General features: G+C 74.6%; 48 protein-coding genes (2 of these 48 cut by a window edge). 20 read left to right on the top strand and 28 right to left on the bottom strand.

Annotation, left to right across the window (positions count from 1 at the left end; all coding sequences use genetic code 11):
- The 3 genes in view from ABD644_RS10925 to ABD644_RS10915 are tightly spaced (at most 50 nt apart) and all read left to right on the top strand, a layout consistent with a single transcriptional unit that may run on beyond the window.
- Nucleotides 1-163 carry the 3' portion of an NAD(P)-dependent alcohol dehydrogenase gene (locus tag ABD644_RS10925; protein WP_344688883.1) on the top strand. 857 nt of this gene lie to the left of the window's left edge, so only the last 163 of its 1,020 coding nucleotides appear in the window; the start codon falls outside the window, past its left edge; the stop codon is at nt 161-163.
- A gap of 50 nt (nt 164-213) precedes the next feature.
- Nucleotides 214-1,584, top strand: a complete 1,371-nt coding sequence (locus tag ABD644_RS10920; RefSeq protein ID WP_344688882.1) for an FAD-dependent oxidoreductase — start codon at nt 214-216, stop codon at nt 1,582-1,584.
- A gap of 37 nt (nt 1,585-1,621) precedes the next feature.
- A complete protein-coding gene (locus tag ABD644_RS10915; protein WP_344688881.1) occupies nt 1,622-2,302 on the top strand; it encodes a DNA alkylation repair protein in 681 nt (226 codons plus the stop codon).
- Between the two features lie 22 nt (nt 2,303-2,324).
- On the opposite strand, the gene ABD644_RS10910 is transcribed toward ABD644_RS10915, so the two are convergent.
- On the bottom strand, nt 2,325-4,250 hold the full coding sequence (locus ABD644_RS10910) for an FHA domain-containing protein (RefSeq protein WP_344688880.1): 1,926 nt from the start codon (nt 4,248-4,250) through the stop codon (nt 2,325-2,327).
- A gap of 188 nt (nt 4,251-4,438) precedes the next feature.
- On the opposite strand from ABD644_RS10910, the gene ABD644_RS10905 reads away from it, so the two are divergent.
- Entirely contained in the window at nt 4,439-5,806 is a 1,368-nt protein-coding gene (locus ABD644_RS10905) for an amidohydrolase family protein (RefSeq protein ID WP_344688879.1), read from the top strand.
- An 88-nt stretch (nt 5,807-5,894) separates the two neighbouring features.
- Nucleotides 5,895-7,043, top strand: coding sequence for an AI-2E family transporter (locus ABD644_RS10900; RefSeq protein ID WP_344688878.1), 1,149 nt, complete (start codon nt 5,895-5,897; stop codon nt 7,041-7,043).
- 9 nt (nt 7,044-7,052) lie between these two features.
- On the opposite strand, the gene ABD644_RS10895 is transcribed toward ABD644_RS10900, so the two are convergent.
- From ABD644_RS10895 to ABD644_RS10875, 5 genes are all read right to left on the bottom strand, one after another.
- Nucleotides 7,053-7,808 (bottom strand): succinate dehydrogenase/fumarate reductase iron-sulfur subunit, encoded by a 756-nt coding sequence (locus ABD644_RS10895; protein ID WP_344688877.1) that lies wholly within the window; start codon nt 7,806-7,808, stop codon nt 7,053-7,055.
- On the bottom strand, nt 7,805-9,622 hold the full coding sequence (locus ABD644_RS10890; protein WP_344688876.1) for a fumarate reductase/succinate dehydrogenase flavoprotein subunit: 1,818 nt from the start codon (nt 9,620-9,622) through the stop codon (nt 7,805-7,807). The genes ABD644_RS10895 and ABD644_RS10890 overlap by 4 nt, the downstream gene beginning before the upstream one ends.
- Nucleotides 9,623-9,638: 16 nt before the next feature.
- Nucleotides 9,639-10,469 carry a hypothetical protein gene (locus ABD644_RS10885; protein WP_344688875.1) on the bottom strand — a complete coding sequence of 277 codons (831 nt, stop codon included), beginning with the start codon at nt 10,467-10,469 and terminating at the stop codon, nt 9,639-9,641.
- Nucleotides 10,466-10,714: a hypothetical protein gene (locus tag ABD644_RS10880; protein WP_344688874.1), complete on the bottom strand. Its 249-nt coding sequence runs from the start codon at nt 10,712-10,714 to the stop codon at nt 10,466-10,468. The genes ABD644_RS10885 and ABD644_RS10880 overlap by 4 nt, the downstream gene beginning before the upstream one ends.
- A 191-nt stretch (nt 10,715-10,905) precedes the next feature.
- The gene (locus ABD644_RS10875) at nt 10,906-11,706 is read right to left on the bottom strand and encodes a methyltransferase domain-containing protein (RefSeq protein ID WP_344688873.1); all 801 of its coding nucleotides are present in this window, start codon (nt 11,704-11,706) and stop codon (nt 10,906-10,908) included.
- A gap of 123 nt (nt 11,707-11,829) precedes the next feature.
- Here ABD644_RS10875 and ABD644_RS10870 point away from each other — a divergent pair, with 123 nt between their 5' ends.
- Nucleotides 11,830-13,059 (top strand): saccharopine dehydrogenase family protein, encoded by a 1,230-nt coding sequence (locus ABD644_RS10870; protein ID WP_344688872.1) that lies wholly within the window; start codon nt 11,830-11,832, stop codon nt 13,057-13,059.
- Between the two features lie 16 nt (nt 13,060-13,075).
- Here the strand turns inward: ABD644_RS10870 and mqo are convergent, their stop codons facing one another.
- The 3 genes from mqo to ABD644_RS10855 form a co-directional block, all read right to left on the bottom strand.
- Nucleotides 13,076-14,572, bottom strand: coding sequence for a malate dehydrogenase (quinone) (mqo, locus tag ABD644_RS10865; RefSeq protein WP_344688871.1), 1,497 nt, complete (start codon nt 14,570-14,572; stop codon nt 13,076-13,078).
- Between the two features lie 155 nt (nt 14,573-14,727).
- Complete coding sequence (locus tag ABD644_RS10860; RefSeq protein ID WP_344688870.1) at nt 14,728-16,320, bottom strand: FAD-dependent monooxygenase; 1,593 nt, start codon at nt 16,318-16,320, stop codon at nt 14,728-14,730.
- A gap of 6 nt (nt 16,321-16,326) precedes the next feature.
- Nucleotides 16,327-17,289 (bottom strand): MBL fold metallo-hydrolase, encoded by a 963-nt coding sequence (locus tag ABD644_RS10855; RefSeq protein ID WP_344688869.1) that lies wholly within the window; start codon nt 17,287-17,289, stop codon nt 16,327-16,329.
- A 158-nt stretch (nt 17,290-17,447) separates the two neighbouring features.
- Here ABD644_RS10855 and ABD644_RS10850 point away from each other — a divergent pair, with 158 nt between their 5' ends.
- A complete protein-coding gene (locus tag ABD644_RS10850) occupies nt 17,448-18,131 on the top strand; it encodes an alpha/beta fold hydrolase (RefSeq protein ID WP_344688868.1) in 684 nt (227 codons plus the stop codon).
- 19 nt (nt 18,132-18,150) lie between these two features.
- Here ABD644_RS10850 and ABD644_RS10845 read toward each other — a convergent pair whose 3' ends face one another.
- From ABD644_RS10845 to ABD644_RS10830, 4 genes are all read right to left on the bottom strand, one after another.
- Nucleotides 18,151-19,650, bottom strand: coding sequence for a DUF2235 domain-containing protein (locus ABD644_RS10845; protein WP_344688867.1), 1,500 nt, complete (start codon nt 19,648-19,650; stop codon nt 18,151-18,153).
- 70 nt (nt 19,651-19,720) lie between these two features.
- Nucleotides 19,721-20,542: a DivIVA domain-containing protein gene (locus ABD644_RS10840; RefSeq protein WP_344688866.1), complete on the bottom strand. Its 822-nt coding sequence runs from the start codon at nt 20,540-20,542 to the stop codon at nt 19,721-19,723.
- Nucleotides 20,539-21,678: a globin domain-containing protein gene (locus ABD644_RS10835; RefSeq protein ID WP_344688865.1), complete on the bottom strand. Its 1,140-nt coding sequence runs from the start codon at nt 21,676-21,678 to the stop codon at nt 20,539-20,541. Before ABD644_RS10835 ends, ABD644_RS10840 begins: the two co-directional genes overlap by 4 nt.
- Before the next feature lie 75 nt (nt 21,679-21,753).
- Nucleotides 21,754-23,004: a globin domain-containing protein gene (locus ABD644_RS10830; RefSeq protein WP_344688864.1), complete on the bottom strand. Its 1,251-nt coding sequence runs from the start codon at nt 23,002-23,004 to the stop codon at nt 21,754-21,756.
- 248 nt (nt 23,005-23,252) lie between these two features.
- Between ABD644_RS10830 and ABD644_RS10825 the strand changes: the two genes are divergently transcribed.
- The 4 genes from ABD644_RS10825 (at nt 23,253) to ABD644_RS10810 (ending at nt 27,088) form a co-directional block, all read left to right on the top strand.
- Nucleotides 23,253-23,585 carry a putative quinol monooxygenase gene (locus tag ABD644_RS10825; protein ID WP_344688863.1) on the top strand — a complete coding sequence of 111 codons (333 nt, stop codon included), beginning with the start codon at nt 23,253-23,255 and terminating at the stop codon, nt 23,583-23,585.
- A 65-nt stretch (nt 23,586-23,650) separates the two neighbouring features.
- Nucleotides 23,651-24,043 carry a DUF6221 family protein gene (locus ABD644_RS10820; RefSeq protein ID WP_344688862.1) on the top strand — a complete coding sequence of 131 codons (393 nt, stop codon included), beginning with the start codon at nt 23,651-23,653 and terminating at the stop codon, nt 24,041-24,043.
- Nucleotides 24,044-24,116: 73 nt separating this feature from the next.
- Entirely contained in the window at nt 24,117-25,631 is a 1,515-nt protein-coding gene (locus tag ABD644_RS10815; RefSeq protein WP_344688861.1) for a serine hydrolase domain-containing protein, read from the top strand.
- Nucleotides 25,580-27,088, top strand: a complete 1,509-nt coding sequence (locus ABD644_RS10810; RefSeq protein WP_344688860.1) for a serine hydrolase domain-containing protein — start codon at nt 25,580-25,582, stop codon at nt 27,086-27,088. Before ABD644_RS10815 ends, ABD644_RS10810 begins: the two co-directional genes overlap by 52 nt.
- Here the strand turns inward: ABD644_RS10810 and ABD644_RS10805 are convergent.
- The 4 genes from ABD644_RS10805 to ABD644_RS10790 all read right to left on the bottom strand — a co-directional run bounded on the left by ABD644_RS10805 (nt 27,066) and on the right by ABD644_RS10790 (nt 31,809).
- Nucleotides 27,066-27,440: a VOC family protein gene (locus ABD644_RS10805; RefSeq protein ID WP_344688859.1), complete on the bottom strand. Its 375-nt coding sequence runs from the start codon at nt 27,438-27,440 to the stop codon at nt 27,066-27,068. The two genes, ABD644_RS10810 and ABD644_RS10805, sit on opposite strands and share 23 nt — an antisense overlap.
- 218 nt (nt 27,441-27,658) lie before the next feature.
- Nucleotides 27,659-28,873, bottom strand: coding sequence for an HNH endonuclease (locus ABD644_RS10800; RefSeq protein ID WP_344688858.1), 1,215 nt, complete (start codon nt 28,871-28,873; stop codon nt 27,659-27,661).
- Between the two features lie 137 nt (nt 28,874-29,010).
- Nucleotides 29,011-30,573 carry an ATP-dependent DNA ligase gene (locus ABD644_RS10795; RefSeq protein ID WP_344688857.1) on the bottom strand — a complete coding sequence of 521 codons (1,563 nt, stop codon included), beginning with the start codon at nt 30,571-30,573 and terminating at the stop codon, nt 29,011-29,013.
- Between the two features lie 3 nt (nt 30,574-30,576).
- Nucleotides 30,577-31,809, bottom strand: a complete 1,233-nt coding sequence (locus ABD644_RS10790; RefSeq protein WP_344688856.1) for an acyl-CoA dehydrogenase family protein — start codon at nt 31,807-31,809, stop codon at nt 30,577-30,579.
- Between the two features lie 128 nt (nt 31,810-31,937).
- Here ABD644_RS10790 and ABD644_RS10785 point away from each other — a divergent pair, with 128 nt between their 5' ends.
- Both ABD644_RS10785 and ABD644_RS10780 read left to right on the top strand, forming a co-directional pair.
- Nucleotides 31,938-33,278, top strand: a complete 1,341-nt coding sequence (locus ABD644_RS10785; protein ID WP_344688855.1) for a DUF2254 domain-containing protein — start codon at nt 31,938-31,940, stop codon at nt 33,276-33,278.
- A 66-nt stretch (nt 33,279-33,344) separates the two neighbouring features.
- A complete protein-coding gene (locus ABD644_RS10780; RefSeq protein WP_344688854.1) occupies nt 33,345-34,205 on the top strand; it encodes an SGNH/GDSL hydrolase family protein in 861 nt (286 codons plus the stop codon).
- A gap of 19 nt (nt 34,206-34,224) precedes the next feature.
- On the opposite strand, the gene ABD644_RS10775 is transcribed toward ABD644_RS10780, so the two are convergent.
- The gene (locus tag ABD644_RS10775) at nt 34,225-34,608 is read right to left on the bottom strand and encodes a YchJ family protein (RefSeq protein ID WP_344688853.1); all 384 of its coding nucleotides are present in this window, start codon (nt 34,606-34,608) and stop codon (nt 34,225-34,227) included.
- A 76-nt stretch (nt 34,609-34,684) separates the two neighbouring features.
- Between ABD644_RS10775 and ABD644_RS10770 the strand changes: the two genes are divergently transcribed.
- Nucleotides 34,685-35,596: a DMT family transporter gene (locus ABD644_RS10770; protein WP_344688852.1), complete on the top strand. Its 912-nt coding sequence runs from the start codon at nt 34,685-34,687 to the stop codon at nt 35,594-35,596.
- Between the two features lie 21 nt (nt 35,597-35,617).
- Here the strand turns inward: ABD644_RS10770 and ABD644_RS10765 are convergent, their stop codons facing one another.
- On the bottom strand, nt 35,618-37,252 hold the full coding sequence (locus ABD644_RS10765; RefSeq protein ID WP_344688851.1) for a GGDEF domain-containing protein: 1,635 nt from the start codon (nt 37,250-37,252) through the stop codon (nt 35,618-35,620).
- A gap of 148 nt (nt 37,253-37,400) precedes the next feature.
- Here ABD644_RS10765 and ABD644_RS10760 point away from each other — a divergent pair, with 148 nt between their 5' ends.
- On the top strand, nt 37,401-37,688 hold the full coding sequence (locus tag ABD644_RS10760) for a hypothetical protein (RefSeq protein WP_344688850.1): 288 nt from the start codon (nt 37,401-37,403) through the stop codon (nt 37,686-37,688).
- 34 nt (nt 37,689-37,722) lie between these two features.
- Complete coding sequence (locus ABD644_RS10755) at nt 37,723-39,381, top strand: bifunctional 3'-5' exonuclease/DNA polymerase (RefSeq protein ID WP_344688849.1); 1,659 nt, start codon at nt 37,723-37,725, stop codon at nt 39,379-39,381.
- Between the two features lie 31 nt (nt 39,382-39,412).
- Here the strand turns inward: ABD644_RS10755 and ABD644_RS10750 are convergent, their stop codons facing one another.
- Nucleotides 39,413-39,592, bottom strand: a complete 180-nt coding sequence (locus tag ABD644_RS10750; protein WP_344688848.1) for an SDR family oxidoreductase — start codon at nt 39,590-39,592, stop codon at nt 39,413-39,415.
- A gap of 57 nt (nt 39,593-39,649) precedes the next feature.
- Between ABD644_RS10750 and ABD644_RS10745 the strand changes: the two genes are divergently transcribed.
- Nucleotides 39,650-45,145: an ATP-binding protein gene (locus ABD644_RS10745; protein WP_344688847.1), complete on the top strand. Its 5,496-nt coding sequence runs from the start codon at nt 39,650-39,652 to the stop codon at nt 45,143-45,145.
- A 9-nt stretch (nt 45,146-45,154) separates the two neighbouring features.
- On the opposite strand, the gene ABD644_RS10740 is transcribed toward ABD644_RS10745, so the two are convergent.
- The 5 genes from ABD644_RS10740 to ABD644_RS10720 all read right to left on the bottom strand — a co-directional run bounded on the left by ABD644_RS10740 (nt 45,155) and on the right by ABD644_RS10720 (nt 50,100).
- On the bottom strand, nt 45,155-46,588 hold the full coding sequence (locus ABD644_RS10740; RefSeq protein ID WP_344688846.1) for a selenium-binding protein SBP56-related protein: 1,434 nt from the start codon (nt 46,586-46,588) through the stop codon (nt 45,155-45,157).
- Between the two features lie 151 nt (nt 46,589-46,739).
- The gene (locus ABD644_RS10735) at nt 46,740-47,792 is read right to left on the bottom strand and encodes a 5-methyltetrahydropteroyltriglutamate--homocysteine methyltransferase (protein ID WP_344688845.1); all 1,053 of its coding nucleotides are present in this window, start codon (nt 47,790-47,792) and stop codon (nt 46,740-46,742) included.
- 22 nt (nt 47,793-47,814) lie between these two features.
- Nucleotides 47,815-48,747, bottom strand: a complete 933-nt coding sequence (locus ABD644_RS10730) for an FkbM family methyltransferase (RefSeq protein ID WP_344688843.1) — start codon at nt 48,745-48,747, stop codon at nt 47,815-47,817.
- Complete coding sequence (locus tag ABD644_RS10725; protein WP_344688841.1) at nt 48,744-49,112, bottom strand: 6-pyruvoyl trahydropterin synthase family protein; 369 nt, start codon at nt 49,110-49,112, stop codon at nt 48,744-48,746. The genes ABD644_RS10730 and ABD644_RS10725 overlap by 4 nt, the downstream gene beginning before the upstream one ends.
- A 4-nt stretch (nt 49,113-49,116) precedes the next feature.
- Nucleotides 49,117-50,100 (bottom strand): zinc-binding dehydrogenase, encoded by a 984-nt coding sequence (locus ABD644_RS10720; protein ID WP_344688840.1) that lies wholly within the window; start codon nt 50,098-50,100, stop codon nt 49,117-49,119.
- A gap of 96 nt (nt 50,101-50,196) precedes the next feature.
- Between ABD644_RS10720 and ribA the strand changes: the two genes are divergently transcribed.
- Nucleotides 50,197-51,543 (top strand): GTP cyclohydrolase II, encoded by a 1,347-nt coding sequence (gene ribA, locus ABD644_RS10715; RefSeq protein WP_344688839.1) that lies wholly within the window; start codon nt 50,197-50,199, stop codon nt 51,541-51,543.
- Nucleotides 51,544-51,550: 7 nt separating this feature from the next.
- Here the strand turns inward: ribA and ABD644_RS10710 are convergent, their stop codons facing one another.
- Together ABD644_RS10710 and ABD644_RS10705 are read right to left on the bottom strand one after the other, a co-directional pair.
- Nucleotides 51,551-52,525: a lysylphosphatidylglycerol synthase transmembrane domain-containing protein gene (locus ABD644_RS10710; RefSeq protein WP_344688838.1), complete on the bottom strand. Its 975-nt coding sequence runs from the start codon at nt 52,523-52,525 to the stop codon at nt 51,551-51,553.
- Complete coding sequence (locus tag ABD644_RS10705; RefSeq protein ID WP_344688837.1) at nt 52,522-53,580, bottom strand: glycosyltransferase family 4 protein; 1,059 nt, start codon at nt 53,578-53,580, stop codon at nt 52,522-52,524. The genes ABD644_RS10710 and ABD644_RS10705 overlap by 4 nt, the downstream gene beginning before the upstream one ends.
- 81 nt (nt 53,581-53,661) lie before the next feature.
- Between ABD644_RS10705 and ABD644_RS10700 the strand changes: the two genes are divergently transcribed.
- Nucleotides 53,662-56,061, top strand: a complete 2,400-nt coding sequence (locus tag ABD644_RS10700) for a CDP-alcohol phosphatidyltransferase family protein (protein ID WP_344688836.1) — start codon at nt 53,662-53,664, stop codon at nt 56,059-56,061.
- 62 nt (nt 56,062-56,123) lie between these two features.
- Nucleotides 56,124-57,587 (top strand): protein adenylyltransferase SelO, encoded by a 1,464-nt coding sequence (locus ABD644_RS10695; protein WP_344688835.1) that lies wholly within the window; start codon nt 56,124-56,126, stop codon nt 57,585-57,587.
- Nucleotides 57,588-57,597: 10 nt separating this feature from the next.
- On the opposite strand, the gene ABD644_RS10690 is transcribed toward ABD644_RS10695, so the two are convergent.
- A protein-coding gene (locus ABD644_RS10690) for an NAD(P)H-dependent glycerol-3-phosphate dehydrogenase (protein WP_344688834.1) crosses the window boundary here: on the bottom strand, nt 57,598-57,671 show its 3' end. Its footprint extends 928 nt past the window's final position; the window shows 74 of its 1,002 coding nt (coding positions 929-1,002); its start codon lies beyond the right edge, outside the window; its stop codon occupies nt 57,598-57,600.

Genomic DNA, 57,671 nt, shown 5'->3' with positions numbered 1-57,671 from the left:
CGCGTCGGAGAATGCGGCCGACCTCGCCGAGCTCACCGACCTCATCACCGCCGGGACGGTGACCCCGGTGGTCGACCGCGCCTTCCCGCTCGCCGAGGCGGGCGCCGCGGTCCAGTACATGACCGACGGGCGGGCCCGCGGCAAGGTCGTCGTCACGGTGTGACCGCGCGTCCGGCCGTTTCCCTGGGTGGCGCGCTGCCCTAGCGTCGGAGGATGACCCAGCGCCTGGTGGTGATCGGAGGCGACGCCGCCGGGGGCAGCGCCGCCTCGCAGGCCAAGAAGCGGCGGAGCGACCTCGACGTCGTGATGTTCGAGCGGGGCCGCGCCACGTCCTACTCGGCGTGCGGCATCCCGTACTGGATCGGCGGCGCGGTCGCCAGCGAGCAGGCCCTCGTCGCCCGCACCCCCGACCAGCACCGGGCGGCCGGCATCGACGTCCGCATGCACACCGAGGTGGTGGGCATCGACCTGGACCGCCGCACGGTGCGGTGGCGGGAGCTCGACGGCGGTCGCGAGGGGGACGAGCCGTTCGACGACCTGGTCTACGCGACCGGCAGCGTGCCCATGCGCCCGCCGGTGCCGGGCATCGACGCCGCCGGTGTCTACGGCGTCCAGGTGCTCGACGACGGCGTGGCGCTGCGGGCCGAGCTCGACAGCGGGCGCGTCCAGCGGGTCGTCGTCGTCGGTGGGGGCTACATCGGTCTGGAGCTGGCGGAGGCGTGTCGCACCCGTGGCTTCGACGTGACGGTGGTCGACCTGTCCGCCACGCCGGTCGGCACGTTCGACCCCGACATCGGCGAGTTCATCGCCGACGCCGTGCGGGGGGAGGGGATCCACCTGGTGCTCTCCGACGGCGTCGCCGCCGTGGAGGTCGGCGCCGACGGCCGCGCCTGCGCCGTGGTCACCGCCTCCGGCCGGGAGCTGCCGGCCGACCTCGTCGTCCTCGGGCTCGGGGTCCGGCCGGACGTGCGCCTGGCGACGGAGGCCGGCATCCCGCTCGGCACGTCGGGGGGCGTCGCGGTCGACACGCGGCAGCGCACGCAGGTCGACGGTGTGTGGGCGGCCGGCGACTGCGTCGAGTCGCTGCACCGCCTGTCCGGGCAGCGCATGGTGGTCGCCCTCGGCACGCACGCGAACAAGCAGGGGCGCGTGGCGGGCATCAACATCGGCGGCGGGTACGCGACGTTCCCCGGGGTGATCGGCACGGCGATCACCAAGATCTGCGACACGGAGGCCGCGCGCACCGGGCTGTCCTCGCGCGAGGCCGAGCGGGCTGGCTACTCCTTCGTCACCGCCGTCGTCGACTCGACGACGCGGGCCGGCTACTTCCCGGGGTCCCGGCCGATCCGGGTCAAGATGATCGCCGAGCGGCGCAGCGGCCGGCTGCTGGGCGCCCAGATCGTGGGCAAGCAGGCCTCGGCGAAGCGGATCGACGCCCTGGCGATCTGCATCTGGAACGAGATGAGCGTCGACGAGATCCTCTCCCTCGACCTCTCCTACGCCCCGCCGTTCTCGCCGGTGTGGGACCCGGTGCTGATCGCGGCCCGCAAGGCGTTCGACGCCGTGGAGGCCGACGTCCGGTAGGACTGGGGGACCCGCAGCCGACCGACAGGAGACCGCGATGACCCGCACCGCAGCGGCCGAGGGCACGGTGGACGAGCTCATGGCGGAGCTGGCCGGGCTCGAGGACCCCCGCATCCGCGAGGTGAACGCCCGGCACGGCGACGACCACGGCGTGAACCTCGGCGCCCTCCGCGCGATCGGCAAGCGGCTGAAGATCCAGCAGGACCTCGCGCGCGAGCTGTGGGCGACCGGGGACTCCGCGGCGAGGCTGCTCGCGCTCCTGATCTGCCGCCCCACGGCGTTCGAGCGCGCGGAGCTCGACACCATGCTGCGCGAGGCGCGGACCCCCAAGGTCCAGGACTGGCTCGTGAACTACGTGGTCAAGAAGAGCCCGCACGCCGAGGAGCTGCGGCTCTCGTGGTCCGCCGACCCCGACCCAGCGGTGGCCGGCGCCGGCTGGGCGCTGACCAGCGAACGGGTGGTGAAGAAGCCCGAGGGCCTCGACCTCCCCGGACTGCTCGACGTCATCGAGGCCGAGATGAAGGACGCCCCGGACCGCCTGCAGTGGGCGATGAACACGTGCTTGGCCCAGATCGGGATCGAGCACGCCGAGCACCGGGCCCGGGCGATCGACATCGGCGAGCGCCTGCGCGTGCTCGAGGACTACCCGACGCCCCCGAACTGCACGTCGCCGTTCGCGCCCACCTGGATCACCGAGATGGTGCGCCGACGCGGCTAGCCGCCGCAGTCAGACGACGCAGTCAGACGACGGCCGGCTTCCACCCGCGCGGTCGGGCCACCTGCTCGCCCTCCCGCGGCGCCGGGACCACGGCCGCGTCCTGCTCGGGCAGCAGCCAGTCGACGTCGACCTCCTCGCCGCCGACGTTGCCGCTGTCCCAGGGCTCGCTGACCACCAGCGTGTGCAGCGTCGCCGGCGACAGCTGCGCGAGGTGGGCGCGCAGCGTGTCGTCGTCGGGCATGCCCGGCAGGCGCGGCTCGAGGCGGGTCCGGTTCTGCCGCATCCGCTGCATCAGCAGCTCGAGGTCCCGCTCGCCGTCCATGCCGCCGTCCATCCCGCCCTGCTCGCCCTCGGCGATGCCGCGGGCGACGAGGTCCTTGATCGCGACGGCGTGCCCGGCGTCGTCGGTGGTGACCATCTGCCGGAACGCCCGCGTCTTGTGCCGGTACTGCAGCATCGCCATCACGGCCTCGTGGCGGGTGAACGCCGAGTCGCGGAACGGGACGCCCCGCCAGTTCGCGGCCAGGCACCGGGCCAGCGAGACGGCCGAGGCGAGGCCGCTGTTGAGCCCGCGGCCGGGCCAGAAGTGGATCGCGTTGGCCGCGTCGCCCAGCAGGAAGCCGTACGTGCCGGGCGTCGTCGCCGTCCGGGGCAGCAGCTCGGCGGTGAACCGCGGGCGCTGCACCATGTCCAGCCGGAAACCGGTCACGGCCGAGAGGTCGGCCCCGGGGACGTCGAACATGCGCAGGCCCTCCTGCACGCGCTCCCACAGCGCCGAGCCCTTGAGGAGCGCGGGCAGGAAGAACGCGTTGTGCCCGGCGCAGTGGAACTCGCCCGACGGCCGGCGCTCGAGCAGGCATGGCGTGGACTGGATGCAGGGCGTGAACACCTGCCGCACCGGGTTGATCCCGACCGCCTCCACGGCTTCCTGGTCGGTCAGCCGCATGTTCAGGAAGCCCTCGCCGCGCAGCGAGTTGAGCAGGAAGCGGTTCTGGCTGACCGTCAGCAGGACCGACATGGGGTCGGGGAGCCGGGACTTCACCCGCAGGCCCAGCACCATGTCCTGCACCTGTCGGCCCTCGAGCCCGTAGAGGGTCATGTCGGCGGCGCCGAAGCGGTCGGCGAAGTGCTCGCGCGTGGTCGACCGGCCGCCCTCGCAGATGGCCAGCACGTGCGCGCCGGCGAGTTCCTCGTGGGCGGCGGTGGCGTCGAAGTTCTCGGGCACCAGCCGGATGTGGTCGGTCTTCTCGTCGAGGATCGCGAGCAGCTCGTCCTCGATGTAGGCGATCCGGATGTTGCGCGGCCCCTGGCCCTGGATGGAGTCGGGGCCGGCGGGCCACATCTCGGAGTAGGTGCCCGGCTGGAACAGGCGTGCCTGCACCTCGGGCGGCAGCTTGAGGAACTGCCGGCTCTGCACGGTGACGACCTGCTGGCGCCGGTTGTTGCCCATCTCGGGGTTCTGCCAGACGAACCGGCCGCCGTCCTCCGCCCACCGGCCGTCGTGGATGGTGATCGCCACGCGCGAACCGAGCAGGTGGTCGAGCAAGAGGGCGAAGCTCATGCCCACCGGGCCGCCGCCGGCGACCGTGACCCGGAGGACCGGTGGGGCGGCCGCGCCGTCGGCCTGCACCGGGGCCTGCACCAGGACGGTCGGGGAGTCCGACGTCTCGAACCGGAAGACCTCGTCGCCGATCGACACCTGGTCCCCGGGCCGGAGCGTCCGCTCGGTCACCCGCTCGCCGTTGACGTACGTGCCGTTGCCGCTGCCGAGGTCCTTCAGGACGCAGCCCTTCTTCCCCGGACGGAGCTCCGCGTGCATGCGCGACGCGGCCGGATCGGCGAGGACGATGTCGTTGCTGCTGCCACGGCCCAGGGTGAGCGGGCGGGCGGTGATCGGGAAGCTGCGGCCGGCCAGGTCACCCTGGACGCCGACGAGGCTGATGGTCATCGCTGGCTCCTCGAGCCGGGGTGGACCCGCGCTGCTGCCGGCGCTGCTGGCCGGCGTGGATCGACCAACGGTGGAGGGGGCGACGAACGGTGTCAACGGCCCCCGGCGCGAGCGCGCCGGCCGCCGCGACGGCCGGGCGCGGGGCAGGATGCTGACCTCGACGGATGCCGCGGGAGGTGGCCGAGCGCATGACGAACCGGACCCTGCTGCGCGGCGGGTGGGTGGTCACGATGGCCCCCGGGTCGGCGCCGTTCCGCGGTGACGTCCTGATCGAGGACGACGTCATCGCCGCGGTGGGAGTGCTCGGTGCGGTCGCGGACGCCGAGGTCGTCGACGCCCGGGACCGGATCGTGCTGCCCGGCCTGGTCGACACGCACCGGCACCTCTGGCAGAGCTCGCTCCGCGGCATCGCCGTCGACTGGACGCTGGGGCAGTACTTCGCCCGGATGCGGGGCCGGCTCGGGGGCCTGTTCGCGCCGGAGGACACCTACGCGGCCACGCTGCTCGGCGCCGTGGAGGCGCTGGACGCGGGCATCACGACCGTCGTCGACTGGTCGCACAACATCAACGGTCCCGAGCACGCCGACGCCGCCTGGCAGGCCCTGCTCGACGCCGGCGGCCGGGCGGTGTTCGCCTACGGCGCGAGCAACGCGCAGGCCCTCGGCGACCGCTCGCCCCACACCGGCGACGTCCGGCGGCTGCGGGAGGGCGTCGGCTCGGACGACACCGCACGGGTGACCCTCGGCATGGCCGTGCGCGGCCCGGAGTTCTCGACGCCCGAGCTCGCCGAGGCCGACTGGGGCCTGGCCCGCGCGCTCGGCCTCCCGGTGACCGTGCACGTCGGCGGCGGTCTGCGGGGCGCCGGACGGCACGTCGCCGACCTGGCGCGCCGGGGCCTGCTCGGGCCGGACACGACCTACGTCCACGCCACGATGCTGGCCGACGACGAACTGGACGCGATCGCCGCGGCCGGTGGTCGCGCGTCGGTCTCCCCGGAGGTCGAGGCCAACATGGGGCACGGGTACCCGGCCACGATGCGGCTCCGGGCGCGCGGGATCCCCACCGGGCTGTCCGCGGACGTGTGCACCTCCGTCGGCGGCGACCTGTTCGGTGGCATGCGGGTGGCGCTCGCGCTGGCTCGGGGTGCCGCCCACGCGTCGGCTCTGGCGGCGGGGGAGGCCCTCGCCGAGGTCCCGCTTCCCGCCGTCGACGTGCTGGCGATGGCCACGATCGAGAGCGCCCGCGCGATCGGCCTCGACGACCGGACCGGCAGCCTGGAGCCCGGCAAGCAGGCCGACGTCCTCCTGCTGCGCACCGACACCCCGAGCCTGGCGCCGGTCAGCGACCCGGTCGGCGCGGTCGTGCTGGCCTCCGGCGTCCGTGAGGTCGACGGCGTGCTGGTGGCCGGGCGGTGGGTCAAGCGCGAGGGACGGTTCGTCCACCGCGACCTGTCCGCGGTCCTGGACCGGGCCACCCGCTCGCGCGACCGCCTGCTCGATGCCGTGCGGGACGAGCCCTGGTGCCCACCTGCCGCCGTGTCATCGAGGGCCCGGTGACCGCAGGGCCCTGCGGGAGGCCCCGACCATCGCCTACCGTGCCGCCGACGAGAACGCGACGCACGACGTCGGATTGGGGAGGCGCGCCATGACGGAGGGCACGTCCGCGGCCGCACACCGGCCGCCCCCGTGGCTGCGCCGCGCTCTGCTCTACGTGCTCGCCGCGGTGGCCGCCTACCAGGCCGCGGTGTGGATGTTCCAGTCGCTGCGCGACTTCCTCGGGCTGCTGTTCCTGGCCTGGATCTTCGCGATCAGCGTGGAGCCGATCGTCCATCGCCTCGAGCGACGCGGCATGCGCCGAGGACTGGCGACCGGCCTGGTCATGTTCGGCCTGGTCGCGCTCCTGATCGCGTTCATCGGGGTCTTCGGGGCACTGCTGGTGGATCAGCTCGGGCAGCTGATCCGGTCGGCCCCCGACGTCGTGCGCAGCGTCGTGTCCTGGGCCAACGACACGTTCGACACGGACTTCCAGGCCGGCGACGTCGCCGACGCGCTCCAGCTGACGCCCGATCGGATCCAGAACCTGGCGCAGGACCTCACGCCCAACCTCGTCGGCTTCGTCACCGCCACCATCGGGGCGGTGTTCCAGGGCTTCACCCTGCTGCTGTTCGCCTATTACATGTCCGCCGAAGGGCCCAAGCTCCGGGACACGGTCTCCAGCCGGTTCCCGCCCCGGCAGCAACGGGTGATCTCGACGGTCTGGACCATCGCCATCGAGAAGACCGGCGGGTACGTCGTCTCGCGCCTGGTGCTGGCCGCGCTCAGCGCGGTCGTGACGGGGATCTTGCTGTCCGTGCTCGGCGTGCCCTACTGGCTGCCGTTGGCCATCTGGACCGGCTTCGTGTCGCAGTTCATCCCGACGATCGGCACCTATCTGGCCATCATCCTGCCGGCGCTGATCGCCCTCGCGGACCAGCCGAGCGACGCCGTCTGGGTGCTGGTTTTCGGCACGGTCTACCAGCAGATCGAGAACTACATCCTGGCGCCGCGCGTGACGGCGCGGACGGTGTTCATCCACCCCGCGGTCGCGTTCGGTGCGGTGATCGTGGGCGCATCCCTCTTCGGTCCGCTCGGCGGCCTGGTGTCGATCCCGGTGGTCGCCGCCATCGAGGCCGTCGTCCAGACCTACGGTCGCCGCTACGAGCTCGTGGGCGACGACGGTGGACGCGACGACGGGTCAGCCGCCGGTGCGGCAGGCTCCGGTCGAGCTCGACCGGAGTCCGTCCCCGGCGCCTGACCCGGCGGGTCAGTCCGCCTTCCGGCGGCCGATCTTCGAGCCCAGCCACGTGAGCGGGTCGTACCTGCGGTCCACCACGCGCTCCTTCAGCGGGATGATCCCGTTGTCGGTGAGGTGGATGCCCTCGGGGCACACCTCGCTGCAGCACTTGGTGATGTTGCAGTAGCCCAGGCCGAAGTCGTCCTGCGCGGCGTCGCGGCGGTCCTCGGTGTCGAGCGGGTGCATGTCGAGCTCGGCCAGCCGGATCATGAACCGCGGGCCGGAGAACGCCGCCTTGTTGCCCTCGTGGTCGCGGATGACGTGGCAGGTGTCCTGGCAGAGCCAGCACTCGATGCACTTGCGGAACTCCTGCGAGCGCTCGACGTCGACCTGCATCATCCGGTGGTTGCCGTCGGCGTCGCGCGGTTGCGGGGCGAAGGCGGGGATCCGCGCGGCCTGCTCGTAGTTGAACGAGACGTCGGTGACGAGGTCGCGGATGACCGGGAAGGTCCGCAGCGGGGTGACGGTGATGACCTCGGCCTCGGTGAACGTGCTCATCCGGGTCAGGCACATCAGCCGCGGGCGCCCGTTGATCTCGGCGCTGCACGAGCCGCACTTGCCGGCCTTGCAGTTCCACCGGACGGCGAGGTCCCCGGCCTGGGTGGCCTGCAGCCGGTGGATGATGTCGAGCACGACCTCGCCCTCGTTGACCTCGACGGTGAAGTCCTGCAGGTCGCCGCCGGACGCGTCCCCGCGCCACACGCGGAACCGGGCGTCGTAGCTCATGCCAGCTCCTCGAAGACCTCGGCCAGGTCGTGCGGCATCACGGGCAGCGGCTGTCTGCGGACGGTGACCGCACCGTCGGGGGACCGCTCGCAGATCAGGTTGATCTTCGCCCACTCCGCGTCGGCGGCCGGGAAGTCGTCGCGGGTGTGGCCGCCCCGGCTCTCCTCCCGTTCGAGCGCCGCCTTGGCCACGCACTCGCTCACCAGCAGCATGTGCGGCAGGTCCAGCGCCAGGTGCCAGCCCGGGTTGTACTGCCGGTGGCCCTCGACGGAGAGGTTCGCGACCCGCACCTTGAGCTGCTCGATCCGCTCCAGCGCCTGCTCGATCTCCGACCTCGTGCGGATGATCCCCACCAGGTCGTTCATCGTCTGCTGCAGGTCGTGCTGCACCGCGTACGGGTTCTCGCCGCCGTCCCGCTCGAACGGCGCGAGCGCGGCCCGACCCGCGTCCGCGAGGGCCTCCTCGGCGACCTCCACCCGGGCGCCGGACAGCTTCGACGCGTGTTCGGCGGCGGCCACCCCCGCCCGCCGCCCGAACACCAGCAGGTCCGACAGCGAGTTGCCGCCGAGCCGGTTGGACCCGTGCATGCCGCCGGCCACCTCGCCCGCGGCGAACAGGCCCGGGATGCGCGCCGCCTCGGTGTCGGGGTCGACCTCGACACCGCCCATCACGTAGTGGCAGGTGGGGCCGACCTCCATGGGCTCGGCGGTGATGTCGACGTCGGCCAGCTCCTTGAACTGGTGGTACATCGAGGGCAGCCGCTTGCGGATGTAGTCGGCGTCGCGGCGCGAGGCGATGTCGAGGAAGACGCCGCCGTGCGGGGAGCCGCGACCGGCCTTGACCTCGCTGTTGATGGCGCGGGCGACCTCGTCGCGGGGGAGGAGCTCCGGCGGGCGCCGGTTGTTCTTCTTGTCGGTGTACCAGCGGTCGGCCTCGTCCTCGGTCTCCGCGGTCTCCTTGCGGAAGAAGTCGGGGATGTAGTCGAACATGAACCGGTTGCCCGACGAGTTCTTCAGGATGCCGCCGTCACCGCGGACGCTCTCGGTGACGAGGATGCCCTTCACCGACGGCGGCCAGACCATCCCGGTGGGGTGGAACTGGACGAACTCCATGTTGACCAGGGAGGCGCCGGCCTGCAGCGCCAGCGAGTGGCCGTCGCCGGTGTACTCCCAGGAGTTCGACGTCACCTTCCACGCCTTGCCGATGCCCCCGGTGGCCAGCACCACCGACGGCGCCTGCCAGGCGACGAACCGGCCGGACTCGCGCCAGTAGCCGAACGCCCCGGTGATGCCTCCTTCCCGGCCCGCCCCACCACCCTCGGTCAACAGCCGGGTGACCGTGCACTCCATGTACACGTCGATGCCGAGCGCCACCGTGCGCTGCTGCAGGGTGCGGATCAGCTCGAGCCCGGTGCGGTCGCCGACGTGGGCGAGCCGGGCGTAGCGGTGACCGCCGAAGTCGCGCTGGCTGATCAGGCCCTCGGGGGTACGGTCGAACAGCGCACCCCAGTCCTCGAGCTCGCGGACCCGGTCGGGCGCCTCCTGCGCGTGCAGCTGGGCCATGCGCCAGTGGTTGAGCATCTTCCCGCCGCGCATGGTGTCGCGGAAGTGCACCCGCCAGTTGTCCTCGGGATAGAGGTTGGCCATGGCGGCGGCGATGCCGCCCTCGGCCATCACGGTGTGCGCCTTGCCGAGCAGGGACTTGCAGACGACGGCGGTGCGCGCGCCCGCCTCGTGGGCTGCGATCGCGGCCCGCAGGCCCGCACCCCCCGCCCCGACGACGACGACGTCGTAGTCGTGCCGCTCCAGATCCATCAGTGGAACCCCATGTTCAGAAGAAGCGGAGGTCGGAGATCGTGCCGGTGGCCAGCAGGAAGACGTAGAAGTCGGCGAACGCGACGCTGAACAGCGACGCCCAGGCGAACTGCATGTGCCGGCCGTTGAGCCGCGACACCAGCCCCCACGCCTTGTAGCGCAGCGGGTGCCGGGAGAAGTTGTTGATCCGGCCGCCGACGATGTGCCGGCACGAGTGGCACGACACCGAGTAGAGGAACAGCAGCACCGCGTTGGCCAGCAGGATCAGGGTGCCGAGCCCCATGTGGCCCCACGCGCCGGTCTCGTCCCGGAACGCCAGCACGGCGTCGTAGAAGAGGATGACGTTGATGACCAGGGCGGCGTAGAGCGCGTACCGGTGGATGTTCTGGCCGAGCAGGGGCAGCCGCGTCTCACCGGTGTAGCGCCGGTGCGGCTCGGCGACCGCGCAGGCCGGCGGGGACAGCCAGAAGGACCGGTAGTAGGCCTTCCGGTAGTAGTAGCAGGTCATCCGGATGCCCAGCGGGAAGATCAGGATGTAGAGCGCCGGGGAGATCCAGGTCGGCCCGGTGAAGAGCTCCGGGAAGGTGTCGCCCTCGCACGCCGTGGTGATGCACGGCGAGTAGAAGGGGGAGATGTAGGGCTCGGCGAAGTAGTGGGCGTTCTGGAACGCCCGGAACGTCGCATAGACGATGAACAGCACCAGCGCGACGACGGTGAGCAGCGGCTGGAGCCACCACCGGTCGGTGCGCAGGGTGCGGGCGGCGATCGCCGCCCGGCGCGGGGCGGGCCCCCCGGAGCCGCGGCCCGGGGTGACGGCCCCGGTTCCGCGTGGAGCGGTGGCCGTCACCGGACCCTGCGGCCCGGCGAGTCCATCGCCTGGTCGAAACCGTCGTCGTAGGCAGCCGCCTCGAACGAGGCGCGGTAGGGGTCGTGCACCGGTCGGGGCGGCACGCCGACCACCAGTGTGAGGTCCTCGCGCAGCCGAGCGATGTCCACTCGCAACCGGCGCGAGTCGACCGTGTCCCTGAAGTGCCCCGTCACCGCGGCGCAGGCCCGCTCCAGGGCGTCGATCGCCCCGCGGGCTGCTGCCACGTCCTGCTCCAAAGACATTCCTGCCCCCAGAACGCTCCCGGCCGCCGTCGTTGGCGACCGACCGAAGAAGACCACGAACCCGGCTCACGGGGAAGAGGGCGCGGTGACTGATGTCACAGGCAGTGCTCACTTCTCGTACGCACAGCCGCCGATCCACCCAGCGGACCGCCTCCCCAGCCCGTCCGCGGCGGTCAGTCCTCCGGCGGGCGGCGTCCCCACGCGGACACGAGCGGCGGGGTCGTCAGATCGAGGCGGCCGTCAGCGACGAGAGCGATGTAGGCGTCGACGTCCTCGGCGCTCAGGTGCCCGCGCTGGACGATCTCGTCGCGGATCTGGCGTGCGTTCGCCTGGTCGAGCGCGGCCACCGTGGGCAGGGCCACGGCGAAGTAGGCGTCGGCCTGTACGTCGACCAGACCGGCCGCCCGCATCAGCCGCGGCAGGCGCCGACCGAACCGCGGGTCGGCGCCGTGTTCCCGCAGCAGCGCCCGGAACTCGCCCTTCACCGTGTCCGCCAGGCGCTGCTCCGGGCCGTCCTCGTCGGGAGAGGGCCACTGCAGCAGGAGGACGTCGTAGTCCTCGACGAGGAGCCAACCACCCGGGCGCAGCGCCGAGACCATGCGCGTGAGGGCCTCCTCGCGCGCGACGACGTGGCTGAGCACGAGCCGCGCGTGCACCAGGTCGAACCCGGCGCCGGGCGGATCGTCACGGGCCACGTCCTGCTGGACCACCTCGACATCGCCACCGGCCCGGCCGGCGAGCCACCGCGTGTCCAGATCGGTCGCCACCACCAGGCCCCCCGGCGCCACCCTGGCGGCGAGCGCATCGGGGATCGAGGGACCGCCCGCGCCGACCGCCCAGCACCGCCAACCGGGTGCCGGGCCCAGGGCGTCCACGTGCCGGAGGGTGACCTCGTCGAAGACCGCGCCGAGCGCGGCGAAGCGCAGCTCGGCCTCTGCCGCCCGGTTGTCGAGGAGGTACGCGTCGGTGGCCACAGGGCGGCTCCCAGGTTCTCGGGCCGGAGAACCCGGCCCGATGGACGCAGTGTTCACCCCCCGCCGGCCGGAACGCCAGGGTCCCGGTAGGCCGGGGAACGACACCCGGGCGAGGATGGGCGGGTGACGGACACCGAACGGGCATACGATGTCGTGGTCTACGGGGCGTCGGGCTTCGTCGGCCGGTTGCTCGCCGCCTACCTGGCCGAGCACGCGCCGGCTGACGCCCGCATCGCGCTGGCCGGCCGGTCGCGCGCGCGGTGCGAGCAGGTGCGGGCCGGGCTGCCCGCCGCGGCCCGTGACTGGCCGGTGCTCGAGGCCGACTCCACCGATACCGCCTCGCTCGCGACGCTGGCCGCGAGCACCCGGGTCCTGGCCACGACCGTCGGCCCGTACGCGCGGTACGGGATGCCGGTCGTCGAGGCCTGTGCCCGCGCCGGCACCCACTACGCCGACCTCACCGGCGAGGTGCTGTTCGTCCGCGACGCGATCGACCGGGTCGACGCCGTCGCGAAGGGGAGCGGCGCCCGCATCGTGCACGCCTGCGGTTACGACTCGATCCCCTCGGACCTCTCGGCCTTCCTGCTGGCCGAGCGGGCCCGGGCCGACGGCGCCGGCGGGCTGCGCGACGTGCGGCTCGTCGCGACGCTCAAGGGCGGCCTCAGCGGCGGGACGATCGACTCGATGCGCGCCCAGCTCGAGGCGCTGCAGCAGGACCCGTCCCGGCGTCGCGTCGTCGGCGACCCGTACGCGCTGAGCCCCGACCGGGCCGCCGAGCCCGACACCCGCCAGCCGCGGGACGCCGGGCCACCGGCCCGGACGCCCGACGGCCGGTGGACGGCGCCGTTCGTGATGGCGCCGTACAACGCCCGGATCGTCCGGCGCAGCAACGCCCTGCAGGACTGGGCGTACGGGCGGTCGTTCAGCTACGGCGAGGTGATGGGCTGCGGGCGCGGCCCCGTCGGCGCGATCACGGCCGCCGGCGTCACCGGGGGGCTGGTCGGGGCGCTGGCGGCCATGGCCTTCCCGCCCACCCGGGCGCTGCTGGACCGGGTGCTGCCCGCACCGGGCTCGGGCCCCGGCGAGGACGCCCGCGTGAACGGCTGGTTCCGGATGGTCGTCGACGCCGGGACGGAGTCGGGACGGCGCTACCGGGCCACGGCCGGGGGATCCGGCGATCCCGGCTACGCCGCGACGGCGGTCATGCTCGGGGAGAGCGCCCTGGCCCTCGCCCTGGACGGCGACCGGCTGCCCGACCGGGCCGGCTCGCTCACCCCGGCCACGGCGATGGGGAACGTGCTGGTCGAGCGGCTGCGGGCCGCCGGGCACACATACGAGGTCGCGCCGGCCTGACCCCGCCGGCCGGGCCTCAGCCGGTGAGCTCGAGGACCTGCATCGTGTCGGCGCGGACCTCGGCGAGCAGCGCGGGGTCCTCGGCCAGGCGGCGGCCGTAGGAGGGGATCGCCTCCTGGAGGGCCGGGCGCCAGGCCGGGATGCGGTCGGGGAAGCAGCGCTCGAGGAGGGCCAGCATCGCCGAGACGGCCGTGGACGCACCCGGGGAGGCGCCGAGCAGGCCGGCGATGCTGCCCTGGCCGCCGACCACCAGCTCGGTGCCGAACTGGAGGACGCCGCGACCGGTGTGCGGGTCCTTCTTGATGACCTGGACCCGCTGGCCGGCGGTGATCAGCTCCCAGTCGTGCTGCTCGGCGGTCGGGACGAAGTCGGTGAGCGTCTCGTGCCGCGCGTCCTGGGAAGCGAGCAGCTCCCGCACCAGGTAGGCGGTGAGCGGGATGTTCGCGGCGCCGGCGGCCAGCATGGGGCCGAGGTTGCCCGGGCGGACGCTCTTCGGCAGGTCGAGCAGGGAGCCGGCCTTGAGGAACTTGGGGGAGAAGCCCGCGTACGGACCGAAGAGCAGCGAGTGGTCGCCGTCGATCAGGCGCAGGTCCAGGTGCGGCACCGACATGGGCGGGGCGCCGACGGCGGCCTGGCCGTAGACCTTGGCCTGGTGGGCCGACACCAGCTCGGGGGAGTTGGTGCGCAGGAACCGGCCGCTCACCGGGAAACCTCCGAACCCGGCGATCTCCGGGATGCCGGCGCTCTGCAGCAGCGGCAGGGCACCGCCCCCGGCGCCGACGAAGACGAAGCGGGTGCGCACGACCCGGCGCTCCCCGGTGCGCTGGTCGCGGACGCTGACGATCCACCGGCCGTCGGTGTCGCGGTCGAGGCGCTGGACCCGCTGCTCGCAGAAGACCGTGGTGCCCCGCTGCGCGGCGTCCTCGAGCATCAGCCGGGCGAGGGACCCGAAGTTGACGTCGGTGCCGGCGGTGGACCGGGTGGCCGCCACGACCTCCCGCGGGTCGCGGCCGGCCATCATCAGCGGGAGCCATGACGCGATCTCGTCGGCGTCGTCGGAGTACTCCAGGCCCTCGAACAGCGGGTGGGCCGCCATCGCGTCGTGTCGGGCCCGCATGTAGCGGCGGCCCTGCTCGCCGGTGACGAAGCCGATGTGCGGGACCGGGGTGATGAACTCCTTCGGCGCCCCCGTCATGCCGCCGCGTACCAGGTGCGACCAGAACTGCCGCGACACCTGGAACTGCTCGTTGATGGTGGCGGCCTTGGTGGGGTCGACCCGGCCGTCGGGGCCGGCGGGCGTGTAGTTCAGCTCGCACAGCGCCGCGTGCCCGGTGCCGGCGTTGTTCCAGGCGTCGGAGCTCTCGGCGGCCACGTCGGGCCCGGCCTCGAAGACCGAGACGTGCCAGTGCGGCGCGACGACGCCGAGCAGCGCGGCCAGGGTGGCGCTCATGATGCCGCCACCGATGAGGACTACGTCGGGGTTCGCGCTGTCGGGCACGGGGGAGGACGTCACGGCTCGCTCTCTGGCTTCGACCTGGGGAGGGGCGCGGATCGCGCCGTCCTCCTGATCGTCGGTCGGGACCGGGCCGGACCACCAATGCGACCGGTGTGAGCTTTCCCAACTGCGTGATCTGCACCATGACGAGCCCCGGACCACCGAGGGCGTACTCACCCGACCGGGCGACGGGCCAGCATCCGCGCGATCGCCGGACCCACCCCGGAGGGGTCGGGGACGACGGCGGCGACGTGCCCGTCGGGGCGCAGCACCCACGCCTCGTCGGGCCGAGCCCCGAGCGTCGCGGCGAGCAGGCCGCCGCCGTCGAGGTCGCGGATCCGGTGCACGGCGACCGGGACGTCGGCCGGCACCGACACTCGGCCCGGGGCGACGTCGTCGCCGAGCAGCACGGTGACGCCGTCGCGGGCCAGCCGGCGCAGCCGGTCGAGGTCGAGGCGGTCGGGCACGGTCACCGGGCAGTCGGGCACCAGCACCCCCGGGGCCGGGACGGGCACGTCGCCCTTGGGTGGCCGGCCCGGGAAGGGACGGCGGTCGTCGGGCGTGGTCAGGGGCGAGTCGACGTACCAGAAGGGTTCGGCCAGCCGTCCGGAGTCCACCTGCGCGCGGGCCGCGGGGTCGGCCCGCGCCCGCTCCAGGACGTCGCGGCGGTGCCGGGCCTCCTCGTCGGTGCGGGGCACGAGGAACCGCATCGTGGCGGTCGTGACGTCGAGGTTCTCCAGGGCCGCGGCGTGCCGCTCGGCGTGGTAGCTCTCCAGCAGCGACTCGGGGGCCCAGCCGCGCAGCACGAAGGCGATCTTCCACGCGGCGTTCTCGGCGTCGAGCACCCCGGAGTTCAGCCCCCGGGCGCCGAACGGGGAGACGAGGTGGGCGGCGTCGCCGGCGACGAGGACCCGGCCCACGCGCATCCGGTCGACCACGCGCGACGAGAAGCGGTAGACCGACTTCCACACGATCTCGTAGGGCCGGTCGCCGACCACCTGGCGGATGCGGCGGTCGAGGCCGCCGGAGGATTCCTCGGCGGCGAGGTCGAAGTCGGGCGGCACCTGCCAGTCGATCCGGAAGGTCGAGTCCGGGCAGGGATGGATGAGCACCTGGCGGCCCGGGTTCCACTCGGGGTCGAACCAGAAGCGGCGCTCGGTCTCCCAGCCGGGCAGGTCGGTGCGGATGTCGCAGATGAGGAAGCGGTCGTCGAAGCTCTCGCCGTCGAACGAGAGCCCGAGCGCACCGCGCACCGCGTCGCACCGTGAGCCGGAGCAGGTCACGGCGTAGGACCCGGCGACGGCGACCGACCCGTCGGGCGTCGCGCAGGTCACGGTGACACCCGCCCCGTCCTGCTCGATCCCGGTGATCGCGTGTCCCCAGCGGACGTCGATCAGCGGCTGCGCCGCGATGCGCTCGTCGAGCAGCCGCTCGGTCTCCGACTGCGAGATGTTCACGAACGGGGGGAACGGGGACCGGCCGCGGTCGACGAAGGAGAAGCTGAACACCTCGGCGTCGCGGTGGAAGGTGCGCGCTGTCGTCCAGGTGACCCCGCGGGCGGCGACCGCGGCGCCCACACCCACGGCGTCCCAGACGTCGAGGACGTCGCGTTGCTGGCAGATCGCCTTGCTGCCGACCAGGTCCCGGGCCGGGCGCGCGTCGAGCACCACCACCGGCAGCCCCCAGCGGGCCAGCAGCAGCGCCGTGGTCTGGCCGACCGGCCCGCAGCCGAGGACCAGCACCGGCGCGGGGCCCGGGATGCCCACGCCGGGTCAGCCCTGCAGCTCGTCCCAGACCTGGCGGTCGCGCTGCGCCGTCCAGATCACCGGCCGCTCGATGCCGTCGAGCTCGTCCCAGAGCCGCGCGACGTCGAAGGGCAGGCAGTGCTCGAAGATCGGCCAGTGGCCGAACGTCGGGGCCAGCGCCTCATGGGTGGCGTGGAACGCGTCCTTCAGGGAGCCGCCGGAGCGGTGGGCGGCGCCGACGGTGCGCTGCATCGTCAGCAGGAAGTCGCGGGTCTGCTCGACCGCCGCGTCGACTTCCTCGCGGCCGCGGGCGATCGCGCCACGGCCGCCGATCAGCTGCCGCGCACCGAGGGCCTTGACCCGGTCGAGCGTCCCCGCCGCCCAGTCGAAGTGGAACGCGTCGCCGGTGTAGAGCGCGGCCTGGGACTCCACGAGGTCGCCGGCGAAGACGATCTGCTCCTTGGGCAGCCACGCGACGATGTCGCCCTCGGTGTGCCCGCGTCCCAGGAACTGCAGCACCAGCTCCCCGCGGTCGCCCCCGAGCTCGATGGTGAGCGTGTCCCGGAACGTCATGGTCGGCCAGGTGAGCCCGGGGATCGAGTCGGGCTCCTCGAACAGGCGCGGCATCCGGCCGTACTCGCTCTCCCAGTCCTGCTGACCCCGCTCGGCGATCAGGGCCTTCGTCTGCTCCGAGCTGACGACGACCTCCGCGTCGAACGCGCTCGCGCCGAGCACGCGGACGGCGTGGTAGTGGCTGAGCACCAGGTAGCGGACCGGCTTGTCGGTGTGCTCGCGCAGGCGGGCGAGCCAGCGGCGGGCCGCGACCGGCGTGGCGAGCGCCTCGAAGCACACGAGGAAGTCCTCGCCCTCGATGGCGCCGACGTTGGGGTCGCCGTCGGCCGTGAGCGCGTAGACACCGTCGGCGAGCACCTCCAGGGTCTGCTCCTTGACGCCGAGATCGGCGGAGGACGCGAACGGCTTCGCTGCCATGCGGGGCTCCTGGTGCAGACGGAATCGTGCAGTGGGAACGGTTCCACAGTGCCAGGGACACGGTAGGGCCGCGCAAGGGTGCGAGGCCGGCGTCGCCCCGTCCCGTGCGCCTCCCTAAGGCTCTGGTGCGGGCAGCTCCGGTACCGGATGGTCGCGGAATGACCAACTACGTGCTCGTGCACGGTGGTTTCGTCGGCGGCTGGTACTGGCAGGAGGTGGCCGACCTGATGCGGTCGCACGGTCACCGGGTCGAGGTGATCGAGCAGCTGCCCAGTGCCGGGCCGGAGCCGGCCGCGCTCGGCGATCTCGCGGCCGACGCGGACCTCGTGCGCTCGGTCGTGGCGGCCGTGGGCGAACCCGTCGTCCTGGTGGGGCACTCGTACGGCGGCATGGTCGTCACGGAGCTCGCCGACGACCCGGCGGTCGCGCACGTCGTCTACCTGAGCGCGTTCTGGCCGCAGCGCGGGCAGTCGGTCGACGACTTCCTCGGTGGTCAGCTGCCTGACTGGATCGTGCCGCACCCCGACGGCACCGTGACGGTGACCGAGGATCTCGACGTCGCCAGGAAGGCGTTGTGCGCCGACATCGACGCGACGACCGCCGCGGCCAACCTGCGACGCTTCGTGCCCCAGTCGGTCTCCAGCCTGCAGGCCGCCAGCACCGGACCGGAGCGCACGCACCCCGCGACCTACATCATCTGCGAGCAGGACAACGCGATCCCGCCGGCGGCCCAGGAGCAGATGTCGTCCGGCGCCGACCACGTCGAGCGTCTGGACAGCTCGCACCAGGCCATGGGGTCGATGCCTGCGAGCCTGGCGGCGCTCCTGGAACGCACGTCCTGACCGCCCTCGCGGATCGACGCTAGAGCCGGGTGACGGTGAGCCGGACCGAGCCGCGGTTGTTGCCGTAGAAGCCCCACGCGTCGTTCGGGAAGGCGTGCAGGTAGCCGGGCCGCTCCACCCGCGCCGTCGCGCCCGTCCCCACGAGCAGGTGCTGGTCCTCGTGGCGGGTCTTCCCGGCGGCGTCGGTCTCCTCGTTGGCGACGGCCGCGATCAGCGACAGCCACGGCAGCGCCGGCTCCCGCCGGGCGCCGAGCACCTCGGCGTCGGGGTTGTTCAGCAGCCGGCGGAGCGCGTTCTGACCGATGCCGACGAGCCGGCTGAGCGTCCCCCCGGAGTGGTGCAGGCCCGAGGACTCGCCGTCCGGCCCGCTGGGGTGCCCGGCGCTCTGCCAGCGACCGCTCGCGGTGATCCGGTAGCGACCGGGCTCGAGCCAGAGGCCGGTGGCGGTCCACACCTGGTCGGCCGGCACCGTGACCGTGGCGTCGTCGCCGGGGCGGCTCAGCGTCCTGGTGCGGCGGTAGCCGGACGCCTGCTGGCGCTCGTACGCCGACGCGGCGACGCGGGGGTCCGGTTGCCGGTGGTCTACCCGCGGCACCGCCCGGGGCCGCGGCTGCATCACGACCTCCATCGCCGCGGCGGCCGGCCCCCGCCATCCACCGTGCAGCGCACCACCGGCGTCGGGCCGGAAGCCGCGGAACCGCCCGCGGTCGAAGACCAGGCCGACGGCGTCCGTGGCCTCGCGCATCATCCAGTCCAGTGCGCCGTCGCTGAGCCCCTTGTCCGCGTGCCCTCCGCCGACGTCGCTGTGGTCGCCCGGGAACCAGACCTGTTGCACGTCCTGCCCCGAGGCGACGTCGCGCCACAGGGTGGGCCGGAAGGGACCGCGCATCTCGTCGAGGGCCACGGCGTGGCGGGCGTGCGGGATGTGCCGGTTCAGCACGACGTCGAGGAACTCGTACCGCTTGCGCGAGCCGGTGAGATCGGGGACGCCGACGTAGGCGGGGATGCCGAGGGCGCCGACGGTGTCCCAGACGCCGATGAACGCGACGGGGATGTCGGGGTCCCCGGCCCGGTAGGCGAACCGGAGCCCGGCGCTCCACGACGTGTCGTCCGGTGCCGCGCGGGCGGTCCGGTACCGCGCGTACGCCCGGGCCACCGCGTCGTCGATCCCGCCGGCGTCCAGGCCGTTGCCGTCGACCAGGCCGACCCGGCCGATCATGCCGGCGAGGCTGCGCGCGGTGTAGGCGCCGCGGCTGAACCCGAAGACGGAGATGCGGTCGCCCCGGCGGAACTGCCGCACCAGCCAGCGGTAACCGTCGGTGATGGACCGGTCGAGGCCCGCGCCGGTGAGCCCGCCGCGCAGCACGTCCACGGGATTGCGGGAGACCCCCACGCCCCGCACGTAGAGGGGCTGCGGGTCGCCGGCCGCCGGGACGATCGCGGCGTGCAGGCGGCTCACGTTGCTGTGCGCGGCCACGCTCTGCCACGTGCCGTCGCAGCAGACGACGAGGTGCGCCATCGCTATCTCCCTGGCGTCTGCTCGGTGACCGGGCGGACGGCGCCGGTGCGCCGCCGCCCGGCCGGGCGACTCACTCGCGGACGGCGACCACCTGGACGACGTCCTCGTCGGCCTGCTCGTCGGCGCGCTGGTCCGCGTCGGTGGCCACCCGGTTGGACTCGAAGGTCGTGGACCCGCGGTTGCCGCGGCCGGACCGCTGCGCCGGCGGGCGGGCCGGGGCCGGCAGGGCGGCCGGATCGGCGCGGCCCCACTCGCTCTCGATGTCGCTGAGCAGCGCCTCCAGGTACGACCGCAGCTGGACCCGGCAGGCCTGGCCGAACGCCTTGAGGTAGGCGACCTGCTCCTCGAGCTCCTCGACGCTGCGCTCGCCACCGTCGGCCGTGGCCGGGGCGGGCCCCATCTTGGCGGCGGCCTCCTGGGCGGCCTGGATGATCGCGCCGGCGGTCTCCCGGGCCTCCCGGGTGACCTCCTCGTACTGGGACCGCGCCTCGGCAGTCACCTGACGGCTGAACTCCTCCGCCTCGGCGACGTAGTTGTCGGCGGTCAGCTGCGCGCTGGAGAGGATCCGCACCGCCTGCTCGCTCGGAGCCACCTGGGCGACGTGGCCCTCCACCTGGGCCTGGAGCGCGTGCACCTGGTCGCGGAGCTCGGCCTTCTCCTCGATCAGCCGGCTCATCTCCTCGGCGACCCGGCTCAGGACCCGGTCGACCTCGGCGTCGACGTACCCGGGCTTGAGCATCGACGCGCGGCTGAACTGCACGTGGTGCAGGTCGGCCGGGGACAGCCGCCGCTCGGGCTGGGGGTGCTGCTCTGGCTGGGGGTGCTGCATGGGTTGTGCGTGCTGCATGGGCTGGGGCTGATCCTGCGCGGTCTCGTGCTGTCCGCTGGTCATTCGGTCACCTCTCCGTCAACACTGGGCCCCATCCGGCTGGGGGCGAAGACCTCGCTGTGCAGTCGTCGTTGCGGCACCCCGTGCTGCAGGAGCCGCGAGACGGTGTCGTCCACCATCGGGGCAGGCCCGGCGACGCAAACCTCCCGGCTCAGCCAGGGTCCGTGGCGCAGCACCACGTCGCCGATGTCGCCGTGCTCCAGCGACGAGATCTTGTCATCCGACACGGCGACGGTGACGGTCAGCCAGGGGTTCTCCTGCTCGAGCCGCCGGAGGTCGGTCGCGTCGTAGAACTGGTCCTCGGTGCGGAACCCGACGTACAGGTCCACCCGCCGGGCCGGCCCGTGCCGGGCCACCTGGTCGACGAGCGCCTTCATGGGGGCCAGCCCCATGCCGCCGGCGACCAGCAGCAGGTCGCGGTCCGAGTCGGCCTCCAGGGCGAGGTGCCCCATCGGCGGGCCGAGCCGCAGGACGTCGCCCGCACCGACCCGGCGCACCAGCGCCGAGCTGACCGGGCCACCGTCGCGCGCCTTGACGTGCAGCTCGAGCAGCCCGTCGGGTCGCGGGGCGTTCGCGGGGGAGTAGTAGCGCCACAGCCGCGGCCGGAGGTCGGTCTCCAGCGACAGCGACTGGCCCGCCCGGTAGTCGTACCGGGCACGCGGGCGCACCTGCAGGACCGCGACGTCGATCGTGCGCCGGTCGTGCCCGACGACGTCGGCGTCCCACCAGGCGGGCTCCTCAGCGGCCTCGTCGGCCGCCGCGATCATGACCTGGGAGACGAGCGTGTAGGCCTCGGTCCAGTCCTTGGCGAGCTCGGGGCTCCACTGGTCGTCGAAGTGCTCCAGCGTGGCGAGCAGGCTCGAGCCCACCGCCGGGTAGTGCGCGGCGAGCGTCCCGAACTTCCGGTGGTCGCGCCCCAGCTGCTGGAGGATCGGCACCAGCGCGTCGAGGTCGTCGACCCGGGCGACCACGTCGCCGAGGGCCGCGAACAGCCGGTCGCGCTGGTGCGCCATCGACACCGGGAACATCTGGCGCGTCTCGGGATGGCTCAGGAACAGGTGCGAGTAGAAGTACAGCGGGGCCTCGTCCCCGGTCGCCGCCGCCTTGGCGAAATTGGCCCGCATCGCGGAGATGTCCACGCGCGCCTCCTCAGGAATGTGCGTCGCCACCCGGCCGCCTGCGCCGCCGGGTGGGAGTCGATGGGTGGGGTGCGCTCAGCCGAGCGGGGCGAGGGCGTGGTGGCCGACGCCGGGCGTGTCCTCGGTGACCAGATCGGCCTGCCAGAGGTCGGGCCCGAACACCTCGTACTGGATGTCGCGCGCGGGCACCCCGCGCTCGATCAGTGCGCTGCGGATGCCCTGCATGAAGGGCAGCGGGCCGCAGAGGTAGTACGCCGCGTCGTCGGGCAGCTGGACGTCGTCGAGGTTCATCACGCCCGGGTGGACCTCCACCGGCAGCGTGGTGTTGGCGCCCTGCTCGTACCAGACGTGCGCCGTGCCACCCGGCAGGGAACGGACGTCGGCGAGCACCTGGCGGCGCAGCGCGAACGAGTTCTCGTCGGCATCGGCGTGCAGCAGGGTGATCGGCAGGCGGGAGCGCGCCGCGGTGAGGTGCGACAGCATGCCGGCCATCGGCGTGATGCCGATCCCGGCGCTGGCGAACACCACCGGGCGGGAGTCGTCGAGGACGACGTCGCCGAAGGGCAGCGAGAGGGTCAGCCGGTCGCCGACGTGGACGTGGTCGCAGAGGAAGTTCGACACCTCGCCGTCCGGCTTGCCGCCGCCGTGCACCCGCTTGACGGAGAACTGGCGGTGCTCGCCGTCGTCGGCCTTCGTCAGGCTGTACTGACGGGGCTGGCGCACGCCGTCGGGCATGGGCACCTGGACGGTGACGTACTGGCCGGGCAGCGACGTCCGGACGAGCCGGTCGTCGGTGCGGCGCATGCGGAACGTGACGACGTCGTCGGTCTCCTGGTGGCGCTCGGCCACCTCCCACTCGCGCCAGACCGTCTCCGGCCGCACGCCGCGGGCGCTGTACAGACCCCGCTCCTGGTTGATCAGGGCGTAGGCCATCAGCCAGTAGACCTCGTCCCAGGCGGCGGCGACCTCGGGGGTCACGGCGTCACCGAGCACGTCGACGATCGCCCAGAACAGGTTGTCGTGGACGACGTCGTACTGCGCCGGGGTGATGCCCAGCGAGGCGTGCTTGTGCGCGATGCGCGAGAGGAGGTGGTCGGGCAGCTGCTCGGGCACCTTCACCAGGGAGCTGGCGAACACGGCCACCGACCCGGCCAGGGCCATCTGCTGGGTCCGCTCCGCCTGGTTGCCGCGGTTGAAGAGGCCGTCGAGCAGTTCGGGGTGCTCCCCGAACAGGTGGGTGTAGAAGCGGCTTGCGATCTCCTCGATGTTCTCGGCGACCACGGGAAGGGTCGCCTCGATCACGGGTCGGGATCGGTCGGAAAGCACGTGTTCTCCTCGCCAGTCGACTTGCCCCCCGCTGGCAGCGGTCACGTTCCGCTTGTCTGTCGCTACCCGTTCTACTCGATCTGAGGCATGAGGCAAATCGTCGGGCGTGTCGCGCACGGTCCGCAGCGGCCCGCTCGCCCCCGCTCCCGACCCCTGGCCGGTGGCCTCCGCGAACTGGCAACCTGGGTGCGCGCGAGGGCGGCCCCGGGCCGGGGCGGCCGACCCGCGAGCCACGAAGGGGAGCCACGATGATCTTCATCACCGCCAAGTTCCGGGTACGTCCGGAGGACGCCGACGCCTGGCCGGAGATCAGCCGGAGCTTCACCGAGGCGACCCGCGCCGAGCCCGGCTGCCTGTGGTTCGACTGGTCGCGCAGCCTCGACGACCCGACCGAGTACGTGCTCGTCGAGGCCTTCCGCGACGACGCGGCCGGGAACGCGCACGTCACGTCGGAGCACTTCGCGGCGGCGCGACGCGAGCTGCCGCCCCACCTCGCGGAGACCCCCCGGATCGTGAACTTCACGGTGCCCCAGGACGGCTGGTCGGAGCTCGGCGAGCTGGCGGTGGACCGCACCGGCTGAGCCGGTCGGCCCCGGATCCGTCGACGCCGCGCGACCCGGGCGTCCAGGGCGGCAGGATGAGCGTCATGGAGCCCGACCTGGAGCCGAATCTCGACGAGTTCCTCCTGGCCCGGATCGCCGAGGACAAGAGGATCGCCGTCGACGCCGCACAGGCCAGCGGTCGGGAGGACTGGCAGGTCGACGACCTGCGCGCCGCTCTGCCCCAGCACCTGGTCGCCGAGCACGCGGCGCGGTTCGACCCCGCACGCATCCTGGCCGAGTGCTCCGCCAAGCGCGCGACCGTGCTCGCCTGCCGCGCGATGGGGCCGGACCTGCACTTCCTGGGCAGCCGGCCGCACGGCATGCCCGACTTCCCGATCGCGCCGCACGACCAGCACCAGCTCGCCGCCCTCACGCTCGCCCTGCTGGCCCGGCCCTACGCCGATCACCACGACTACCGGCCGGAGTGGCGCCCCTGAGGGACGTGCGACCCGCGGCGACGGGCCGGTCGACTCCTCCGGCCACCGACGGGCGCGGGCACGGTCGTCTCCCATGGGGTCGGTCGGGGACCGCGCGCTGGACGATCGGATCGCGCGCGTCCTGAACCGTCACGCGGCGGTCGGCCTGGCGGTCGGCGTGGTCCGCGCCGGGGCCCCCGCGTCGTTCTCCACGCACGGCCTGGCCGACGTCGTGTCGGGCACGCCGGTCAGCGAGGACACGGCCTTCCGGGTCGGCTCGATCACCAAGACGTTCACCGCGATCGCGGCGATGCAGCTGGTGGAACGCGGCTGGCTCGGCCTCGACGCCCCCGTCGCCGACCACCTGCGCACGTTCCGGCTGGTGGCCGCCGACCCCCGCTGGCGGCCGGCGACCCTGCGCCACCTGCTCACCCACACCGCCGGCATCGGCGAGGTGCGCCGGCCGGGGGACCTGCTGCGGCCCGTCTTCGGGGAGATGGTCCGGCCGGGCCGCCCGGTGCCGCCACTGGCCGCGTACTACCGCCGCGGAGTGCGCCTGCGGGCGGAGCCGGGCACGCGGTGGCGCTACACCGGGCACGGCTTCGCGGTCGTCGGGCAGGTCGTCGAGGACGTGACGGGGGTGCCGCTCGGCCGCTACCTCCGGCGGCACTTCTTCGAGCCGCTCGGGATGACCGGCACCCGGCTCTCCCCGCCTGACCCGGTCGGGCGCCTCGCGACCGGCTACGCCCTGGGTCGCGCCGGGGTACGTCGGGTGCCCGACCTCCAGCAGGTGACGGCGGCCGCGGGTGCTGCCGTGTCCACCCCCCGGGACATGGCGCGGTACCTCGCCGCCCTGCTGGGCGGCGGCGCCAACGCTCACGGGGCGGTCCTGACCCCCTCGTCCATGGCGACGATGTTCGCCCCGCAGTACCGGCCCGACCGCCGGATCCCGGGGATGGGGCTGGCGTTCTTCCGGGGGGATGCAGGCGGTCGCGCGGTCGTCGAGCACGGAGGTCTCGTGCCGGGCTTCGACTCGCAGATCGTCGTCGCACCGGACGACGGGGTGGCGGTCATGGCGTTCACGAACGGCACGCGCGGCGGGATGTTCTGGCTGCCCGCGGAGACCGACGTCCTCCTGCGCGCCGAGCTCGGCATCGCGCCGGAGACGGTCCGCGGCGACGTGCCGCAGCGGCCCGAGTCCTGGGGGGACCTCTGCGGCCGGTACCGCCTGCCCGGCCCACTCACCGATGCGCGGGCGCGGGCCATGGCGGGCGCGGGGGTCGACGTCGTCGTCCGAGGTGACCGGTTGTGGCTCCGCGTCCGCACGCCCGTCCCGGTCGCCCGGCGGGGGTTCCCGCTGCACCCCGACGACCCGGCCGACCCCGACGTGTTCCGGCTCGACCTCTCCCGCTTCGGCATGGCGACCGCCCGTGTCGTCGTCAGCCGGGCCCCCGACGGGCGGGCCTGCGCCGTCCACTTCGACCGGGGGCAGCTGCTCTCGGCGCACCGGCGGGGGACCCGACCCGATCCGGTCACCGATCGACAGGAGGAGCAGCCATGCTCGACGTCGCACCGCTCGACCTCGAAGCCCGGACCGCCGGCATCCTGAACCGGCACCCTGCCGTCGGCCTGGCGGTGGGGGTGGTGCGCGACGGCGCGCTCGCCTCGTTCTCCGCCCACGGCCTGGCCGACATCGCGTCGGGACGGCCGATGGACGAGGACACCGTCGTCCGGGTCGCGTCGATCACCAAGACCTTCACCGCGGTCGCGGTGATGCAGCTCTGGGAGCGGGGTCTCGTCGACCTCGACGCGCCCGCCGGCGACTACCTGCGCGCCTACCGGCTGATCCCCGCCGATCCCGGCTGGCCGCCCGTGACGCTGCGGCACCTGCTCACCCACACCTCGGGCATCGGCGAGGAGGTGATCCGCTCGCGGGCGCTGCGCCGGGACTTCGGCGAGAGCGTGCCCGAGGGGCGCCCGGTGCCGACGCCGGCGGAGTACTACGGGCGGGGGATCCGGGTCGGCGCCGAGCCCGGCACCCGGTTCCGGTACACCGACCACGGGCCGACGACGGTGGGCCAGATCGTCGAGGACGTGAGCGGGCTGCCGTTCGACCGGTACCTGCGCGAGCGCGTCTTCGCGCCGCTCGGGATGACCGACACCGACATCGTCCGGACCGACCGGATCGCGGCGCGCCTCGCCACGGGCTACACGCTCGGGCGGCGCGGCCCCCGACCGGTCGCGCAGCGGAACTGGGTGACGGCCGGCGCCAGCAACGCCTACTCGACCCCCCGCGACGTGGGCCGGTACCTCGCGGCCCTCCTGGGCGGCGGCGCCAACGAGCACGGCTCGGTGCTCGAGCCCGGCACGCTGGCCATGATGTTCGCCCCGCAGTACCAGCCCGACCGCCGGATCCCGGGCATGGGGCTGGCCTTCTGGCGCGGTACCGCCGGTGAGCACCCGGTCGTCGAGCACCAGGGCCTGCTGCCCGGCTTCGACTCGGAGATCGCCCTGGCCCCGGGTGACGGCGTGGGCGTCATGGCGTTCTGCAACGGCACCCGGCAGGGTGCGATGTGGGTGCCCGCCGAGACCGGGCGGCTGCTCGGTGACCTGCTCGGCGTCGCGGAGGCGCCGATCCGCACCGACGTCCCGCAGCACCCGGAGATCTGGGCCGATCTCTGCGGCTGGTACGCCCTGCCCGGCCCGGTGACCGACGTCCGGATGCGCGGCTTCATGGGACCGGGCGCGGAGGTGTTCGTCCACGGTGACCGGCTCCGGCTGCGGTTCCTCACACCGGTGCCCCCGCTCTACCGGGGGTTCGACCTGCACCCGGACGACCCGAGCGACCCCTACGCCTTCCGGATGGACTTCTCGGCGTTCGGGATGGGCGGCTGGCCCCTGGTGTTCCGCCCGGCCGACGGGACGATGGCGCTGCACTTCGATCTGATGCCGGTGTCGCTCGAGCGGCGTAGCGCGCGGACGAACCCGAGGCGGTGGGCGACCGGTGCGCTCGCCGTGACCGCGGCGGTGGGCGCGGGGTGGGCTACCCGCCGTAGGGCCGGGTGATGATCTCCAGCTTGTGCCCGTCGGGGTCGTTCCAGTAGACGCCCCGGCCGCCGTCGTTCGTGTTGATCTCGCCGGGGTGCTTCTCGAAGGGATCGGCCCAGTAGGGCAGGCCGCGCTCGCGGATGCGCCCGAAGATCTGGTCGAAGTCCTCCTCCGAGACGAGGAAGGCGTAGTGGCGCTGGTGGATCTCCGGATCGTCGATGTAGTCCAGCGAGACCCCGTTGTCGAGCTCGACGACGGCGAAGGGCCCGTAGGCCGTCGGCGGCGCCAGGCCCAGGAGGTCGGTGAGGAACTCCGCGGACTTCTGCTTGTCCCGCGCGGCGACGATCGTGTGGTTCAGCTGGACGGGCACGGGACTCCCTCCGTCGGCGGTCAGCGGAGCCAAGCACGCCGAGGCCTCCCGCGGGAGGGCATCGGCCACCAGGGCCCCCGCGTCAGCCCGCCGGCGCCGCCGCCGCGGTGGTCGACTCGAGGAAGTCCTTGAGGCGCCCCAGGAACTGGTGGGGGGTGCAAGGGCCGGACCGTCGGCCACACGTCCCGGGGTGGCCACGCGACGTGCGACGGCCCCGATCAGACGCGGAGGGGTTCGTGCAGCAGGATCTCGCTGCCGTCGGGGCGGTAGGTGTGCCATCGGCCGCCGTCGTCTCGTTCGATCGTGAAGCCGTGGTGGACCTTGGTGTGGTGCCGTTCGCAGAGGAGGGCCGAGTTCTCCAGGCATGTCTCTCCGCCATCGACCCAATGCAGAACGTGATGGACGTCGCACCACCAGGCGGGGGCTTCGCAGCCGGTGAACACGCAGCACTGATCGCGGGCGTCGACGGCGCGGCGCAGGTGCGGCGGGACCACCCGCTGGGTGCGGCCCAGGTCCAGCGGCACCGAGTCGGGGCCGATGACGATGCGGGTGACGCTGCCGTCGCAGGCCAGCATCCGCACCCGGGCGGCGGAGATCGCCGCCCCCAGGCCCGTGGTGCCCGCGCCGGGCCCCTCGGCCGGGTCGACCAGGTCTTCCACGCCGATCAGCACCCCCACGTGCGGCTTGACCGTGCGCAGCACCGGCAGGTCGCCGGCGGCCAGCTGCAGGTCGGCCAGCTGGACCAGCGCATCACCCAGCCGCTGGTCACGGGTGCGCAGGTCCCCCGCGCAGCGGCCCTTCGCGGCGATCGCCTCCAGCGCGGTGGCCACCTTCTCCCCGCCCACGGCGTCGAGGTCAAACCGGCCGGTCCAGCTGCCGTCGGGGTGCTGCACCAGCTTCAGCGACCGGCCCTCGGTCGGGTCCGGCTCGGACCCGTCGGGATCCAGCGCGGCCAGATAGGCGCCCACGGCCTTCTGCAGGTCCCGGTGCGGGGCGCTGACCGCGACCGCGACCAGCGCCGCCTCGATCGCGGCCCGGTCGACCCCGGCCGCGGCGGCCCGCTCCAGCGCCTGCGGGGTGCAGGTCTTGGCCAGCAACTCGACCTGGTCGGCGGTGACCCGCCCGGCCGCGCAGGCGGCGGCCACCGCCGGCAACGCTTCCTGCACCCGCCCGGCCGTCACCAGCGCGGTGACCGCCGACCCGGACAGCCGGCCGTGGGTGCGCAGCCAGGACTTCATGTTCTTCAGCCCGTCGCGCTCCGGGGCCTGGGCCAGCTCCGCGCGGCGCACGGTGCGGGCCAGCTCGGCGTCGAGCATGTTGCGGGCGCGCACCAGGGCGCGGGTGCGGTCGAGCAGATCGGCGTCGGAATGCTCGAACAGGTCATCGGCAGCCAGGGCGCTCAGCGCGTCCAGCGCCGACTCCAGCTCGCCCACGAGACCTCCCACACCCTTCGATCAGGTGTTCGAAGTGTACCGCTCAGGACAGCTCGGTGCAGCATGAATCCCCAGGTCAGAAGCCTGTCCACAGATCCGCGGCAGCCCTAGACAGGGGGCGGCTGACACACCTCGGGTCAGAGGTCGAGCGCCGTCGCATCGTCGGTCGCGCGACCGGCGCGTAGCGCGCGGACGGCGTCGATCGTGTCCGCCTCGGCCGGCGTCTTGTCCGGCCGGTACCGGAGGACGCGGGCGAACCGCAGCGCGACGCCGCCGGGGTAGCGCGGGCTGCGCTGCACGCCGTCGACGGCGATCTCGACGACGAGCTCGGGCCGGAGGAGGACGCCCCACTCCGGCCGCTCGCGCGCGAGGCCGGGGAAGGTGCGGGTCTGCCAGTCGAGCAGCTCGTCGGTCATGCCCTTGAACGTCTTGCCCACCATGACCGGCTCGCCGCCCGCTGGGTCGCGGGCGCCGAGGTGGATGTTCGACAGCTTCCCCGCACGCCGGCCGTAGCCCCACTCCGCGCCGAGCACGACCAGGTCGAGGGTGTGCACCGGCTTGACCTTCTGCCAGGCCTTGCCGCGGCGGCCCGCGGCGTAGGGGGCGTCCAGCGCCTTGACGACGACGCCCTCGTGCCCGGCGGCCAGCGCGTCGGCCAGCACCGCCCCCGCCTGCTCGGGGTCGGGGGAGCGGACGCCGGGCATGCGCAGGAGGGCGTGCGCCTCGTCGGCGAGAAGACCGGCCAGGGCGTCGAGCCGTACGTGCAGCGGCTCGTCGAGCAGGTCGCGCCCGTCGAGGTGCAGCACGTCGAACAGGAAGGGACTGAGCAGGACCGTCTCGTCCGTCGTCAGGCTGCCGAAGCGGCTCATCGTGTCCTGGAAGGCGCGCGGCCTGCCGTCGTCGTCCAGGGCGAGGGTCTCCCCGTCGAGGACGGCGGTGCGGCAGGGGAGGGCCCGGATGCGGTCGACGAGCTCCGGCACGCCCTCGGTGATCTCGCGCAGGCTGCGGGTCCAGACCCGGACGACGTCGCCGTCGCGGTGGACCTGGATGCGGGCACCGTCGAGCTTGAACTCCACGGTCACGTCGCTGCCGAGGTCGGCGAGCGCGGCGTCCAGCGACGAGCCGGGGCTGGCCAGCATCGGCTGCACCGGCCGGCCGACCTCGAGCCCCACCGCGTCCAGGGCGGCCACCCCGCCGGTCAGTGCGGTAGCGGCGGTCTCGGGCAACCGGCCCGACAGCATGAACGCGCGCCGCACGCTCGCGGCCGGCACGCCGGCGGCCAGCGCCACGGCGTCGAGCACGACCCCCTCCAGCGCGCCCTGCCGCAGGTCTCCGGTCAGCAGCCGGACGAGGAACCGCTGCTCCTCGGCGGTCGCCGCGCCCAGCAGCCCGGCGAGCGCCGCGTCGCGGCGGGCCACGGAACCCGGTCCGCCGGTGCCGGCGAGCTCGGTGAGGACGGCGTCGACGGCGGCAACGGTGAGCGACGGCGCCGCCGCCGGAGCGCCGGCACCCTTCGACAGCGTGCGCCAGCCGACCCCCAGCCGCCCCTGACGGACGTCCCCGGAGAGCCACGCGGACACCGGCTCGATCTCGCCGGAGCCGGCCCGGCGGAGGAGGTCGGCGATCGCCGATGCCTTCGCGCTGCGGGCCCGGGTGGCGGCGACCGCCGCCGAGACGGCGACGACGTCGGCGAGCAGCACGCGTCAGCCCCAGGCGGGCGGCAGCACGGGCGTGCGTGCCAGCTCCGCCTTCGCGATCGAGCGCAGGTGCACCTCGTCCGGGCCGTCGAACAGGCGCATGGCGCGGTGCCAGGCGTACATGGCGGCCAGCGGGGTCACGTCGGTCATGCCCGCGCCGCCGTGCACCTGGATGGCCCGGTCGATGACCCGGGTGGCCGCGCGCGGCACGGCCACCTTGGCCATGGCGACGAGGTCCTTGGCGGCCTTGTTGCCCTGCGTGTCGATGACGTGGCTGGCGCGGTGGCAGAGCAGCCGGGCCTGCTCGATCTCCATCCGGGACTCCGCGATCTGCTGCTGCACGACGCCCTGGTCGGCGAGCCGGCTGCCGAAGGCCACCCGCTCCTTGGCCCGCAGCACCAGCAGCGCCAGGGCGCGCTCGGCCGCGCCGAGGGCGCGCATGCAGTGGTGGATGCGGCCGGGGCCGAGCCGGGCCTGGGCGGCGGCGAAGCCCCCGCCCTCCTCACCGATGACGTTGGTGACGGGCACCCGCACCTGGGAGAAGAGCACCTCGGCGTGCCCGTGCTGGTCGTGGTGGCCGAGCACGGGGTAGTCGCGGACGACGGTGATGCCCGGCGTGTCGCGCGGCACGAGCACCATCGTCTGCTGCCGGTGCGCCGGCGCGGCCGGATCGGTCTTGCCCATGAGCACGAAGACCGCGCACCGGGGATCCATCGCCCCGCTGGTCCACCACTTGCGGCCGTTGATGACGTACTCGTCGCCGTCGCGGTGGATGCGGGTGGCGATGTTCGTGGCGTCGCTGCTGGCGACGTCGGGCTCGGTCATGGCGAACGCCGAGCGGATCTCGCCGGCCAGCAGGGGCTCGAGCCACTCCCGCTTCTGCTGCTCGCTGCCGAGCAGGTGCAGCAGCTCCATGTTCCCCGTGTCCGGCGCGGCGCAGTTGATCGCCTCCGGGGCCAGGTCGAGGCTCCACCCGGACAGCTCGGCGATCGGCGCGTACTCCAGCTGGGTCAGGCCGGACTCCGACGGGAGGAAGAGGTTCCACAGGCCCTCGGCCCGGGCCCGCCGCTTCAGCTCCTCGACGACGGGCGGCACCTCGTGGCCGTCGGGACCCGCCGCCCGGCGCTGCGCGAGGTACTCGCCCTCCGCGGGCAGGACGCGATCGCGCACGAACGCGAGCATGCGGTCGTGCAGGTCACGGGCCCGGGGCGACGGGGCGGGCAGGTCGTGGTCGAGCATCGGGATCTCCTGCGGGGTCGGGGCGGACCGGTCGGCCGTCGGTGTCCACGGGAGACCGATCCTGCCGTTCTCCGGTGCGCTCCGTCGGGCGGCCGGGCGCACTAGCGTGCTGGGCACGGAGGCCTGCCATGCGACGGGACGCGGTTCGGGAGTACGTGCGCGGGTCGCTCTGGGTCATCCCCACGGCGTCGGTCGCGGTCGCGCTCGCCCTCGGGGCCCTGATGTCGCAGGTGGACGTCGGCGCGACCTCGCCCCTGGCCTTCCAGGGCACCGCCGACGACGCCCGGAGCCTGCTCAGCGGGATCACCGGCACCATGATCACGGTCATCGCGGTGGTGCTCGGTCTCGCCGTCGTCGCCCTCCAGCTCTCCTCCACGCAGTTCTCGCCCCGCCTGCTGCGCAACTTCCTGCGCGACCGCGCGAACCAGGTCGTGCTCGGCGTCCTCGTCGGCACCTTCGCCTACAGCGCCGGTGGCCTGTTCACCGTCGGCGTCTCCGCCGGGGCGCGCAGCGACGAGTTCCCGCGGTTCGCCGTCTCCGTGGCCATCGGGCTGCTGTTCCTGAGCCTGGCCCTGCTCGTCTACTTCGCCCATCACCTGGCGCACTCGCTCCAGGTCGACTGGATCATGCGGGTGGTCGAGCAGACCGCCCTGCCGGTGATCCGCGGAGGGACGTTCACGACCGAGGGCGACGTGCTGCCGCCGCCCGCGGGGGCGGTCGCCGTGCCGGTGCGGCGCTCCGGCTACGTCCAGGCGGTGGACTGCCAGCGCCTGCTGCGGCCCGCGACCGAGCGGCGGGCCTCCGTGCGGCTGCGCCCGCACGTCGGCGAGCACGTCGTCGCGGGGACCGTCCTGGCCTGGGTCTGGGCGGACGCCCCCGACGACACCCCGGCGGCGGCTGCCGCGGTCGCGGCTGCGCTCGAACCCGCGGTGCGGATCGGCTTCGAGCGGACGCTCGAGCAGGACCTCGGCCTGGGCTTCCGGCAGCTCGCCGACCCGGCCTGCAAGGCCCTGTCCCCGGCGGTGAACGACCCGTACACGGCCATCCAGGCGATCGACCACCTGGCGGTCCTCTTCGGCGCGCTGGCCGCGCGGCCGGTCGGTGACCACGCCGGCCGCGATTCCGACGGGACGGTGCGGGTGCTCGTACCGGGACGGCGGTTCGGCGAGATCCTCACCATCACGGTCGGCCTGATCCGGCGGTACGGGGCGAGAGAGCCCAACGTGGCCCAGGCGCTCATGCGGCTGCTCGCCACGTGCGCGGCCCTCTCGACCGAGGACCCCGACCGGTGGGCCGAGATCGAGACGCAGGCGAGGCTGCTGGTCGCCGACTGCGAGCGTGCGGTCGGCCGCACCGAGGACCTCGCGTCGGTCCAGGCGCAGGCACAGCACCTGGACGAGGTCCTGCGCGAGCGCCGGGCCGGCCGCCCGACCGTTCCGGGAGCCGCTGCGCACCGGCCGGGACCGTAACCGGCCGGGACCGTAACCCGCCGGGACCGGCGGCGTTGTACCGGCCAGTAGGTTCCCTCGGCCCCGATGGAGAAGCCAGTGCGACGTCTCGCCGCGTGTGTCCTCGCCGCCCTCGTCGGGCTGCTCGTCGGGGCGCCGTCGTCCCAGGCGGCCGGCCCGCTCCGCTACGTCGCGCTGGGTGACTCCTACAGCGCCGCCTCCGGCGTGCTGCCGCCCGATCCGGCGGCGCCGCCGCAGTGCCTGCGCTCGACCAGCAACTACCCGCACGTGATCGCCGCGGCGACCGGGGCCCGGCTGACCGACGTCACCTGCGGCGGCGCGGACACCGACGACTACTTCGAGCCGCAGTACGACGGCGTCGCGCCCCAGCTCGACGCGGTGACCCGGGACGCCCAGCTGGTCACGATGACGATCGGCGGCAACGACAGCAGCGTCTTCATCAACTCGATCGTCCAGTGCGGTGCGGCCGGCATCTCGACCGGCGGTCAGGGCAGCCCCTGCAAGGACCGCTACGGCTCGTCGTTCCAGGACACCATCCGCACCACGACCTACCCCGCGCTGGTGCGCGCGCTGCGCGCGGTCCAGGCCGCCGCCCCGCACGCCGAGGTGGCCATCCTCGGCTACCCGTGGATCATGCCGGAGCGCGGTGGCTGCTTCGACCGCATGCCCGTCGCCGAGGGCGACGTCCCCTACCTGCGCGGCATCCAGGCGACGCTGAACGACGCCGTCCGGCGCGCGGCCGCCGCCACCGGGGCGACCTACGTGAACATGAACCGGGTGTCCGACGGCCACGATGCCTGCCAGCCGATCGGCGTCCGCTGGGTCGAGCCGGTGCTGCAGGGCACCAACGCGGTCGTGGTGCACCCGAACGCGCTGGGGGAGTCCCGCATGGCGGCCCAGGCGATGCGGGTCCTCGGCCTGGGGTGAGCAAGGGCGGCGCCGCCGGTCAGGCCTGGGAGACCCCGTCCAGATAGCGCCAGGCGCCGTCCTCCCGGACGAACCGGCTGGTCTCGTGCTGGGCACCGGGGGTGCGGCCCCGGACGTAGTGAGCGCGGAACTCCACGGTCCCCTCGGCGCTGAGCATCGATCCGTCCGACGTGGCCAGGACGTCCAGCCCCGTCCAGCGCACCTCGGGGTCGAGGGTCAGCGACCGCGGGCGCGTGGCGGGATGCCAGGTGGCGAGCAGGTAGCCGGCGTCCCCGACGACGAAGGCGCTGTACCGGGAGCGCATCAACTGTTCGGCGGTGGCGGCGGCCGTGACCCCCGCGTGCAGCGGGCCGCAGCACTCGTCGAGGGCGAGACCGGTCCCGCACGGGCAGCGTCGTGGCACGGCTCCAGTCTCCCGGCGGTCCAGGGCTCGGGGCCCGGCGGGTCCGGCCCAATGCCCCTGTCTGGGGACGGGTCCGGTGGGGCATACCTGGGGCATGCAGGTGCTCGCCCAGGCGCAGACCGGGAGTCCGGTGGCGGGGCTGCTCCTCGCGATGCTCGCGGCGGTGCTCTTCGCGGTGGGGGCGGTGCTGCAGCACGAGGCCGCCGAGCTCAGCACGACCGCCAGCGGACTCAGCCTGCGCAAGCTGATCCGGCGGCGCCGGTGGATGCTCGGCCAGGTCGCGACCCTGCTCGGCACGGGGACGCAGGTGGCCGCGCTCGCCGTGGCCCCGGTCGCCGTGGTGCAACCCATGCTCGCCGTCGCCCTCGTGGTGGGGCTCGGGCTCCGCGCCGTCCGGACGCGGCAGGCCCCGCTCCGGGTGGAGCTGATCGGCGCCGGCCTGACCGCGGGCGGGCTGGCGGTCTTCCTGCTCGCCGCCCAGCCGGCCGCCGGCGTCGACGCGCCCCCGCCGTCGACGCTGCAGGTCGTCGTCGCCGTCGTGGTGTCCGTCGTCCTCGTCGTCGGGGCCACCCTGTTCGGGCACGGGCCGCGCGGCGCGCTCGCGTGCGGCAGCGCCGCCGGGATCGCGGCGGGGATCGCCGCCGTGCTCATCTCCGTGGGCATCCGCAGCCTGCAGGAGGGCGGCTGGGTGCACGCGCTGGCCGGCGTCGCGCTCTGGGGGGCGGTCGTCGTCGCCGTGGTCGCCATCCTGGCCGGTCAGCAGGCCTACGCGCGGGGGTCGCTGGCCTGGTCCCTGCCGGCCCTCATCCTGCTCGACCCGCTCGCCGCGGTGCCGGCCGCGCGGCTGCTGCTGGGGGAACGGCTGGAGCCGGGGCAGGCCGCGATCTGGCTGCCGGCCGCGCTGGTCGCCGCCGTGGGTGTCGTGGTGCTGGCCCGCACGGGGCAGCCGCGGACCGAACGCGATCCCCGGCCCTCGGTCGCCGGGTGACGCGAGGGGCGGTGCCGGCGGTCAGGCGGCGTCGGTGACGACCCGGTCGCGCCCCTCGCGCTTGGCGAGGTAGAGGTGGGCGTCGGCGCGGCCGAGCACCTCGGCGGGGGTGACGTCGGCCGCACCGCCGGTGCTGGCCACCCCGATGCTCACCGTCACCGGGAGGTCGCCGGTCACCTCGGCCCACGGGTGCATCCGCACCGTGCGGCGGAGGTTCTCCAGATGCCGCGCGGCGGACTCGGAGTCGGTGCCGGCCAGGACGAGGAGGAACTCCTCGCCGCCCATCCGGGCGGCGAACGAGCCGTCGCCGGCGTCGGCCGGCAGGCCGGTGTCCTGCAGCATCTCGGCGACCGCGCGCAGCACCCGGTCGCCGACCTCGTGGGAGCGGGTGTCGTTGATGCGCTTGAAGTGGTCGAGGTCGAGCAGGGCCACCGTGACGGTCCCGGCCGCGCCGGCGCCGCGGCCGAGCAGGCGCGGCAGCTCGTCGTCGACGTAGCGGCGGTTGTAGAGCCCGGTGAGGGGGTCGCGGAGCGAGAGCTCGCGGTAGCGACGGGTCTGCCGGCGGGCCTCGGTGGTCTCGTACATCGCCTGGAGGGCCCGGGCTCGGGCGTCCCGCTCGGCGGACTGCAGCTCCATGAGCTCGTCGCAGTAGGTCTTGTGCTCGGCGTACGCGGCCCGGAAGTCGCCGCTGGCGGCGTGCACCTCGGCCTGTTCCCGGCGGGCGCGCACGCGGATCGACGTCAGGCCGTGCTGCTCGCAGCGGCGCACCGTCTCGTCGAGGACATCCTGGGCCGCAGCGAGGTGACCGCGGCGCCGGCGCACCTCGGCGAGGGTCAGCAGGAAGTCGGCACCGGCGTCACCGTCGAGGGACTCGCGCAGCACCTCGGGGCGCAGCCCGGGCAGCAGCGCGGCCTCGGCCTCCTCGAGGCGCCCCAGCTCCATGAGCGCGCGGCCGACGGTGTCGAGGCGGCCGACGCTCAGGGGGACGCCGTGCCGGTCGGCGAGGTCCTGGAGCTTCGTGCTCCAGACCAGCGCCTCGTCGAACGCACCCGCGAGCGTCTCGCAGTAGGAGCGGTTGTTGAGGACCATGAGCTGGCGGTCGACGTCGCCGATCTCCTCGGCCAGGCGCAGGACCTGGTCGTACCGGTCCCGGGCGCTCAGGTCCCCGTTGAGACCCAGGCAGTCGGCGAGGCGGGCGACGTGGTCGATGCGGGCTTCGGGCGCCGCGTCCTCGTCGAGCAGCTCGACCGCCCGGACGCCGTGCTCCAGGGCCAGCGAGAGGTCGCCGAGCTCCTGGAAGACGGCGGTCAGGACGAAGTGGCTGCGTGCGAGGAGGTGCCGGGAGTCGTGGTCGGTCGCCCAGCGGTGGATGTCCTCGGCGCGGCGGCCGGCCTCGGCGACGTTCCCGCGTCGCCGGAGCAGGTCGGCCTGGACCAGGCGGGCGCGCAGCGCGAGGTCGGTGCGGCCGAGGTCGTCGGCGGCGACGGCCGTCCGTCCGGCCCGCTCGTGGGTGTCCTCGCGGTCGAACCGGGAGAGGTTCTCCAGCTCGGCGACCGAGGCGGCCAGCGCACGGGCGCGGACGTCGGCGGCGGGTGGGGGCGCGAGCTCGCCGTACCCCTCACCCCGCGTGTCGCCGAGGTCCGCGGTGGTGGTCACAGGTACCCATCGGCATCCGTCGTCGCAGCTTGAGGGCCGATTTCGGTGATCTAGCCCTCTCGGACCACTGGCGCCCCAGCCGTCACACGCGCCGTCCCCACGGGCTCGCCGTCGGCCGGCGAACGGGTCGGCGTTAGGCTCGCGCATCATGCCGATCAGGTCGCCGGAGGACGTGCCCACGGGGCTGTACCCGGTGATGCCCTCGTTCGACTCGCTGCGCGGCGGGCGCCGCCGCACGGCGACCGACGTCCTCGTGCCGGAACGACCGCGCCCCGAGCAGAAGGCTCCCGCGCCCGCGCCGCGGCCCCCCGAGTACGCCGACCTGCTCCGCCTGGGCGTGGTCGTGGCCCGCGCGGTGGCCGCCGCACCGTTGCGGGTGGCCCGCTGGTCGCTCCGGCAGCCGGGGAACTGCGCACGCCGGCTGCTCGGCGTCTGACCGAGTTGTCGGACCGCCCGGCGACACTGCCGGGGTGAACCGGGTCCTCCTGCTGCGCCGCGGGGAGGATGTGGTCGAGGCGCTGGAGAGCGCCGACGACGGCACGCCGGTCGGGGTCACCCGGCTGCCCGCCCCCGAGCTCGCCGGGTTCGTCCGGGACCGCGAGGCGTCCCCGGCCCGCTGGGTGTGGGACGACACCACCCGCTGGTACCCGGCGCTCCTGCAGGCCGGCGTCCGGGTGGAGCGGTGCACCGACCTCCGGCTCGCCCACGCCGTGCTCCGGCGGTCGCCGTTCGTCGACCAGTCCGTGCTCGCGGGCCCCCAGACCCCGGGGTGGGACGCGCTGCAGCCGGTCACGTCGACCGAGACGGCGCTGTTCCCGCTCGAGGACCCCGCCGACCGGCTCGACCCGGCCGTCGAGCAGCACCGGCAGCAGGCGGCCGTCGCGGCGTCGGCGCAGCGCGGGCGCCTCGGGCTGCTGCTCGCCGCCGAGTCCTCGGGCGCGCTGGTGGCCGCCGAGATGACGCACACCGGCCTGCCCTGGCGCGCCGACGTCCACGCGCGCCTGCTGACCGAGGTGCTCGGCCCACGGCCGGCTCCCGGGCAGCGGCCGAGCGAGCTCGAGCGGCTGCTGCGGCAGATCCGGGCGGCCTTCGGCGCCCCCGCCCTCAACCCCGACTCACCCGGGGAGCTGCTGCGCGCCCTGCAGACGGCGGGGCTCCCGGTGAGCGACACGCGCTCCTGGACGCTCGAGCAGCTCGACCATCCCGGCATCGCGCCGCTGCTGGAGTACAAGAAGCGCTCGCGCCTGCTCCAGGCCAACGGCTGGACCTGGCTCGAGGCGTGGGTGCGCGACGGGCGGTTCCGGTCCTGGTTCGTGCCCGGTGGGGTGGTGACCGGGCGGTGGGCGTCCAACGGTGGGGGAGCGCTGTCGGTCCCGGCCCAGGTGCGCCCGGCGGCCGTCGCCGACGAGGGCTGGCGGTTCGTCGTCGCCGACGTCGCCCAGCTGGAGCCGCGCGTGCTCGCGGGCATGAGCGCCGACACCGAGATGGCCGAGGCGGCGCGCGCCGCGGACCTCTACGAGGGCATGGTCGCGAGCGGGGCGGTGGCGACGCGCAGCGAGGCCAAGGTCGGCATCCTCGGCGCCATGTACGGCGGCACCCGAGGCGAGAGCGGGCGCATGCTGCCCCGGCTGGCCCGCCGGTACCCGCGGGCGATCGGGCTCGTCGAGGAGGCCGCCCGCGCCGGCGAGCGCGGCGAGGTGGTGCACACGCTGCTCGGCCGGGGGTCGCCGGCGCCCCGCGGCGCCTGGGCGGACCGTGCCGCCGACCTCGGCGAGCCGCCGGACGCGGGGGAGTCGCGGCAGGAGCAGGACCGCCACCGCCGCGCCTGGGGGCGGTTCACCCGCAACTTCGTCGTCCAGGGCACCGCGGCGGAATGGGCCCTGTGCTGGCTGGCCGACCTGCGCAACCGGCTGTGGCGGCTCGGCGGCGGCACGCCGGCCCAGCGGCCGCACCTGGTCTTCTTCCTGCACGACGAGGTCGTCGTCCACACCCCCGAGGACCTGGCGGACGACGTCGTCCGGGAGGTGCGTCAGGCCGCGGCGGAGGCCGGCCGCCTCCTGTTCGGGGCGTTCCCCGTCGACTTCCCGCTCGACGTCGCGGTCGTCCGGTCCTGGGCCGACGCCGGCTGAGGCACCGTCAGAGGCGCCGGCTGAGGCATCGTCAGAGGGCCGACCAGCCTCCGTCGGAGGGGAGCACCACGCCGTTGACGTTGCTGGCGTCGTCGGAGGCCAGCCAGGTGATCGCGGCCGCCGGCTGCTCGGGCGTCGCGAGCCGTCGGTGTGGCGGACATGATCGTCGACCCGCTGCCGTCGGCTGCGGTTGACCATCCCGCCGCCGCACAGAATGCTCAGGCGGGAGTTGCGGTGGCCGCGTCCAGCGTCAGGGAAGAGGTACACGGTGTTCAGCCGGATCGCGGTCGTCAACCGGGGCGAACCAGCCATGCGTCTCATCCGCGCGGTACGGGAGCTCAACGCCGAGCACGGCCACGGCATCCGCGTGATCGCGCTGCACACCGAGTCGGAGCGGCGGGCGACCTTCGTGCGCGCCGCCGACGAGGCGGTCGTGCTCCACGAGACCGGCGCGGGCAACCCCTACCTCGATCACGAGGAACTCGGGCGCGCGCTGCGGACGGCCCGCGCCGACGCGGCCTGGGTCGGGTGGGGTTTCGTCGCCGAGGACCCGGCGTTCGCCGAGCTCTGCGCCTCGCTCGGGGTGACGTTCATCGGCCCCCCGCCGGCAGCAATGCGGCTGCTCGGCGCCAAGATCGAGGCCAAGGTGCTCGCCGAGGCGACCGGGGTGCCGGTCGCGCCGTGGAGCGGCGGCCCGGTGGAGGGCGTCGAGGACGGACGCCGGCACGCCGCCACGATCGGTTACCCGCTCATCGTCAAGTCCCGCAGCGGCGGCGGTGGCCGCGGCATCCGGATCGTGCGCGCCGAGGCCGAGCTCGAGGAGGCGCTCACCCGGACGCAGGCCGAGGCGCTGCGCACCTTCGGGGACGCCACCATCTTCATGGAGCGGCTGGTGGAGGGGGGCCGGCACGTCGAGGTGCAGGTCGTCGCCGACCAGTACGGCGGCGTGTGGGCGCCCGGCGTCCGGGACTGCTCGGTGCAGCGGCGCAACCAGAAGGTGATCGAGGAGTCGAGCTCGCCTGCCCTGACCGCCGAGCAGTCGATCGCGTTGCGCGAGTCCTCGACGGCGCTGGTCCGCGCCGCGGGGTACGTCGGCGCCGGCACGGTGGAGTTCCTCTACCAGCCCGAGGAGCAGCTGTTCACCTTCCTCGAGGTCAACACCCGGCTCCAGGTGGAGCACCCGGTCACCGAGGAGACGACCGGCCTCGACATCGTGAAGCTCCAGCTGCACGTGGCCGCCGGTGGCCGGCTGGAGGGCGCGCCGCCGCCGGAGTCCGGGCACGCGGTCGAGGCCCGGCTCAACGCCGAGGACGCCGAGCAGGGTTTCGCGCCCGCCCCCGGCCAGGTGGAGCTGCTGCGGCTGCCCACCGGGCCGGGCATCCGCGTCGACACCGGCATGAGCGTCGGCGACGTCATCCCACCCGCCTACGACTCGATGGTCGCGAAGGTCATCGCCTGGGGCCGCGACCGGCCCGAGGCGCTGGCCCGCCTGCGGTGCGCGCTGCGCGAGACCACCGTCGTCCTGCGGGGCGGCACGACCACCAAGTCGTTCCTGCTCGACCTGCTCGACCGGCCCGAGGTGGTGGCCGGTACCGCCGACACCGGCTGGCTGGACCGCACCGGCACGACGGGTCCCGCGGAGGCCGCACCGTCGGCCTACGCGGCCCTCGTCCAGGTCGCCGTCGACGCCTCCGACACCGAGGAGGCGGCCGAACGGGCCGCCTTCCTGGCCTCGGCCCGCGGTGGCCGCCCCCGCGCGCGGCACGAGGTCGGCCGCACCCTCGAGCTCGGGTACCGCGGCCAGGTCTACCGCCTCACCGTGACCAAGATCGGCCGGGACCGGTACCGCGTCGAGATGGACGGGCGTTACGCCGACGTCGACGTCGACCGGCTCAGCGCGCTGGAGAGCCGGCTGTCGATCGGCGACGAGCGCTTCGCGGTGGTCTCCGTCGAGGCGGTGGGCTCGCACCTGGTCGAGGTCGACGGGGTCACCCACCGGGTCACCCGGGACGCCGGCGGGCTGGTGCGCGCCCCGGCCCCGTCGGTCGTGGTCGCCCTGCGGGCAGAGGTCGGCCAGGAGGTGGAGGCCGGCCAGACGGTCGCCGTCCTGGAGAGCATGAAGATGGAGACGGCGGTGCGCGCGCCGTTCGCCGGCCGCGTGCGCGAGATCCTCGTGTCGGCCAACTCCCAGGTCGACGGGGGCGCGGCGCTGCTGAACCTCGAGCGGCTCGGCGGCGACGTCGAGGCGGCCACCGGCGACCGGGTGGAGCTGCCCGGTGGCGACGCCCGGGCGCGCGAGCACCGCGACCGGGCGCTGTCCCTCCTGGCCGCGCTGCAGGCCCTGATCACCGGGTACGACGTCAGCGCGAGCTACGCCCAGCAGTTGGTCGCCGAGTACGGCACCGCCCGGGCCGAGCTGGCCGACGACGACGCCGAGCTCCTGCACGGCGAGCTGACCGTGCTGACCACCTTCGCCGACCTCGCCGAGCTGTCGCGCAACCGCCCGGCCAGTGCCGAGGAGGAGGCCGACCAGCAGGTCCACAGCCCGCGCGAGTACTTCCACGCCTACCTGCACTCGCTCGACGTCGACCGGGAGGCCCTGCCGGAGACCTTCCGCGCGCGGCTGTCGCGGGCGCTGCGGCACTACGACGTCGAGGTCGACCTCCATGACGAGGTGCCCGGGCCGGCGCTCGAGGAGGCCGTGCACCGGCTGTTCCTGGCGCAGCAGCGCACGGCCGACCAGCTGCCGGCCGTACTGGCGCTGCTCGACCGCTGGCTGACCGCGCCGGCGCCGCCGTCCGGGCCCGAGCGGGCCGAGGTGGCCGACGTGCTCGACCGGCTCGTCGTGGTCACGCAGCTGCGCTACCCGGCGGTCGGCGACCTGGCGCGCGCGGTGCGGTTCCGCTACTTCGAGGAGCCGGTCGTCCGGGAGAACCGGCAGGTCGTGCTCGAGTCGGCCGCCCGCCTGCTCGCCGAGCTGGAGGAGGCCGCCGCACGGGGCGACGGCGAGGAGTCCATGCGTCGCGTCGAGGCGCTGGTCGAGAGTCCCGAGCCGCTGATCCGGCTGCTGGCCGAGCGCGCCGAGCGGCGGTCCGCGGTGCCCGATCCCGTCCTGGAGGTGCTCTCCCGCCGCTACTACCGCAGCCGCGACCTGGAGAACGTCCGGTCGTCGCTGGTGGAGGGCCGGTCGTGCGTCACCGCCGACTACGAGGTGCGTGGCACCCGGCTGCACCTCGTGGCGCTCATGGGCCCGATCGCCGATCTGCCGGCCGCGCTCACCGCGGTGGTCCGGACGGCGGCCGACGTCCCCGAGGCGCGCACCCTGCTGGTCGACCTCTACGTGTCCTGGCCCGACCGTCCGGCCGATCCCGACGCGATGGTCGGGGAGCTGCGCGGGATGCTCGCCGAGCTCGCGCCGCTGCCGTCGGTCCGCCGCGTCACGGTCACGGTGTGCACGCCCGGCGGCGACGTCGAGACGGTCACGTTCCGGCCGGCGGACGACGGGCTGGCCGAGGACCGGATCATCCGCGGCCTGCACCCGCTGACCGCCCAGCGGATGAACCTCTGGCGGCTCAAGCACTTCGACGGCGAACGCCTGCCGTCGGCCGAGGACACCTACCTGTTCCACGTCACGGCCAAGGACCAGCCCAGCGACGAGCGGTTCATCGCCATGGCCGAGGTGCGCGACCTCGCGCCGCTGCGCGACGAGGCCGGCGAGATCCTCGGGTACCCGACCGTCGAGCGCCAGCTCACCGCCTGCCTCGACAGCCTCCGGCGCGCCCAGTCCCGGCGGCGGTCGCGCCGGCCGCTGGAGCACAACCGGGTGTTCCTCTACGCCTGGCCCTCGATCGACGTGCCGCTGTCCGACGTCGCGAGCTTCGCCCAGATGGTCGGACCGCTGACCGTGGGCGCCGGGCTGGACCAGATCATGCTGTTCGCCCGGCTGCAGGAGCCCGGCCAGGAGCCGCGCGAGGTGGCGCTGCGGTTCTCCTACCGGCCCGGAACCGGCATCGCGCTGCAGCTCACCGACCGGCCGACCGAGCCCATGCGGCCGCTCGACGAGTACACCGAGAAGGTCCTCAGCTCCCGCGCCCGCGGGGCGGTGTACCCCTACGAGCTCGCCCCGCTGCTCGCCGGCGCGGGCGGCACGTTCGTCGAGCACGACCTCGACGACGGCGGGCGGCTGGTGCCGGTCGACCGGCCGCCGGGGCAGAACACGGCGGGCATCGTCGCGGGCGTCGTCAGCACGCGCACCCCGCGCTACCCCGAGGGCATGACCCGGGTGGCGCTCTTCGGCGACCCCACCAAGGCGCTCGGCACGGTCGCCGAGGCCGAGTGCGCGCGGGTCATCGCCGCCCTCGACCTCGCCGAGGAGCGCGGCATCCCGGTGGAGTGGTTCGCGCTCTCCTCGGGGGCCACCATCTCGATGGCCAGCGGCACCGAGAACATGGACTGGGTCGCCCGGGCCCTGCGCCGGATCATCGACTTCACCCAGGCCGGCGGGGAGATCAACGTCGTCGTCGCGGGCATCAACGTCGGCGCGCAGCCCTACTGGAACGCCGAGGCCACGATGTTGATGCACACCAAGGGCATCCTGGTCATGACGCCCGACAGCGCGATGGTGCTGACCGGCAAGCACTCGCTCGACTACGCCGGAGGCGTCTCGGCCGAGGACAACTTCGGCATCGGCGGCTACGACCGGATCATGGGCCCCAACGGGCAGGCCCAGTACTGGGCGCCCGACCTGCTCGCCGCCAGCCAGCTCCTGCTGACCCACTACGAGCACGCCTACGTCGCACCGGGGGAGCGGTGGCCGCGGCCGGCCGAGAGCACCGACCCCCGCGACCGGGACGTCCGCTCCTTCCCGCACACGCATCCGGGCAGCGACTTCACGACCGTCGGCGACATCTTCTCCGCGACCGCCAACCCCGAGCGCAAGAAGGCGTTCGACATCCGGACGGTCATGCGCGCGGTCACCGACCAGGACCACCCGGTGCTGGAGCGGTGGGCCGGCATGGCCGACGCCGACACCTCGGTCGTGTACGACGCGCACCTGGGCGGCCACCCGGTCACGGTCATCGGCATCGAGTCCCGGCCGATCCCGCGGCGCGGCACCGTCCCCGCCGACGGGCCGGACCAGTGGACGGCCGGGACGCTGTTCCCGCGCTCGTCGAAGAAGACCGCGCGGGCGATCAACGCCGCCAGCGGGAACCGGCCGCTGGTGGTGATCGCCAACCTGTCCGGCTTCGACGGGTCACCGGAGTCGCTGCGCCAGCTCCAGCTGGAGTACGGCGCCGAGATCGGGCGGGCCATCGTCAACTTCGACGGGCCGATCGTCTTCTGCCTGGTCTCGCGCTACCACGGCGGTGCCTTCGTGGTGTTCTCCGGCGTGCTCAACGACAGCATGGAGGTGCTGGCGGTCGAGGGCTCCTACGCGTCGGTGCTCGGCGGCGCTCCGGCCGCCGCCGTCGTCTTCACCCGCGAGGTCGACAAGCGCACGGCGGCCGACCCGCGCGTGCGCGACCTGGAGGCGGCGGTGGCCGCGGCCGAGGGCGTCGACCAGGCCCACCTGCGGGTCGAGCTCGCCACCCTGCACGCCGCCGTCCGCTCGGAGAAGCTCGGCGAGGTGGCCGCGGAGTTCGAGGCGATCCACGACATCGAGCGCGCCCGCCGGGTGGGCTCGGTGCACGACATCATCCCCGCCGCCGAGCTCCGCCCCCGGCTCGTCGCCGCCGTCGAACGGGGGATGGAGCGCGCGGGCTGAGCGGGCCGGTCAGCGGTAGCAGTAGGAGTCCGAGGACGCGTCGCCGCCCTGCAGCCGCACCTGGTGCGGGCGCAGGCCGCGCCAGTCGTCGCCGTGCGGGAAGAACCGCTCGTCGATCCTCAGCCCGCCGGCCGCGGGATCGGTGTCGAGCTTGGCCATCCAGGAGCCGACGCCCGCGGGGAAGAACTGGTCGTCCCACGCGCCGTAGAGGGAGTTGGTGACGAAGATCCGCCGGCCGTCGCGGCTGACCTCGACCATCTGCGGGCCGCCCGCCAGCGGTTCACCGGGGGCTGCGGGGTGGGCTGTCCTCCGGACGATGCCGCCGAGGTGCACCGAGCCGACCTCGCGGGGGTGGGCGGGATCGGAGACATCGAACTGCTTGAGCTCCCCGGTGCCCCAGCAGGACACGTACAGCATCCGGTCGTCGACCGAGAGGTCGATGTCGGTGACCAGCGGCGGCACCGCGCCGAACGGCTGCAGGGCGGGGGGCAGGTCGGCTGCGTCGGCCGGCTCGGCCGGGATGGTGATGACCTTGTCGACGGCCCACTCGCCGCCGTCGCGGTGCCAGCGCCACACCGAGGCGGACAGGTCGGCGGTCGACACGACGACGCCGACGAACCCCCAGGTCGCCTCGGGGTCGTGCGACGGGCGCAGCTCCAGGACCATCTGGTTCTCCACGCCGAGGTCCACGGTCTGCAGGTTGCGGCCGGTGGCGAGGTCCCAGAAGTGCAGCCGGTGGCCGTACTTCCCGCCGAGCAGCAGGTCGGGGACCAGGCCGTCCTCGATCATCGACGGGGTGCCCCACTCGCTGGAGATCAGCGTGTTCTGGTTGAGGTGCCACCAGGCGTCGTAGGCCAGGTACTGGTCGCCGCGGTCGGTCTCCCAGGCGCGCAGGACGTCGAAGGTGGTGTGGTCGAGCAGCGCGATGCCGCCGGGTCCGTCCCCGTTGCCGTTGCCGCTGCCCAGGCAGGTGAGGAAGACGCCGTCCGGGCCGCAGTGCAGCGTGTGCGGCCGCGAGTAGCCGGCCTTGGCGGCCAGCTCCTCGGGCTCGATCGTCTTGTGCAGGTGGGGGGCCCGGGGGTCGGGCCGGGTGTCGTAGACGTGGATGCGGGAGCTGCGCAGGCCGGGCAGCAGCAGGAAGCGGCGCTGCAGCCCGTCGTCGCCCATGTCGTGCCCCTCGTGCTTGAGCGCGCTGGAGCACGCGTTCCAGCCGAAGTGGTGCAGCTCGTCGCCCGTCGTGGGCAGGTCCGCCCAGCCGACGACGCGGCCGTAGGTGTCCGAGGCCTCGTCCACGTCCACCACGGTCAGGGCATCGTGCCTCTCGGCGGCCCGGTCGAAGGCCACCACGTAGGCCAGCTGCTCGGTCGGGGCGCCGATCGCCTCGGCCGGGGTGCGGTAGAAGGTCGGGTCCATCGTGCCGGGCGCGCCACTGGTCTCGCTCATCGTGATCGTCTCCTGGAGAGCGCGGGACAGGGCGATCGGGCGTCGTCGCCCCCCTCGCCCCGGCCCCGGCTCGGCGGCCGGACAGCGAGATCCCTGCAGCATCGTCCCCGGAGCCGGGGAGCGGAAGGCGCACCGTCCCGGCTCCGCCGCCTCAGCCCCGCGCGGGCAGTCCCAGCTCGGCCCGGAGGAGGGCGGCCGCCTCGGCGAGGGCGCGCATCTTGCCGGCGGCCGAGGCCCGGGGGAGGTACTTGAGGCCGCAGTCGCTGGACAGCATCAGCCGGTCGACGTCGACGTCGTCCAGGGCCCGCCGCACCCGGTCGGCGATCGTGCCCGGGGTCTCGACCTCGGGGGTCGAGAGGTCGAGGACGCCGAGGGCGATGCCCTTGCCGCGCAGCGGGCGCAGGGTCGCCGGGTCCAGGTGCGACTGCGCCGTCTCCACCGACACCGCGTCGGCGGGGGTGTCGGCCAGCTCCGGCAGGAACGAGTAGCCCTCCGGCCGCTCGGCCACCATGGCGGCGTAGCCGAAGCACAGGTGCACGTGCACCGGGCCGGCGGCGCCCTCCAGCGCCCGGGTCAGCGCCTCGGCGCCGTACCGGCGGGCCACCTCCGGGCGGGCCTGCAACCAGGGCTCGTCCACCTGGACGATGTCGGCCCCCGCGGCGAACAGGTCGGCGATCTCCGCCCGGACGACGTCGGCGTAGGCCAGGGCCAGCCCGCGGTCGTCGGGGTAGTGGTCGTTCTGCGCCTGCTGGGCCATCGTGAACGGCCCGGGAACGGTGATCTTGACGGCGCGGTCGCTGTGCGCGCGCAGGAACGCGACGTCGTCCACCTGGACCGGGGCCGGCCGCCGGATGTCCCCGGTCACCCGCGGCACCGGGATGTCCAGCCCCGACCGGTTGCGCACCGTCCCGGGGTGCTCGAGGTCCAGGCCGTCGAGCGCGGTGGCGAAGTGGTTGGAGTAGGACTCCCGCCGGATCTCCCCGTCGGTGACGATGTCGAGCCCGGCCTCCTCCTGCGACCGGATGGCGGCGAGGGTCGCGTCGTCCTGGGCCTCGGCCAGGAACTGCTCCGGGATGCGCCAGAGCTCCCGCGCCCGCACGCGCGGGGGGAACTGGTGCCCCAGCCGGTCCCGATCGATCAGCCAGTCGGGCTGGGGCAGGCTGCCGACGATCATCGTGGGCAGCGGCGGGAGCGGGGCCGGCATGGGGGTCTCCTGTCGGGGTGGATCAGGGGTGGGGCAGGTCGGTCGCGCAGAGCAGGACGTCCTGGCAGCCGTAGGAGTCCATCAGCGAGATGGTGCCCAACTGGTCGGGCCGCAGCTCGACGGGGCCCTTCCGGCCGAGGGCGTAGCACCGGTACCCGTCGGACGTGCAGAGGTCGGCCAGCAGCGCGCGCAGGCGCGGCGTCCCGGGCAGGACCTCGACGAACAGCGCCGGCCGGTGCGCCCGGAGGTGCTCGCGAGCGGCGGCGAGCAGGGCGTGCTCCTGCCCCTCGACGTCCAGCTTCAGCAGGTCCACCCCGTGCAGCAGCCGGCGGACGTCGACCGCGGTGACGTCGGCGACCGGGACCGCGCCCCGGGCGAGGTCCGCCGGCAGCTCGGTGCCTGCGGGCAGGTAGGCGATCGTCGGCGTGGCCTGTTGGTCGGCCGGGACGAGCAGCGGAACCGAGGTCACGCCCTGCTCGGCGACGGCCGCCGCCACCACGACCTGGACGGAGGTGACGCCGTTGCGCGCGAGGTTGGCCCGGCACGCCTCCGCGGACACCGGGTGCGGCTCGACGGCCACGTACCGGGCGCCGGGCCCCACCGCCCGGCCGCCCTGGACGGTGAAGTAGCCGACGTTCGCGCCGAGTTCGAGCACCGACCGCGCCTCGCGGCAGAACGCGAGCCACCACGGGAGCAGCTCGGGTTCCCAGCCGGCCTCCCCGCCCCACCAGTAGAGCTGGCCGAGCACCTGGGAGTCGGTCGCGCCGAACACCAGGTCCGGGTTGTCGAGCAGCCGGAACGTCCCGACCCGCCGGGGGATCCCGCCCCGGTTCAGCCACCGCAGCACCGGCCCGGGGGCACCGCCCCCCGGCGCGAGGCGGCGGCGCAGGGCGTCGGCGAGGCGAGGGGGCATCCGGCCGACGACGAGCCGCGCCAGGGGCGCCCCCGGGGTCACAGCGGCGCGGCGTAGCCACCGAAGGCGCTCGGGTTCTCCCAGACGCGGACCCCGAGGGTCGCCCCCGGGAGCCGGCCGAGTGCCGCCGCGAGCTCCCCGTGCAGCCAGCGGGCGAAGACCTCGACGGTCACGGCCTCCGCCGGCACGACCGTCTCCAGGTCCCGTCCGGCGATCCGGCCCGCCGCGTCTCGCAGGGCCTGCTCCAGCACGTCGAGGTCGACGACCATGCCGCGCTCGTCGAGGTCGTCCCGGCGCACGACGACGTCGAGCCGGTAGTCGTGCGAGTGCCGCTCGCCCTCCGGCGGCGGCATGCCGGGCATGACGTGGAAGGCCACCACCTGCGTCGCCGTCCCGGTCTCGTACACGGCGCTATTGATAGCGCAGCGCGACGTGCAGCACACCCGCGGCCTGCTGGTCGAGCGCCGCATAGGCCCGCGCGGCGTCGGCGAAGGCGAACTCGGTCGTGGCGAGGCCTGCCAGCGGCAGGACGTCGAGCAGGGCGGCGGCAGCCGCGCGGCGGCGGGCGTGGTCCCACCGGCCGGCGAGCGCGGCGGGGATCGTGGACACCTGGCTGCTGCGGATCGTGAGCCGGCGCCGGTGGAAGGGGCCCCCGAGCGGAAGCGCCACGTCCTGCCGGCCGTACCAGGAACCCACCAGGGCGGTGCCCTCGTGGGCCAGTAGGTCCAGGGCTCCGCCGAGGGCGGCGGGGTTGCCCGACAGCTCCAGCAGCAGCGGCACGCCGCCGGCCGGGATCCGCGCCGGCAGCTCGCCGGGTGCGACCGCGTGCACGCCCAGCGACCGCGCGAGCGCACGCCGCTCGCCCTGGGGGTCGGCGGCGAGGACCGTGGCACCGCCGCGCTGCAGCAGCAGCGCCGTGAGGAGCCCCACGACGCCGAGCCCGAGCACGACGACGGTCTCGTGCGCCACCTGTCCGGCGTCCAGGCTGAGCTGCAGCGCGGTCTCGACGGAGGGGAACAGGGTGGCCACCCGCGGGTCCGTGCCGGGCGGCAGGACGACGACGTCGTCCTCGGCGACCACGAACCGGTCCTGGTGCGGGTGGAACGCGAAGACCGTCGTCCCGGGGGCGAGGGAACCGCCGCCGCGCTCGACCGTTCCGACGCAGCTGTACCCGTAGGCGAACGGATACCGGAAGGTGCCGCCGAGCGCCCCCAGGCGCTCGTCCAGGGGCAGGGCGGGGTCGAGCAGGCCTCGGTAGGCGAGCAGTTCCGTGCCGGTGCTGATCCCGGAGAAGCTGGTTCGCACCAGGAGTTCACCGGGCCCCGGCTCGGGCAGGTCGACGGGCCCGACCTCGACGCGGCGGGGGGCGACGAACTGCAGCCGAACGGCCCGCATCCGGTTCTCCTTCCGTTCCGGCGAACCTGATGGTCGGTGGCCGCGGAACGGTAGCGTGCGGGCTCCCGGTTGGCGCGTGAGCGAGGAGTCGGGCAGATGCTTCCTGCACCGCGGCACGGGCACCGTCCGCGCGAGGTCGCGTCCGCGCCCATCCCGACGCCGTACGGGCAGTTCCAGGCCCGCGCCTTCGAGACGCCGTCCGGGCACGTGCACCTCGCGCTGGTCGCCGGCGAGATCGACGACGGCGAGTCGCTGCTGACCCGGCTGCACTCCGAGTGCCTGACCGGGGACGCCTTCGGCTCGCTGCGGTGCGACTGCGGCGTGCAGCTGCGCTCGGCGCTGCGCACGGTCGCCGCCGAGGGCCGCGGGATCGTGCTGTACCTGGGCGGCCACGAGGGCCGGGGCATCGGGCTGGTCGACAAGCTGCGGGCCTACGTCCAGCAGGACCTCGGCGCCGACACCGTCGACGCGAACCTCCAGCTCGGCCTGCACGCCGACGCGCGCGACTACGGCGAGGCCGCCGACGTCCTGACCGCGCTGGGGGTGCGGTCGGTGCGGCTGCTGTCGAACAACCCGGCGAAGGCCGCGGGGCTCCGGGGCGGGGGAGTGGCCGTCGAGTCGCTGCGCCCCCTGCGCACGTCCGCGCACCGGCGCAACCGGGCCTACCTGGAGACGAAGGAGGCACGCCTCGGGCACCTGCGGCCGACCGGGCCGGCACCCGCCGAGCTGGCCGAGGTCCCGGTCGACGTGGCCCGCCTGCTCGGCCCCCTGCGGCCGCGCGCCGACCGGCCGGCTGTCGTCGTCAAGTACGCCCAGACGCTCGACGGGCGGATCGCCACGCGGACCGGTGACGCGCGGTGGATCAGCGGGGAATCCGAGCGCCGGGTCGCGCACGGGATGCGCGCCGGCTGCGACGCGGTGCTCATCGGGGCGCGCACGCTCCTGCACGACGACCCGCAGCTGACCGTGCGGATGGTCCCGGGGGCGTCGCCGCTGCGCGTGGTGCTGGATTCGACGCTGCGCACGCCACCGACGGCGAAGGTGCTGTCCGACGACGCCGCGACGCTGATCCTCTGCCGGCCCGGCGCCGACCCGGTGCGCCGCCGGGAGCTGGCCGCGACCGGAGCGTCCGTCCGCGAGGTGCCCGAGGACGCCGACGGGGTGCAGATCGACGCGGTGCTCGCGCTGCTCCGCTCCTCGGGCGTCGCCTCGCTGCTCGTGGAGGGCGGCGGCCGGGTGATCACCTCGCTGCTGCGCGCCGGGGCGGTCGACCGCCTGGTGGTGTCGCTGTCGCCGACGATCATCGGCGCCGGGGTGGAGGCCGTCGGCGGCCTCGGGATCGACCGGATCGCCGACGGCATCCGGCTGACCGACCGGTCGGTGCACCTGGCCGGCGACGACGTCCTGCTCGCGTTCGACGTGCAGCAGCGGCCCGGCCTCTGACGTCGGCTCAGCCGGTGCCGACGGCGACCGGCGCGGCCCGCAGCCGGCCGCGGCGCACCCGGTCGGTGACCAGCAGGACGGCGCCGGGCAGCGTGGCGACCAGGCCCAGCACGCCGTAGGCGGTCGCCGCGGCCACCCCCTGGGCCGCGCCCAGCCCGGCGGCGCCGAACACCCACGCGGCCACGCCCTCGCGCGGTCCCCAGCCGCCGATGCTGACCGGCAGCACCATCGCGAACAGGATCAGCATCGCCAGCGGCCACAGCTGGGCGGGCGACGCGTGCGTGCCGGTCGTCCACGCCGCGACCAGGAACGTGCCGGTGTGCCCGGCGGCGACGACCACGGAGGTGCCGGCGACCACCGGCCACGCCCGCGGGTCGAGGAGCCCGTGCCGGACGTCGGCGCGGGCGGCCCGCAGCACCCGCGCGCGCCGGGATGCCGCCCCCCGCGGACGGCTGCGGACCACGAGCAGCAGACCCAGCGCGACGGTGCCGGCGACCGCGGCGAGGACCCAGACCATGACGGGCCGCACCGGCGAGGCCATGGCGCACAGCACGACCACGAGGAGCACCACCTGCACGGTCTGCCCGGCCGCCCGCTCCCATGCGACGGCGCGCAGCCCGCGGCCGACGTCGCCGGCGTCCCGGCCGTGCTGCACGCCGCGGTGCACGTCGCCGAGCACCCCTCCGGGCAGCGCGCTGTTGAGGAACTGCGACGTGTAGTAGGCGGCGACCGCCTCGCGCAGGCTCATGCCCACCCCGAGCCCGCGGGCGACGACCTGCCACCGCCACGCCGAGCAGACCGTGGCCAGCGCCGTGATCGCCGTGGCGGCCAGCAGTGACCAGACGCTGATCGCCCGCACGCCCTCCAGGAACGGGACCGTGCCCAGCTGCCACACCAGGACGCCGAGGATTCCCGCGCCCCCGGCCGGCCGGGCCCACGCCCACGCCGTCCGCCGCCCACCCGGGACCACCCCGTCGCTCACCGGGCGACCAGCCCGGAGCGGTCGGAGACGGCGGCGAGCACCGCGGCCACGCGGGCCGTCGTCGAGTCCCACCCCGCCAGGGTCTCGCGCCGGGCGAGCGCCGCGCGCCGCAACCGCCCCCGCAGGTCGCGGTCGTCCAGCCAGGCCGAGAGGGCGGCCCGGAGGGCGCCCGGGTCGCCGGGGGGCACGAGCAGTCCCGGAACGCCGAGGCGGGTCCGGCCGAGCGCCTCGGGCAGCCCCCCGACGGCGCTCGCGACGACGGGCAGGCCCACCGCCAGGGCCTCGGCGGCCGCCATCCCGTAGGCCTCCAGCCGCGAGGGCGCGACGAGCAGGTCCGCCCGGGAGAACTCGCGGCGCAGCGCGTCGCCGTCCTCCGGGCCGGCGAAGGCCACCCGGTCGCCGATCCCGGACCGGCCGACCGCGCGGCGGAGCCGTTCGACGAAGACCGGATCGCGGTCGAGCGGGCCGACGACGGTGCAGTGCCAGGACGAGCCGGCGACCTGCGCGAGCGCCGCCACCAGCACGTCCTGGCCCTTGTGCGGGACGACCGCCGCGACGCACAGCAGCCGACCACCGTCGTCCGTGCCCGGTGCGGGGTCGCCGACATCCACGCCCGGGGAGGCGACGTGGACCCGCTCCGGCGGGAGGTCGTGGTCCGCGACCAGCCGATCGCACGTCCACAAGCTGGTGGTGACGACGGCGCGGGCGTGCGCGAGGGCGGCGCGCTCGTCGCCCACCGGGGCGAGGAACGGCATGTGCACGAGGACCACGAGCCGCAGCCGGGCGGCCTCCGGCCCCAGGACGGGCGCGGCCGCGGAGCCGATCAGCCCGTCGACCACGACGACGGCGTCGTCGGGCACGGCGGCCATCGTCCCCGCCAGGCGGCGGAGGTCGGTGCGCCCGGGCCGCGGCCAGGCGCCGGGCGCGGCGTGCTCGCGCACCGCCCAGCCGGTCGCGGCGAGCCCGTCGCACAGCCGCCGGTCGTAGCGGTTGCCGCCGCTGGGCCGCGCGGGGTCGTCGATCCCGGCCGGGACGACGACGTGGACGGTCGGCACCGCACCCTCCTCGGCTCCCGTGATGAACCGGATCGTCCCGCGTCCCGTGCCCCGTGGTGTACACCTCTCCACGGAGGCGCCGTGCCGACGGTTCACACCGCCCTGCTGACCGGGCTGCTCGCCCAGACCGCCGTGCTCGGCGTGCTCGCCGGCACGGTGGGGCTGGGTGCGCCGGGATGGGTGATCGGTCTCGGCTACGGCGCGGCCGTCGCGGGCCTGCTGGCGCGTGCGCTGCGCCGCCACGGCACCGGGGTCCTGGGGCCGGCCGACCGGGTCACCCTGGGCCGGAGCGCGCTCGTCGGTGGCGTCGCGGCGCTGGCCGCCGAGTCGTTCGTCCGCCCGGTCCCGGCGGCGGTCCTGGCCGCGCTCGCGGCCGCCGCGCTCGTGCTCGACGGCGTCGACGGCCGCGTCGCGCGCCGGACCGGCACCGTGTCGGCGGTCGGTGCCCGGTTCGACGTCGAGGTCGACTCGTTCCTCGTGCTGGTCCTCGGCGTCGTGGTCGCCCGTGACCTGGGGCCGTGGGTGCTCGCGATCGCCTCGCCGCACTACGTGCTGGTCCTCGCCCGGCGCGCCCTGCCCTGGCTGCGCCGGGAGATGCCGCCGCGCCACTGGTGCAAGGTCGTGGCCGTCGCCCAGGCCGTCGTGCTGGTCGTCGTGGCGGGCGGCGTGCTGCCGCCGGTCGTGGCCGTCCTCGCCCTCGTCGTCGTCGCGGCGCTGCTCGCGGAGTCGTTCGGGCGGGAGATCGGGTGGGCGTGGCGCCGTCGCGCCGGAACGGCGGACGTCGAGCCGCGGTCCGTGCCGTCGCTGGGCCCGGCGTCACGCCGCCGGCGGGTGCTGGCGTCGGCGGCGACGGTCCTGGCCGTCGCGGCCGTGTGGTCGGTGCTGGTGTTCCCCGACCGGCTGGTCCGCCTCACGCCGCTGACCTTCGCCCGGATCCCGGTCGAGGGCCTGGTGCTCGTCGCGCTCGCGCTGGTCGCGCCCGCCCGCGCCCGGCGGTCGCTCGGCATCGCAGCCGGCCTCCTGCTGGCTGCCCTGGCCGTCGTCCGCCTCCTCGACATGGGGTTCCGGGAGTTCGTGCACCGGCCGTTCAACCCGGTCACCGACTGGCGGCTCCTCGACTCCGCCGTCATCGTGCTCCGCGACACGGTCGGCACGGGCTGGGCGGACGTCGCCCTCGTCGGTGGCGCCCTGCTGGTCGTCGGGCTCGTCGCAGCGGTGCTGGGATCGACGGCGCGGCTGATCCGGGTGGCCGCCCGCCGCCGGGCGCTCTCGGCCGGGACGGTCGGTTCGCTGGGGGCGGTGTGGGTGACCTGCGCCGTCCTCGGTGCCTACCTGGTCCCGGGCGCGCCGGTCGCGTCCCTGGGTGCGGCCGAGCTCGCCGCCGCGCAGGTGGGTGGTGCGGTCGCCAACGCGCGGGACCTGCCGGCGTTCCGGGCGCAGCTCGCCGCCCCCGACCCGTGGGGCGGGGTGCCGGGGGAGGACCTGCTCACGGCACTCCGGGGCAAGGACGTGGTGATCGCGTTCGTGGAGAGCTACGGCCGGGTCGCGGTGGAAGGGTCGTCGTTCTCCGGCGACATCCGGGACGTGCTGACCGCCGGTACGCAGGCGACGGACCGGGCGGGTTTCGGCTCCCGCAGCGCCTTCCTGACCTCGCCGACGTTCGGCGGCATCAGCTGGCTGGCTCACGCCACGCTGCACTCGGGGCTGTGGATCGACAGCCAGCAGCGCCACGACCAGCTGCTCGACAGCGACCGCTTCACCCTGTCGGCCGCCTTCGCGCGGGCCGGCTGGCGCACGGTCTTCGACGTGCCGTCGAACCGGGACCCCTGGCCCGAGGGGGAGGCCTTCTACCGGCTCGACCGCGTCTACGACCGCACCGACGTCGGCTACACCGGGCCTAAGTTCAGCTTCGCGGCGATGCCGGACCAGTACACGCTGGCCGCCTTCCAGGACCTCGAGCTGGGCCCGGGCCACGCCCCGGTGATGGCCGAGATCGACCTCGTCTCCTCCCACGAGCCGTGGACGCCGCTGCCTCGGATGGTCGACTGGGACCGGGTCGGCGACGGGTCGATCTACCGCGGGATGCCCGACGAGGGTCCGACGCCCGCGGAGGTGTTCGGGGACGCCGAGGAGATCCAGCGGCTCTACGCGCGGTCGATCGAGTACTCGCTCACCGCGCTGATCTCGTGGGTCACCACGTTCCACGGCGACGACGACGACCTCGTGCTGATCCTGGTCGGCGACCACCAGCCCGCCGAGGTGGTGAGCGGCCCCGACGCGTCGCACGACGTGCCGATCACCGTGCTGACCCGCGATCCCGCCGTCCTCGACCGCATCGCCGGGTGGGGCTGGGACGACGGGATGCTGCCCGGCCCGCAGGCACCGGTGTGGCGCATGGACGCGTTCCGCGACCGGTTCCTCGCGGCGTTCGGCCCGACGACGCCCGCAGAGGCCGCGGCCACCCGCCCCCGGGGTGGGTGACGGCGGGGCACCGAGAGCGGCGGGGCTGACCCGTGGCGGCCGTCGTCCGTACCCTCGGTCCGGTGAGCATCGCACCGGCACCGGCCGTCGTCCTGGACGACCGCTTCGCCCGCGACCTCCCGGAGCTGGCGGTGCGCTGGCGGGCCGAGGAGACCCCCGACCCGCGCCTGCTCGTGCTGAACGAGTCGCTCGCCGAGGAGCTCGGCCTCGAGCCCGCCGCGCTGCGCAGCGCCGAGGGGGTGCGCCTGCTGGTCGGCGCCGCCGTCCCCGCCGGGGCCACGCCGGTGGCGCAGGCCTACGCCGGGCACCAGTTCGGCGGCTACGTCCCGCGGCTCGGTGACGGCCGGGCGCTGCTGCTCGGCGAGCTGGTCGACGCCGCCGGCCGGCCGCGCGATCTCCATCTGAAGGGTGCGGGGCGCACGCCGTTCGCCCGGGGCGGCGACGGGCTGGCCGCGGTCGGGCCGATGCTGCGCGAGTACGTGGTCAGCGAGGGCATGCACGCGCTCGGCATCCCGACGACCCGGTCCCTCGCCGTGGTGGCGACCGGGCGCGAGGTGTACCGCGAGACCGTGCTGCCGGGCGCGGTGCTCGCCCGGGTGGCCGCCAGCCACCTGCGCGTCGGCAGCTTCCAGTACGCGCGGGCGACGGGGGACGTCGACCTGCTGCGCCGCCTGGCCGACCACGCGATCGACCGCCACCACCCCGGCGCCGCGCGGGCCGGGAACCGCTACCTCGCGCTGTTCGAGGCGGTCGTCGCGGTGCAGGCGTCGCTGGTCGCCTCGTGGATGCTCGTCGGCTTCGTGCACGGGGTCATGAACACCGACAACATGACGATCTCCGGCGAGACCATCGACTACGGGCCCTGCGCGTTCCTGGACGCCTTCGACCCGGCGACGGTCTACAGCTCGATCGACACCGGCGGGCGCTACGCCTACCGGAACCAGCCGCTCGCCGCGGAGTGGAATCTCGCCCGGCTCGCCGAGGCGCTGCTGCCCCTCCTGGACGACGACCAGGACCGGGCGGTGGCCCTCGCGGTCGAGGCGCTCGGCGCGTTCCGCCCGCGGTACGGCGCGGCATGGTCGGCCGGCATGCGCACCAAGCTCGGCCTGCCCGACGGCCTGGACGACGCGGTGGCCTCTGCGCTGGTCGACGACCTGCTCGCGCTGCTCGAGGAGGGCCGCGTCGACCACACGTCGTTCTTCCGCGCCCTCGGGGCCGCGGCGCGCGGCGACGCCGAACCCGCGCGGCGCATGGTCCTCGACCTCGCGGCGTTCGACGCGTGGGCGCAGCGGTGGCGGGCGCTGGAGCCCGATGCCGCGGCGATGGACCGGGCGAACCCCGTGTACATCCCGCGCAACCACCTCGTGGAGGAGGCCCTCGACGCCGCGACGGCGGGAGACCTGGGTCCGGTCGAGCGGCTGCTCGAGGCGCTGTCGCGCCCCTACGACGAGCGCCCCGGACTGGCGCGGTACGCCGCGCCCGCGCCGGACGAGACCGGCCCCTACCGCACGTTCTGCGGCACCTGAGGAGCGTGCCTCACCCCGGCTGCGACTCGTGCCCCGCCGGAACCGAGCGGGAGAGCCCCCGGTAGGCGTCAGCGGCCCGGATCC

Source organism: Blastococcus jejuensis (assembly GCF_039534705.1).
GTDB classification, from domain to species: Bacteria; Actinomycetota; Actinomycetes; order Mycobacteriales; family Geodermatophilaceae; genus Blastococcus_B; species Blastococcus_B jejuensis.
Note: the sequence above shows the minus strand (reverse complement) of the source record. Positions and strands in the feature narration are given on the sequence as shown.

Bases quoted from the DNA above. Each gene is read 5' to 3' on its own strand.
- ABD644_RS10780 (WP_344688854.1), top strand. From the start codon at position 33,345: ATGGAGAAGCCAGTGCGACGTCTCGCCGCGTGTGTCCTCGCCGCCCTC.
- ABD644_RS10855 (WP_344688869.1), bottom strand. From the start codon at position 17,289: ATGGCAGCGAAGCCGTTCGCGTCCTCCGCCGATCTCGGCGTCAAGGAG.
- ABD644_RS10790 (WP_344688856.1), bottom strand. From the start codon at position 31,809: ATGCTCGACCACGACCTGCCCGCCCCGTCGCCCCGGGCCCGTGACCTG.
- ABD644_RS10760 (WP_344688850.1), top strand. From the start codon at position 37,401: ATGCCGATCAGGTCGCCGGAGGACGTGCCCACGGGGCTGTACCCGGTG.
- ABD644_RS10825 (WP_344688863.1), top strand. From the start codon at position 23,253: ATGATCTTCATCACCGCCAAGTTCCGGGTACGTCCGGAGGACGCCGAC.
- ABD644_RS10720 (WP_344688840.1), bottom strand. From the start codon at position 50,100: ATGCGGGCCGTTCGGCTGCAGTTCGTCGCCCCCCGCCGCGTCGAGGTC.
- ABD644_RS10840 (WP_344688866.1), bottom strand. From the start codon at position 20,542: ATGACCAGCGGACAGCACGAGACCGCGCAGGATCAGCCCCAGCCCATG.
- ABD644_RS10890 (WP_344688876.1), bottom strand. From the start codon at position 9,622: ATGGATCTGGAGCGGCACGACTACGACGTCGTCGTCGTCGGGGCGGGG.
- ABD644_RS10820 (WP_344688862.1), top strand. From the start codon at position 23,651: ATGGAGCCCGACCTGGAGCCGAATCTCGACGAGTTCCTCCTGGCCCGG.
- ABD644_RS10740 (WP_344688846.1), bottom strand. From the start codon at position 46,588: ATGAGCGAGACCAGTGGCGCGCCCGGCACGATGGACCCGACCTTCTAC.
- ribA (WP_344688839.1), top strand. From the start codon at position 50,197: ATGCTTCCTGCACCGCGGCACGGGCACCGTCCGCGCGAGGTCGCGTCC.
- ABD644_RS10845 (WP_344688867.1), bottom strand. From the start codon at position 19,650: ATGGCGCACCTCGTCGTCTGCTGCGACGGCACGTGGCAGAGCGTGGCC.
- ABD644_RS10735 (WP_344688845.1), bottom strand. From the start codon at position 47,792: ATGCCGGCCCCGCTCCCGCCGCTGCCCACGATGATCGTCGGCAGCCTG.
- ABD644_RS10910 (WP_344688880.1), bottom strand. From the start codon at position 4,250: ATGACCATCAGCCTCGTCGGCGTCCAGGGTGACCTGGCCGGCCGCAGC.
- ABD644_RS10810 (WP_344688860.1), top strand. From the start codon at position 25,580: ATGCTCGACGTCGCACCGCTCGACCTCGAAGCCCGGACCGCCGGCATC.
- ABD644_RS10815 (WP_344688861.1), top strand. From the start codon at position 24,117: ATGGGGTCGGTCGGGGACCGCGCGCTGGACGATCGGATCGCGCGCGTC.
- ABD644_RS10895 (WP_344688877.1), bottom strand. From the start codon at position 7,808: ATGAGCTACGACGCCCGGTTCCGCGTGTGGCGCGGGGACGCGTCCGGC.
- ABD644_RS10850 (WP_344688868.1), top strand. From the start codon at position 17,448: ATGACCAACTACGTGCTCGTGCACGGTGGTTTCGTCGGCGGCTGGTAC.
- ABD644_RS10785 (WP_344688855.1), top strand. From the start codon at position 31,938: ATGCGACGGGACGCGGTTCGGGAGTACGTGCGCGGGTCGCTCTGGGTC.
- ABD644_RS10920 (WP_344688882.1), top strand. From the start codon at position 214: ATGACCCAGCGCCTGGTGGTGATCGGAGGCGACGCCGCCGGGGGCAGC.
- ABD644_RS10905 (WP_344688879.1), top strand. From the start codon at position 4,439: ATGACGAACCGGACCCTGCTGCGCGGCGGGTGGGTGGTCACGATGGCC.
- ABD644_RS10915 (WP_344688881.1), top strand. From the start codon at position 1,622: ATGACCCGCACCGCAGCGGCCGAGGGCACGGTGGACGAGCTCATGGCG.
- ABD644_RS10900 (WP_344688878.1), top strand. From the start codon at position 5,895: ATGACGGAGGGCACGTCCGCGGCCGCACACCGGCCGCCCCCGTGGCTG.